Annotated in this window: 55 protein-coding genes (2 of these 55 cut by a window edge); 28 read left to right on the forward strand and 27 right to left on the reverse strand. The window is 62.2% G+C overall.

Features of this window, described 5'->3' with window-relative positions; genetic code table 11:
• Positions 1-547: the 3' portion of a GntR family transcriptional regulator gene (locus tag FNB15_RS09810; RefSeq protein WP_144068526.1), read on the forward strand. The gene continues 194 nt to the left of window position 1, outside the view; 547 of the gene's 741 nt are visible here — the last part of the coding sequence; its start codon lies off the left edge, out of view; its stop codon occupies positions 545-547.
• Here FNB15_RS09810 and FNB15_RS09815 read toward each other — a convergent pair.
• Genes FNB15_RS09815 through FNB15_RS09825 form a run of 3 tightly spaced genes read right to left on the reverse strand, consistent with a single transcriptional unit; the run spans position 544 to position 3,439 of the window.
• Positions 544-2,601 carry an acetate--CoA ligase family protein gene (locus tag FNB15_RS09815; RefSeq protein WP_144068527.1) on the reverse strand — a complete coding sequence of 686 codons (2,058 nt, stop codon included), beginning with the start codon at positions 2,599-2,601 and terminating at the stop codon, positions 544-546. The two genes, FNB15_RS09810 and FNB15_RS09815, sit on opposite strands and share 4 nt — an antisense overlap.
• A complete protein-coding gene (locus tag FNB15_RS09820) occupies positions 2,598-3,014 on the reverse strand; it encodes a MaoC family dehydratase (RefSeq protein WP_144068528.1) in 417 nt (138 codons plus the stop codon). Before FNB15_RS09820 ends, FNB15_RS09815 begins: the two co-directional genes overlap by 4 nt.
• On the reverse strand, positions 3,008-3,439 hold the full coding sequence (locus FNB15_RS09825) for a hotdog family protein (protein WP_144068529.1): 432 nt from the start codon (positions 3,437-3,439) through the stop codon (positions 3,008-3,010). Before FNB15_RS09825 ends, FNB15_RS09820 begins: the two co-directional genes overlap by 7 nt.
• Before the next feature lie 138 nt (positions 3,440-3,577).
• Here FNB15_RS09825 and FNB15_RS09830 point away from each other — a divergent pair, with 138 nt between their 5' ends.
• From FNB15_RS09830 to FNB15_RS09840, 3 genes are all read left to right on the forward strand, one after another.
• Positions 3,578-4,987, forward strand: coding sequence for an MmgE/PrpD family protein (locus tag FNB15_RS09830; protein ID WP_144068530.1), 1,410 nt, complete (start codon positions 3,578-3,580; stop codon positions 4,985-4,987).
• 124 nt (positions 4,988-5,111) lie between these two features.
• Entirely contained in the window at positions 5,112-6,269 is a 1,158-nt protein-coding gene (locus FNB15_RS09835) for an acyl-CoA dehydrogenase family protein (RefSeq protein WP_144068531.1), read from the forward strand.
• Positions 6,270-6,286: 17 nt separating this feature from the next.
• A complete protein-coding gene (locus tag FNB15_RS09840) occupies positions 6,287-6,760 on the forward strand; it encodes a MaoC/PaaZ C-terminal domain-containing protein (RefSeq protein WP_144068532.1) in 474 nt (157 codons plus the stop codon).
• 4 nt (positions 6,761-6,764) lie between these two features.
• On the opposite strand, the gene FNB15_RS09845 is transcribed toward FNB15_RS09840, so the two are convergent.
• Positions 6,765-8,189 (reverse strand): class I adenylate-forming enzyme family protein, encoded by a 1,425-nt coding sequence (locus FNB15_RS09845; RefSeq protein ID WP_246068837.1) that lies wholly within the window; start codon positions 8,187-8,189, stop codon positions 6,765-6,767.
• A 348-nt stretch (positions 8,190-8,537) separates the two neighbouring features.
• Between FNB15_RS09845 and FNB15_RS09850 the strand changes: the two genes are divergently transcribed.
• The 9 genes from FNB15_RS09850 to FNB15_RS09890 all read left to right on the forward strand — a co-directional run bounded on the left by FNB15_RS09850 (position 8,538) and on the right by FNB15_RS09890 (position 17,402).
• Complete coding sequence (locus tag FNB15_RS09850; RefSeq protein WP_144068534.1) at positions 8,538-8,906, forward strand: Zn-ribbon domain-containing OB-fold protein; 369 nt, start codon at positions 8,538-8,540, stop codon at positions 8,904-8,906.
• Positions 8,903-10,057 (forward strand): acetyl-CoA acetyltransferase, encoded by a 1,155-nt coding sequence (locus FNB15_RS09855; protein ID WP_144068535.1) that lies wholly within the window; start codon positions 8,903-8,905, stop codon positions 10,055-10,057. Before FNB15_RS09850 ends, FNB15_RS09855 begins: the two co-directional genes overlap by 4 nt.
• 43 nt (positions 10,058-10,100) lie before the next feature.
• Positions 10,101-11,081, forward strand: coding sequence for a Bug family tripartite tricarboxylate transporter substrate binding protein (locus FNB15_RS09860; protein WP_144068536.1), 981 nt, complete (start codon positions 10,101-10,103; stop codon positions 11,079-11,081).
• Positions 11,082-11,182: 101 nt separating this feature from the next.
• The gene (locus FNB15_RS09865; RefSeq protein WP_144068537.1) at positions 11,183-11,932 is read left to right on the forward strand and encodes an electron transfer flavoprotein subunit beta/FixA family protein; all 750 of its coding nucleotides are present in this window, start codon (positions 11,183-11,185) and stop codon (positions 11,930-11,932) included.
• 1 nt (position 11,933) lies between these two features.
• Entirely contained in the window at positions 11,934-12,866 is a 933-nt protein-coding gene (locus FNB15_RS09870) for an electron transfer flavoprotein subunit alpha/FixB family protein (protein ID WP_144068538.1), read from the forward strand.
• Between the two features lie 434 nt (positions 12,867-13,300).
• Positions 13,301-14,179 (forward strand): beta-keto acid cleavage family enzyme, encoded by an 879-nt coding sequence (locus FNB15_RS09875; RefSeq protein WP_144068539.1) that lies wholly within the window; start codon positions 13,301-13,303, stop codon positions 14,177-14,179.
• Positions 14,180-14,238: 59 nt separating this feature from the next.
• Entirely contained in the window at positions 14,239-15,207 is a 969-nt protein-coding gene (locus FNB15_RS09880) for a Bug family tripartite tricarboxylate transporter substrate binding protein (RefSeq protein WP_185973800.1), read from the forward strand.
• A 10-nt stretch (positions 15,208-15,217) separates the two neighbouring features.
• Positions 15,218-15,979: an SDR family NAD(P)-dependent oxidoreductase gene (locus FNB15_RS09885; protein ID WP_221932786.1), complete on the forward strand. Its 762-nt coding sequence runs from the start codon at positions 15,218-15,220 to the stop codon at positions 15,977-15,979.
• Between the two features lie 7 nt (positions 15,980-15,986).
• Positions 15,987-17,402 (forward strand): aldehyde dehydrogenase family protein, encoded by a 1,416-nt coding sequence (locus FNB15_RS09890; protein ID WP_144068541.1) that lies wholly within the window; start codon positions 15,987-15,989, stop codon positions 17,400-17,402.
• A 71-nt stretch (positions 17,403-17,473) separates the two neighbouring features.
• On the opposite strand, the gene FNB15_RS09895 is transcribed toward FNB15_RS09890, so the two are convergent.
• A complete protein-coding gene (locus FNB15_RS09895; protein ID WP_144068542.1) occupies positions 17,474-18,517 on the reverse strand; it encodes an alpha/beta hydrolase in 1,044 nt (347 codons plus the stop codon).
• 177 nt (positions 18,518-18,694) lie between these two features.
• Here FNB15_RS09895 and FNB15_RS09900 point away from each other — a divergent pair, with 177 nt between their 5' ends.
• The 5 genes from FNB15_RS09900 to FNB15_RS09920 all read left to right on the forward strand — a co-directional run bounded on the left by FNB15_RS09900 (position 18,695) and on the right by FNB15_RS09920 (position 22,932).
• Positions 18,695-19,486, forward strand: a complete 792-nt coding sequence (locus FNB15_RS09900) for a DNA-binding transcriptional regulator (protein WP_144068543.1) — start codon at positions 18,695-18,697, stop codon at positions 19,484-19,486.
• Positions 19,487-19,603: 117 nt separating this feature from the next.
• On the forward strand, positions 19,604-20,515 hold the full coding sequence (locus tag FNB15_RS09905) for a cupin domain-containing protein (RefSeq protein ID WP_144068544.1): 912 nt from the start codon (positions 19,604-19,606) through the stop codon (positions 20,513-20,515).
• A gap of 1 nt (position 20,516) precedes the next feature.
• Positions 20,517-21,281, forward strand: a complete 765-nt coding sequence (locus FNB15_RS09910; protein WP_144068545.1) for an HpcH/HpaI aldolase family protein — start codon at positions 20,517-20,519, stop codon at positions 21,279-21,281.
• 4 nt (positions 21,282-21,285) lie between these two features.
• Entirely contained in the window at positions 21,286-21,927 is a 642-nt protein-coding gene (locus FNB15_RS09915; RefSeq protein ID WP_144068546.1) for a flavin reductase family protein, read from the forward strand.
• Between the two features lie 33 nt (positions 21,928-21,960).
• Positions 21,961-22,932, forward strand: coding sequence for a DUF6282 family protein (locus FNB15_RS09920; protein ID WP_221932787.1), 972 nt, complete (start codon positions 21,961-21,963; stop codon positions 22,930-22,932).
• 16 nt (positions 22,933-22,948) lie between these two features.
• On the opposite strand, the gene FNB15_RS09925 is transcribed toward FNB15_RS09920, so the two are convergent.
• Positions 22,949-24,205, reverse strand: coding sequence for an amidohydrolase family protein (locus FNB15_RS09925; RefSeq protein ID WP_144068547.1), 1,257 nt, complete (start codon positions 24,203-24,205; stop codon positions 22,949-22,951).
• 121 nt (positions 24,206-24,326) lie between these two features.
• Here FNB15_RS09925 and FNB15_RS09930 point away from each other — a divergent pair, with 121 nt between their 5' ends.
• Positions 24,327-24,749, forward strand: coding sequence for a nuclear transport factor 2 family protein (locus tag FNB15_RS09930; RefSeq protein ID WP_246068838.1), 423 nt, complete (start codon positions 24,327-24,329; stop codon positions 24,747-24,749).
• Positions 24,750-24,770: 21 nt separating this feature from the next.
• Here FNB15_RS09930 and FNB15_RS09935 read toward each other — a convergent pair whose 3' ends face one another.
• Positions 24,771-25,523: a GntR family transcriptional regulator gene (locus tag FNB15_RS09935; RefSeq protein ID WP_144068549.1), complete on the reverse strand. Its 753-nt coding sequence runs from the start codon at positions 25,521-25,523 to the stop codon at positions 24,771-24,773.
• A 179-nt stretch (positions 25,524-25,702) separates the two neighbouring features.
• On the opposite strand from FNB15_RS09935, the gene FNB15_RS09940 reads away from it, so the two are divergent.
• Genes FNB15_RS09940 through FNB15_RS09955 form a run of 4 tightly spaced genes read left to right on the forward strand, consistent with a single transcriptional unit; the run spans position 25,703 to position 29,870 of the window.
• Positions 25,703-26,563: an ABC transporter ATP-binding protein gene (locus FNB15_RS09940; RefSeq protein ID WP_144068550.1), complete on the forward strand. Its 861-nt coding sequence runs from the start codon at positions 25,703-25,705 to the stop codon at positions 26,561-26,563.
• A gap of 2 nt (positions 26,564-26,565) precedes the next feature.
• A complete protein-coding gene (locus tag FNB15_RS09945; RefSeq protein ID WP_144068551.1) occupies positions 26,566-27,336 on the forward strand; it encodes an ABC transporter permease in 771 nt (256 codons plus the stop codon).
• A 49-nt stretch (positions 27,337-27,385) separates the two neighbouring features.
• Positions 27,386-28,411, forward strand: coding sequence for an ABC transporter substrate-binding protein (locus FNB15_RS09950; protein WP_144068552.1), 1,026 nt, complete (start codon positions 27,386-27,388; stop codon positions 28,409-28,411).
• A gap of 19 nt (positions 28,412-28,430) precedes the next feature.
• Positions 28,431-29,870, forward strand: a complete 1,440-nt coding sequence (locus FNB15_RS09955; protein WP_144068553.1) for an amidohydrolase family protein — start codon at positions 28,431-28,433, stop codon at positions 29,868-29,870.
• Between the two features lie 16 nt (positions 29,871-29,886).
• Here FNB15_RS09955 and hpxZ read toward each other — a convergent pair whose 3' ends face one another.
• The 8 genes from hpxZ to FNB15_RS09995 are packed head-to-tail and all read right to left on the reverse strand — an operon-like array spanning position 29,887 to position 37,441.
• Positions 29,887-30,264, reverse strand: a complete 378-nt coding sequence (gene hpxZ, locus FNB15_RS09960; RefSeq protein ID WP_144068554.1) for an oxalurate catabolism protein HpxZ — start codon at positions 30,262-30,264, stop codon at positions 29,887-29,889.
• Between the two features lie 8 nt (positions 30,265-30,272).
• Positions 30,273-31,661, reverse strand: coding sequence for an AtzE family amidohydrolase (locus FNB15_RS09965; RefSeq protein WP_144068555.1), 1,389 nt, complete (start codon positions 31,659-31,661; stop codon positions 30,273-30,275).
• A 10-nt stretch (positions 31,662-31,671) separates the two neighbouring features.
• Positions 31,672-31,860: a DUF4089 domain-containing protein gene (locus FNB15_RS09970; protein WP_144068556.1), complete on the reverse strand. Its 189-nt coding sequence runs from the start codon at positions 31,858-31,860 to the stop codon at positions 31,672-31,674.
• A complete protein-coding gene (locus tag FNB15_RS09975; protein WP_144068557.1) occupies positions 31,857-32,927 on the reverse strand; it encodes an ABC transporter ATP-binding protein in 1,071 nt (356 codons plus the stop codon). The genes FNB15_RS09970 and FNB15_RS09975 overlap by 4 nt, the downstream gene beginning before the upstream one ends.
• On the reverse strand, positions 32,924-33,895 hold the full coding sequence (locus tag FNB15_RS09980; RefSeq protein WP_144068558.1) for an ABC transporter ATP-binding protein: 972 nt from the start codon (positions 33,893-33,895) through the stop codon (positions 32,924-32,926). The genes FNB15_RS09975 and FNB15_RS09980 overlap by 4 nt, the downstream gene beginning before the upstream one ends.
• A gap of 31 nt (positions 33,896-33,926) precedes the next feature.
• On the reverse strand, positions 33,927-34,778 hold the full coding sequence (locus tag FNB15_RS09985; RefSeq protein WP_144068559.1) for an ABC transporter permease: 852 nt from the start codon (positions 34,776-34,778) through the stop codon (positions 33,927-33,929).
• The gene (locus FNB15_RS09990) at positions 34,775-35,788 is read right to left on the reverse strand and encodes an ABC transporter permease (RefSeq protein ID WP_144068560.1); all 1,014 of its coding nucleotides are present in this window, start codon (positions 35,786-35,788) and stop codon (positions 34,775-34,777) included. Before FNB15_RS09990 ends, FNB15_RS09985 begins: the two co-directional genes overlap by 4 nt.
• Before the next feature lie 30 nt (positions 35,789-35,818).
• Positions 35,819-37,441: an ABC transporter substrate-binding protein gene (locus FNB15_RS09995; protein ID WP_144068561.1), complete on the reverse strand. Its 1,623-nt coding sequence runs from the start codon at positions 37,439-37,441 to the stop codon at positions 35,819-35,821.
• A 96-nt stretch (positions 37,442-37,537) separates the two neighbouring features.
• On the opposite strand from FNB15_RS09995, the gene atzF reads away from it, so the two are divergent.
• Positions 37,538-39,589: an allophanate hydrolase gene (gene atzF, locus FNB15_RS10000; RefSeq protein ID WP_246068839.1), complete on the forward strand. Its 2,052-nt coding sequence runs from the start codon at positions 37,538-37,540 to the stop codon at positions 39,587-39,589.
• 197 nt (positions 39,590-39,786) lie between these two features.
• On the opposite strand, the gene FNB15_RS10005 is transcribed toward atzF, so the two are convergent.
• The 11 genes from FNB15_RS10005 to FNB15_RS10055 all read right to left on the reverse strand — a co-directional run bounded on the left by FNB15_RS10005 (position 39,787) and on the right by FNB15_RS10055 (position 50,451).
• Entirely contained in the window at positions 39,787-40,359 is a 573-nt protein-coding gene (locus FNB15_RS10005) for an SRPBCC family protein (RefSeq protein ID WP_144068562.1), read from the reverse strand.
• 12 nt (positions 40,360-40,371) lie between these two features.
• Positions 40,372-41,583 carry an FAD binding domain-containing protein gene (locus FNB15_RS10010; RefSeq protein ID WP_144068563.1) on the reverse strand — a complete coding sequence of 404 codons (1,212 nt, stop codon included), beginning with the start codon at positions 41,581-41,583 and terminating at the stop codon, positions 40,372-40,374.
• Between the two features lie 4 nt (positions 41,584-41,587).
• Positions 41,588-42,028, reverse strand: a complete 441-nt coding sequence (locus FNB15_RS10015; RefSeq protein ID WP_144068564.1) for a VOC family protein — start codon at positions 42,026-42,028, stop codon at positions 41,588-41,590.
• Between the two features lie 18 nt (positions 42,029-42,046).
• Positions 42,047-42,751, reverse strand: a complete 705-nt coding sequence (locus tag FNB15_RS10020; RefSeq protein WP_144068565.1) for an ABC transporter ATP-binding protein — start codon at positions 42,749-42,751, stop codon at positions 42,047-42,049.
• Positions 42,751-43,500 (reverse strand): ABC transporter ATP-binding protein, encoded by a 750-nt coding sequence (locus FNB15_RS10025; RefSeq protein WP_144068566.1) that lies wholly within the window; start codon positions 43,498-43,500, stop codon positions 42,751-42,753. Before FNB15_RS10025 ends, FNB15_RS10020 begins: the two co-directional genes overlap by 1 nt.
• Positions 43,497-44,462, reverse strand: coding sequence for a branched-chain amino acid ABC transporter permease (locus FNB15_RS10030; RefSeq protein WP_144068567.1), 966 nt, complete (start codon positions 44,460-44,462; stop codon positions 43,497-43,499). Before FNB15_RS10030 ends, FNB15_RS10025 begins: the two co-directional genes overlap by 4 nt.
• A 3-nt stretch (positions 44,463-44,465) precedes the next feature.
• The gene (locus FNB15_RS10035; RefSeq protein ID WP_144068568.1) at positions 44,466-45,350 is read right to left on the reverse strand and encodes a branched-chain amino acid ABC transporter permease; all 885 of its coding nucleotides are present in this window, start codon (positions 45,348-45,350) and stop codon (positions 44,466-44,468) included.
• A 38-nt stretch (positions 45,351-45,388) separates the two neighbouring features.
• Entirely contained in the window at positions 45,389-46,648 is a 1,260-nt protein-coding gene (locus tag FNB15_RS10040) for an ABC transporter substrate-binding protein (RefSeq protein WP_221932788.1), read from the reverse strand.
• 64 nt (positions 46,649-46,712) lie between these two features.
• Entirely contained in the window at positions 46,713-49,109 is a 2,397-nt protein-coding gene (locus tag FNB15_RS10045) for a xanthine dehydrogenase family protein molybdopterin-binding subunit (protein WP_144068569.1), read from the reverse strand.
• Positions 49,106-49,600 (reverse strand): (2Fe-2S)-binding protein, encoded by a 495-nt coding sequence (locus FNB15_RS10050; protein WP_144068570.1) that lies wholly within the window; start codon positions 49,598-49,600, stop codon positions 49,106-49,108. The genes FNB15_RS10045 and FNB15_RS10050 overlap by 4 nt, the downstream gene beginning before the upstream one ends.
• 8 nt (positions 49,601-49,608) lie before the next feature.
• Positions 49,609-50,451: an FAD binding domain-containing protein gene (locus FNB15_RS10055; RefSeq protein WP_144068571.1), complete on the reverse strand. Its 843-nt coding sequence runs from the start codon at positions 50,449-50,451 to the stop codon at positions 49,609-49,611.
• Between the two features lie 146 nt (positions 50,452-50,597).
• Here FNB15_RS10055 and FNB15_RS10060 point away from each other — a divergent pair, with 146 nt between their 5' ends.
• Positions 50,598-51,293 carry a TetR/AcrR family transcriptional regulator gene (locus FNB15_RS10060; protein ID WP_144068572.1) on the forward strand — a complete coding sequence of 232 codons (696 nt, stop codon included), beginning with the start codon at positions 50,598-50,600 and terminating at the stop codon, positions 51,291-51,293.
• Between the two features lie 173 nt (positions 51,294-51,466).
• Here FNB15_RS10060 and FNB15_RS10065 read toward each other — a convergent pair whose 3' ends face one another.
• Entirely contained in the window at positions 51,467-52,420 is a 954-nt protein-coding gene (locus FNB15_RS10065) for a helix-turn-helix domain-containing protein (RefSeq protein ID WP_144068573.1), read from the reverse strand.
• A 270-nt stretch (positions 52,421-52,690) separates the two neighbouring features.
• Here FNB15_RS10065 and FNB15_RS10070 point away from each other — a divergent pair, with 270 nt between their 5' ends.
• The 3 genes from FNB15_RS10070 to FNB15_RS10080 all read left to right on the forward strand — a co-directional run.
• Positions 52,691-53,665: an ABC transporter permease gene (locus FNB15_RS10070; RefSeq protein WP_144068574.1), complete on the forward strand. Its 975-nt coding sequence runs from the start codon at positions 52,691-52,693 to the stop codon at positions 53,663-53,665.
• A 33-nt stretch (positions 53,666-53,698) separates the two neighbouring features.
• Positions 53,699-54,706: a sugar ABC transporter substrate-binding protein gene (locus FNB15_RS10075; RefSeq protein WP_144068575.1), complete on the forward strand. Its 1,008-nt coding sequence runs from the start codon at positions 53,699-53,701 to the stop codon at positions 54,704-54,706.
• Positions 54,707-54,772: 66 nt separating this feature from the next.
• A protein-coding gene (locus FNB15_RS10080) for an ABC transporter permease (protein ID WP_144068576.1) crosses the window boundary here: on the forward strand, positions 54,773-55,841 show its 5' portion. It continues 1,052 nt past the right edge of the window; 1,069 of the gene's 2,121 nt are visible here — the first part of the coding sequence; its start codon is at positions 54,773-54,775; the stop codon falls past the right edge of the window.

Consider the following 55,841-nt stretch of genomic DNA (forward strand, 5'->3'; position numbering starts at 1 on the left):
GCTCGAACGCACCCCGAATATCGGCGTGCGTGTGGCGAAGATTTCGATCCAGGATCTCAAGCAGTTGCTCGAGGTGCGCGAGTCACTGGAAGGCATGGCCTGCCGGCTCGCAGCCACCGAAATGACCGATGCCGAGATCGAGGAACTGAAGCGATTGCTGTCGGAGCATGAGCGCCAGGAAGGCGTGCTCGGCGGCACCGGGTATTACCAGTATCCCAAGGACGAAGACTTCCACTTCTGCATCGCGAAAGGCAGCCGCAACAAGTGGCTTGCCGAGATGCTCTGCGATGGCCTGTATGACCTGCTTCGGGTTTATCGCTTCAAATCGAGCACCCGCGCCGGACGCGCGCAGCAGGCCCTGAGCGAACACAAGGCTATCGTGGCTGCGATCGAAAGCCGCGATCCGGACATGGCGGAAGTGGCGATGCGTCGCCATCTGCGCAATGCGCGGGCCCATATTGATGTTCGCGAGGCCCAGGACAAGCTTTCCGACAGCGAAAGCAGTGTCGATTCAAAAAAGCTCGTCAAGGCGCTGGCGAAAATCTAACGCCGCAGCAATACGGCATCACAGGCGATCACGCCCTGCCCCAGAACCCTGAGCGGGTTGATTTCAAGCGAATCGATCTCGTCTGCATGTGTCGCGAAGAATTGCGACAGGCATTCGATCGCCTTGGCTGCAGCTTCCAGGTCAGCCACAGGCAGGCCGCGGAACCCCTCCAGAATCTTCCTGCCCCGTAACGACTGTAATGCACGCATTGCTTCTGCGGCGCTGACCGGTGCAAGGCGACAGACGGCGTCGCGGTAAATCTCCGCCTGCACACCGCCGAGCCCGATCATCACGGTTGGCCCGAGTTCGGCATCATGCTGGAATCCGAGAATCAGTTCCGCGCCCGGCGGTGCCATGCGTTCAATCAGGACGGCATTGCCAAGTCGCTCCAGCATGCCGGATGCGGCTCTTGCGACATCGGGTGGCGACGTCAGATTCAGCGCCACGCCGCCGACATCGCTTTTGTGCAGGATCTCGGCACTGTGAATCTTCACAACGACCGGCAGACCGATCTCCAATGCCACGCCGACAGCACGACCGCTATCCGTGGCCACGCCGCCTTTCGGGACCGTGATTCCGGCAGCCGCCAGCACGATCTTGGCGGAGAATTCCGTGCCGTCATGCCGACGCAGCGCTTCGGCGGCGCGGCTGAAATTTTGTTCCGGCAGCGGCTCAATGTTCCGATGAAACAAATGCGCCAGCGTGCCCAACGCAGTGACGGCGCGGGTGTGATCCTCGAAAACGGCAAATCCGGCGGCTTCATAACTCGCGACCGTATCGCGATCCGCAACAATGCAGAGTACCATCGGCTTGTCCGGATACTGGACCGGCAGTGGCGACAGGATCTGCGACAGGCGCGGCGCAATGCTTTTTGAACCCGCCGTGACGGTGAAGAAAGCGATTAAGGCGTCAAGTCCATCCTCGCGCAGCACGACGTCCAGATTGTCGCGGACGAGATCCAAGTTATTGAAGGCCTGTGCCGTCACATCGATGGGGTTGCGCGTGGCCGCATAGGGATTGATCGCCTTCAGCCTAGCCTGGGCTTCGTCAGGCAGGGCAGGAACTTCCAGTCCAACCTGGGCGGCAATATCGGCCATCTGCACGCCGACTGCGCCGGAGATGCTGATCAGGCCGACCCGGTTGCCGCGCGGACGTGGCGCGCGCTGCAGCAGATAGGCCGCATCCACCATCGCCTCGGTGCTGTGCATCCGGACGGCACCGAATTGTTGCAGCATGCCCTCAAACACCATGTCGCTGCCACTCATCGCGGCGGTATGCGTCTGCGCTGCGGCGGCGCCGACAGCACTGCTGCCGGATTTCATGAACAGGACTGGCTTGCCAGCTTGCCGGGCCACCTCCAGTCCTTCCACCAGAGTGTCGCGCGCATGAACGCCCTCGGCATAAGCGAGGATGATGCTGATATCGGGCTGCCCGGCCAGCCACTGAATGCCCTGTCCGACATCGACGCCGGCCTCGTTGCCGGTGGTCAGCCACTGTCCGATTTTAACGCCGCGCTGCAGGGCGATCTTGGCCAGGTGGCTGCCGAAGCCGCCGCTCTGGCTGATGATTCCCACATTGCCGTCCGCGGGAAAACCGCTCTCGAAGATGGCAGAGAAACTGGCATAGAATCGATGCGCAACATTAAAGGCGCCGAGGCAGTTCGGGCCGAGCAGGGCCATGCCGGCCTCGCGCACCATGCGACTCAATTCATCCTGCCGCTCACGGCCTTCGGCGCCGGCTTCGGCGAAATCGGCGCTGAACAGCACGGCGCCACCAACGCCGCGCGCCACGCATTGCCGGATAGCTTCCATGGCCGGAGCGGCCGGCAGTGCGATAATCGCCATATCGACGGCTTCAGGCAGATCAGTAACAGAGCTATAGGCTTTGAGACCCTGGACGGTCTCGTAATTCGGATTGATCGGATAGATCGGCCCTTCAAAGCCGGCGTCGAGCAGATACCGGACCGGCCGACCGCCGATACGCGTGGGATTCTCGGATGCGCCAATCACCGCGACCGAGCGCGGTCGCATCAGTCTTGCAAGATCAATGGTCATGCAGTCTCCAGATCGAGGCGCAACCTTGCCTCGCCGATTGCCAGCAGTCTGTCTCCGCTGTGGAGCGTGAGCGCCAGTGTGACCGTATCGGTCGCGCAGGTTTTTACCTTGATGCGATAGGTTGTCGGTTCGCCAGCCTTCACGACATTCAGCAGCTTGCTCTGGAAAGACCCGCCGCGATCCCAGGCCGTGCTGCCGAACAGACTGCAGAGCCAGGATTCAAAAACCGCCAGAATCATCATGCCATGCGCAATCGTGCCGCCAAACGGGGTCTTTGCCGCATAGTCGGGATCGGTATGGATCGGCGCATCCGTGCCATGCAACTGGCCAAATGCGATGAAGCGGGCCTGGGTCAGTTCCGGCCCGGGTCGTTCAAACGACTGGCCGACTGTGAGGTCGCGGAGCTTCAGCATGGCCAGTACAGGATATGCCGGACCAGCAGTACGTCGCGGCGTTCCACGCCGGCCTGCACACGTTGCTCCACGACGATAAAGCGCTTGTCGTTGCGAATGTATTTGTCGGCGATACGCACAATCGTCACCAGCGTTTCGCCGAGCCGGGCGCAGTCATACATCTCCAGTTCTTCCTGGGCATGCAGAACGCCCGGCGGGAACAGCACATTGCTCTTGAAGGCGCGCAGTTCGTTGAGCAGGAAGGCCGGCACCCGGGTTCCTGGGCCAATAGGGGTGTCGCGATCGCCCATGCAGTCATGGAAGGCGGCGACGGCCGTGGCATCCACGACCAGGGGATAGGGGGCGAAGGTGCGGCCGACCTCGATCTCGTCGTAACCGGTTCCTTCCCAGCCGCCCATGCGCCGGTCTGGTTCTGGCGTCGCCAATGATCGTCCTCCGGCGCTGTGTGCATCCGACTACCCGGCATTTTCCTATTCCGGGACGTCTTTATTGTCAACAGTTGACCATCTAAGTTGAAGACTGTTAACAATCTGGCCTCCAGAAGCCGGAACAGGCATCAGAGCATGACCCAACATTCCCCTATCCGCACCCAATCCCAGCGCCCGCCCACGCAGGATCTTGCCGAGTTTACAGCCGCCCTGTGCTTTGAAGACATTCCGGCACCGGTGCTGGATCGGGCCAAGCTGCTGATCTTGGACTCATTGGGCGTCGGCCTTGCCTCCAACGCCTATCCGTTTGCCGATCGGGTGGTTGCGGGCGTTGCAGTGCATGGCGAGGCCGGGACGTGCCGGCTGATCGGCCGACGCGAGCGTCTACCGGTGCGGGATGCCGCGCTGGCGAATGGCGTGCTGATGCATGGCCTCGACTTCGATGATACCCATCTGAACAGCATCGTCCACACCACGGCCACCAGCCTGCCCTGCGCCCTGTCGTTCGCGGAGCAGCTTGGTTTGCATGGCCGCGATCTGCTCACTGCCTACGCCGCTGGCGGCGAGGCCGCGATCCGCATCGGGCTTGCGATTGATGGCGGGTTCCATCATGTCGGTTTCCATGCCACTGGAGTGATCTCGCATTTCAGCTCCGCCATTGTCGCAGCAAAGCTACTTGGCCTTGATGCGGCGCAAACGATGATGGCCCAGGGCATCGCTGGCAGTACGGCATCGGGTATCCAGGTTTTCCTGGAGGAAGGCGCGTGGACCAAACGCCTGCATCCCGGTTGGGGTGCGGTAGCCGGGATTACTGCTGCACGTCTGGCGCAGCACGGCTTCGTGGCGCCGTCACGGCCGCTCGAAGGAAAATTCGGCCTGATCGAAACACATCTGCAGGCGCATGCGGGCGGCGCCAAGCCGGAGGCTGTCGCGGCCGGTCTTGGCAAGACCTGGCATCTGGCGGATACCGCGATCAAGCCGTATCCGGTCTGCCATTTCATCCATGGCTGCGCCGATGCGGCAATCGAGCTGCATCGCGACCTCGCCGGCGAAGAGATCGAAGCTGTCGAGGCGCTGCTGCCGCAGCCCACGCTGCATATCGTTGCCGAGCCCGCCGCACAGAAGGAACGGCCGACGACCGATTATGAGGCGAAGTTCTCGACGCAGTTTGTCGTGGCGGCCTGCCTGCTGAAAGGCGGCTTCGGTCTGCCCGATCTGCAGCCGGCGGCTCTGGCAGATCCGCAGGTGCTGGCACTGTCTGCGCGTGTGCGTTGCGCGATCGATCCCGACACGGCTTTCCCGACCTATTTCTCGGGTGGCGTGAAAGTCACGACGCGCAGCGGCCGCCAGTTGTCCAGGCATGTCCGGGTCAATAGCGGGGCAGGAGACCGGGCACTGCAGCGCGATGAGGTCATCAGGAAGTTCATGGCTTCGGCCTCGCTGACCGTGTCGCGGCAAAAGGCCGATGACATCTGCAACGCGGCGCTGACGCTGGAAACCATTTCGGTTGACCGGCTGATGTCGGCGCTTAGCCTCGCCGATTAAGGCCTGCTCTAGATTGCAGACAGTTTACAGGTTTGGGCGACTGTCGTAAAATCGGCGCAACGGAATAGGCTGGTGCGGTGCCACCGGAAAGTCTCGCGCAGCATCAGGTTAAAAAGGGAAGAAAATGCCTCTTTTCAATGACTTCGGCTTCACTGAAGAACAGAAGATGATGCGCCAGAGCCTGCTGAATCTGGCCGAACGTCATCTGCCGCCAGAGAAGATTCGTGAGCTGGATCGCGACAGCGGGTGGCCGAAGGAGGCTTACAAGGCGCTCGCCAAGGATGGTTGGCTCGGTTTGCTCTATCCGGAGCGCTACGGCGGTCTCGACGGCAGCTACAAGGATGCCTGCATCCTGCTCGAGACGCTGTCCTATCATTACGCCTGCTTCGCGACGACCTACATGACCAGTGCGATCTATGCCGGTCTGCAGCTGCTTTATAACGGCAGCGAGGAGCTGAAGCAGGACTACATGGTGCCGCTGATCCAGGGCGATATTTACATCGCCTTCGCACTGACCGAGCCACAGACCGGTTCGGACGCAGCCGCGATCAAGACCCATGCCGTGCGCGACGGCGACGACTATATCGTGCGGGGCCAGAAGTGGTTCATCACCTCGGCTCATGTCGCTGATTATATCGTGCTGGTGGTCAAGACCGATCCTTCGGCGCAGCCGGCGCATAACGGCTTCAGCCTGTTGCTGGTCGATGCCAAGGCCAAGGGCGTAAGCATCAAGCCCATCGAGACGATGGGCCGGCATACCACGCATACCAACCAGATATTCTTCGATGATGTGCGCGTACCAGCGCGCAATCTGATCGGCCAGGAAAACCGCGGCTGGCGCATCCTGATGCGTGGCCTGAATCTGGAGCGCATGGCGATTGCGGCCTGTGGTGCCGGCAATGCGCAGAAGGCCATCGATATCGCGCAGGACTATGCGACGCAGCGCATCCAGTTTGACCAGCCGATCAGCAAGTTTCAGGTGATCTCTCACAAGCTGGCCGACATGCGCATCAAGGCCGAGATTGCTCGGCTGATCACCTATCGCACGGCAGAAATGCTGGATGCCGGCTGGGATGCCAAGATGGAGACCGCCATTGCCAAAATCGTTGCCACAGACAACGATTTCGAATGCGCGAATATCGGCATGCAGGTGATGGGCGGCGCTGGTTTCTCGATGGAACATGATATGCAGCGCCTGTTCCGCGACTCGCGGCTTGGCCCCATCGGTGGCGGCAGCAACGAAATTCAGCGCAATATCATCGCCAAGCTGATGGGCCTGTAAGGCGCGAGGATCCGCATATGACCGTCGATACACCGAAGCCGCGTGGCATGTATTTCGAGGATTTCGAGATCGGCCAGACCCTGCTGACCGGCCGCCGTACCATTACTTCGACGGATATCGTCAACTTTGCCTGCCTGTCGGGCGACTTCAACGACGTCCATACCAATTTTGAATATGCGAAGACCACACCGTTCGGCGAGCCGATTGCCCATGGCCCGCTGGTCTTCGCCGTGGCCGCCGGCCTCAATTACGCTTCCGGCATCAATGACGGCACACTGATCGCGCTTCTGGGTATCGACAAATGGCGCATGAAGCTGCCGGTGAAGCATGGCGACACCATTCACGTGCAGACCAAGGTGATCGCCAAGAAGGAAACCAGTCAGCCGGACCGCGGCGTGGTGACATTTGCGCGCAGTTTCGTGAACCAGCGCGGCGAAGCGGTTCAGGAGATGGAAATCACCATCATGTACCGGCGCCGTCCGGCCGACTGAGCGATTATTCGCTCTGCTTTGAAACCCAGGCTTCGACCTCGGGCCGGATGATCTTGCCGGTATTGTTGCGCGGCAAACTTCCCTTCGGCACGAACAGCACGCGCTTCGGCCGCTTGTAGGCAGCGAGCTCGGCACGGCAGAGCGCGATCAGCTCCTCGGCCTGCGGTGCTGGCGTGTCGGTGGCCACCACCAGTACCGGCACTTCACCCCAGCGTGCGTCAGGCTGGCGCACCACCACGGCTTCAGCCACCTGCGGATGCTGCATCACCACGCGCTCGATCTCGGCCGGATAGATGTTCTCGCCGCCGGACTTGATCAGATATTTGCGGCGGTCGACATAGTCGATCTTGCCATCGGCACGGCGGACAAAAACGTCACCGGAATGATACCAGCTGTCGGCGAAGGCTTCCGCTGTCGCTTCCGGCGCATTCCAGTAGCCGCTGAACAGCGTCGGTCCACGCATCAGCAATTCTCCGGGCTGGCCGTCAGGTACCGGCTGTCCTGCCTCATCAACCAGCAGGATTTCGCAAAGCAGGCTTTCCGTCTTGGCGAAATCCTCCGGCGCCACGCCAGCAGCAAGGCGACCGGCCGAGGCTGGCGGCATGCCGGTTTCGGTGCTGCCAAAGGTATTCGTGAAAGGGACGCCAAGGATGCCGGTGAGGGCAGCGATTTCCTGTGGCGCAAACAGGTCCGCCAGTGCGCCGAACTTCTTCAGCCGCTTCACCTTCGGCTTGCGTTCGCGCAGGTAAGCCAGCGTCTGCTCGACCATGCCGGGGAAGAAGATCAGGTTGCTGAGCGGCTCCTGCTCAAGATAGTCGCAGATGGTCGGCAGGTCCGGTCCATCCAGCACAACAACCTTGCCGCCGAGCATCAGCGTGCCGAGGCCCAGCTCCACGGAGGCCATATGGAACAGCGGTGACCAGGCGAGGAAGGTGTCTTCGCCATTCACGCCATAGTCGGTGACATAGACCAGCAGACGGGCCAGCATGGCGCGCTGGCTGATCAGTGCGCCCTTAGGCAAACCGGTCGTGCCGCTGGTATAAATGATGAAGAGACCGTCTTCCGGATCGCTGTCGGCGGGGGGCAGTGGCGTCGTTGATTGCAAAGCGAGGCGGCTTTCAAGCTCGGCACCGGTTTCCAGCACGGTCATGGCCGTACCGGTTTCTGCCAGCTGCGCCTTGAACCGGGTCGACACGAACGCCGCCTTGGGCGCCACCAGGGTGATGCAGTGTTTCAATTCAGCGGATGAAAGCCGCCAGTTGAGCGTGGCGACGACGGCGCCCAGCCGCAGCGCGGCAATCGAGAGTTCGAGGAAGATCGGGTCGTTTTCGCTGAGAATGCAGATGCGGTCGCCACGCCGGACGCCCATCTCGGCCAGGAGATGCGCCAGCCGGGTCGCGCGCTCACTCAGTTGCCGGTAGGTCTGCATTCGGCCAGACGACGCCAGAGCAGGCCGATCAGGGTGCAGGCTGCACTGCTTGTCGAAAATGGCACTCAAGGAAAGACGGGCAGCGCGGCGGACATTATCTATCATGGCGTTACGGGGCCGCGATGCGGCAATTCCTTCCAGCGATTAAGCATTGACGGGCTATTTAAACCAAATTACCTTGCGATTGTAACCTGTGTACAGTTTGCAGAATACAATTTGTCTCAATCACCCCTCGGCTCGCTCTAGCGGAGCATGATTGCGGCAGTATGCATAGGAGGAGACATGCCCCGCAGGCAAAGTCCTGTCGATGCGGCCGGGCTGGCTGGTGAGCCACCGGGTTCTCCAGCCATGGCTGCCTATGCGGAGCATCTGCAGGCGGGCCACTTCAGGATTCAGCACTGCGTAGATTGCCGCCGGCACGTGTTCTATCCGCGCGTGATCTGCCCGCATTGCGCCTCGGACCGCCTGCGCTGGGTCGAACCCGCTGGCACCGGAACGGTCTATTCCACCACGGTGGTCCGTCGCTCAGACGACAAGGGCGGCCCCTATAATGTCGCGCTGATCGATCTGGATGAAGGTGTGCGGCTCATGTCGCGGGTCGAGCGACTGGCCCCTGAAGCCGTGCATATCGGCATGCGCGTCCGGGTCCATGTCGCCCAGTTGAATGGCGTGGCGGCGCCAGTTTTTGCTCCGATTCCCGAAGGCGACCCGGCATGACCGGCCTGCGCGGAAAGGCGGCCTTTGTCGGTGCCACCACCGACTTCATCGCCGGTGCGCGCGGCCATAGCGCGTTGGAAATGCTGGCGCTGGTGGCCAAGGCAGCGGCGGCCGATGCTGGCATCTCCGTGCGTGATATCGACGGGCTGTTCGTCGGCATGCAGTCGGAATTTCTCAGCACCCTTGCGCTCTCTGAATATCTCGGCCTCCGTCCGCGCTTCACCGACAACAACAGGCTCGGCGGTTCTTCCTTCCTGGCGCATACCCAGCAGGCCGCACTGGCGCTGGATGCCGGCCTCTGCGACGTGGCGCTCATTTGTTATGCCAGCAACCAGCGCAGCGCGCTTGGCCGGCTGCAGACTTCGGTCACCGGAACATGGTCGGATGTCGAGGCGCCTTTCGAGGCCCGCTTCCCTGTCAGTTCCTACGCACTCTCTGCCGCGCGCCATATGCACGACTACGGCACGCGGCGGGAAGATCTGGCGGCAGTGGCGGTTGCTGCGCGCGACTGGGCCCGGCTGAATCCCGAAGCCTTTGCCCGCGATCCGCTGCGTATTGCCGATGTGCTGGCGCAGCCGATGGTGTCCGATCCGCTTGGCCGGCTGGATTGCTGCCTGGTCACCGACGGTGCGGCCGCGGTGATCATGACCAGGGCTGACCGCGCGAAGGACGCACGCAAAGCGCCGGTATACCTGCTGGGTGCGGCCGCGGAGCAGTGGCACAAGCAGATTTCGGCCATGCCCGATATCTGTGCTACGGCAGCCTCCGTGTCGGGCGCGCGCGCGCGCGCCATGGCGGGCGTCGGTATCGGGGACATCGATGTGGTCGAGCTCTACGATGCCTTCACCATCAGCACCGTCCTGCTGCTGGAAGACCTGGGCTTCTGCCCCAAGGGTGAAGGCGGGCGGTTCGTCTCCGACGGCCATATCGCCCCTGGCGGCAGCCTGCCAGTCAATACGAATGGTGGTGGTTTGTCCTGCTGCCATCCCGGCATGTACGGCCTGTTCACCCTCGTCGAGGCGATCAGGCAATTGCGTGACGAGGCCGGTGAACGGCAGGTCGCCGGTGCCGATATCGCGCTTTGCCAAGGCAGTGGTGGCGTTTTCTCAAGCCAAGTTACCAACATTCTGGCAACGGGGGCGGCCTTGTAGCCCCGGGTGGACTTCAATGCAGAAAAATCCAAGGGAGAGAAGCATGATGAAGACGGGTGTATTGGCAGGTGCCGTGTTGGCCATGGGATTGCTCGCAGTCTCGGGTGCGCAGGCGCAGAACTATCCGACCCGACCGGTCAAGATGATCGTCGGTTTCAGCGCTGGCGGCACCATCGACGTTGTCGGTCGTATCATCGGCGAGCATCTGTCCTCAAAAATGGGCCAGCCCTTCGTAGTGGAGAACCGCACTGGCGCCAACGGCATGATCGCGGCTGAAATCGTCGCGAAGGCCGATCCGGATGGCTACAACATCTTTGTCAGCAACAGTAGCACGATCACGCTGAATCCGACGCTGTTCAAGGACATCCGCTACAATCCGGAGCGCGATTTCGCTCCGATCACCACGGCGATCTCCGTGCCGCTGATCCTCGCGGTCAATCCGGAGCACCCGGAAGGCGGCAAGCTCAAGACGCTCAAGGATCTGATCGACCTTGCCAAGTCCAAGCCGAACACGATCCCTTACGGTTCGGCCGGTAACGGCAACATCACCCAGCTGGCCTTTGAACTGCTGAGCGACCGTGCCGGGGTGAAGATGGTTCATGTACCGTATCGTGGTGCCGCGGCCGCCCAGGTTGCAGTGTTGAGCAAGGAAGTCGTTGCCGTCTTCGATACCATGAGCGCAGTGCCGCATGTAAAGGCGGGTAAGCTGCGTGCGCTGGCGGTATCTTCTGCCCAGCGTGTGCCGGAGCTGCCGGATGTTCCGACAGTGGCCGAACTCGGCTTCCCCGGCTTCGATGTCAGCTTCTGGGTTGGCTTCTTCGTACCCAAAGCAACGCCAGCCGCCATCGTCGATCGGCTCAACAAGGAAATCCATGCGGCAACGGCTGTGCCGGAAGTGAGAGCAAAGCTGCTGGCCCAGGGCGGCATCCTGACCCAGTCGCCGACAGACTTCGCGAAGAAGATCACCGAAGAGACCAAGATTCTCGCCGACGTGGTAAAGAAGAACAATATCCAGGCCGACTGATCCGGATCAGATCGAACGGGGAAATCGGCGCCCACAGGCGCCGATTTTTTCATCCAAAGAACAAGAATGTCCTCAGATCAAGGAAGAGAGAGTGTCGTCTTATGAAGGTACTGGTCGCGGTCAAGCGCGTGGTGGACTACAACGTCAAGATCCGCGTGAAGGCGGACAAGACGGGTGTCGATCTCGCCAACGTGAAGATGTCGATGAATCCGTTCGACGAGATTGCCGTCGAGGAAGCCGTGCGCCTGAAAGAGGCCGGCACGGCCACGGAAGTGATCGCCGTCTCGATCGGCACCGCGCAGTCGCAGGAGACGCTGCGCACGGCGCTGGCGATGGGCGCCGACCGCGGCATCCTGGTCAAGACCGACGCAGACGTGCAGCCGCTGGCGGTGGCCAAGATCCTGGCGAAGATCGCGGAGGCTGAAGCCCCGCAGCTGGTGATCGTGGGCAAGCAGGCGATTGACGACGACAGCAACCAGACCGGCCAGATGATGGCCGCCCTGCTGGGCTGGGCCCAGGGCACGTTTGCCAACAAGGCAGCCCTTGCCGACGGCAAGGCGACCGTGGTGCGCGAAGTGGACGGCGGTCTTGAGACGGTGGAGCTGAAACTGCCCGCCGTGGTCACCACCGACCTGCGCCTGAACGAGCCGCGCTATGCGTCGCTGCCCAATATCATGAAGGCGAAGAAGAAGCCCATTGAAGAGAAGACACCCGAGGATTACGGCGTCGATATCGCGCCCAGGCTGAAGACGCTGTCGGTGGACGAACCGCCCAAGCGCAAGGCCGGCGTCAAGGTGCCGGACGTTGCCACCCTGGTGCAGAAGCTGAAGACCGAAGCGGGAGTGATCTGAGATGAGCGTGCTGGTAATCGCTGAACACGATAACGCCTCGCTCAAGGCCGCGACGCTCAATGCCGTGACGGCCGCCCAGGCCATCGACGCCGATGTGCATGTGCTGGTCGCCGGTGAAAAGGCCGATGCGGCCGCCGCGGCTGCCGCCAAGGTCGCCGGTGTGGCCAGGGTGATCCATGTCGAGGCCGCGCATTACGCGCATGGCCTGGCCGAGCCTCTCGCCGTGCTGATCGCCGAGCTGGGCAAGGGCTATGGCGCCATCGTCGCGCCGGAGACCACGTCCGGCAAGAACGTGATGCCGCGCGTGGCAGCTCTGCTCGATGTGATGCAGATTTCCGGCATCGTCGAGGTGAAGTCGGCCGATACCTTCGTGCGTCCGATCTATGCCGGCAACGCCATGGCGACCGTGCAGTCGGGCGACAAGATCAAGGTCGTCACCGTGCGCACCACCGGTTTTGCCGCCGCCGCCGCTGACGGCGGCTCGGCCAGCGTCGAGAAGGGCACGGCCGCCAGCGATCCGGGCGTGTCGACGTTCATCGGCCAGGAGCTGCAGAAGTCGGACCGTCCGGAGCTGACGGCGGCCAAGATCATCGTCTCGGGTGGTCGCGGCATGGGCTCGGGCGAGAATTTCAAGCTGATCGAGGCCGTGGCCGACAAGCTGGGTGCCGCGGTCGGCGCCAGCCGCGCCGCCGTGGACGCCGGCTTCGTGCCGAACGACTACCAGGTCGGCCAGACCGGCAAGATCGTCGCGCCGCAGCTCTATGTCGCGGTCGGCATCTCGGGTGCGATCCAGCATCTCGCCGGCATGAAGGACTCGAAAGTCATCGTCGCCATCAACAAGGACGAAGAGGCGCCGATCTTCCAGGTTGCCGATTACGGCCTGGTCGGCGATCTGTTCAAGATCCTCCCCGAACTCGAAGCCGAATTGAAATAGGGATCAAATTCCGGCGGCGCTCGCCTCCCTGTGTCTGCGCTCCGGATGGCTTGGATCGGATATCCGATTAAAAGTCCGACTTGCCGGGGCTATCAGCCCCGGCATTTTTCGGATGCCGACTTGACGCCGTTTTCGTCGAAGGAAACGCCAGAAAACGGCCAAATTATTGATGAGCTTTTTGGGCCATTCCCGGCATGTTTTGGAACTGGCCTATCCTAAAATTCTCCTGAAGTATTTGTATCAAGTCCACCGAACAGACCGCTCTGTATAGTGTGGAACTTGGCTCTCGATGGCACGCCTCGGGAGAGCCTTATTCCGCATTGCGGAATGGCAATACAGCGCACGCGCTTGGAACCCTTCTTCTCTATAGAACCGGGTCAGAGATTGCCGTTGGATGACGGCAACGGAAGAGCCTAGGGGAGCGGGGCCGGAGGATGCAATCACGCGTCATCATCACTTGTGCTGTCACCGGCAACCAGACCACGCCGGAGATGACGCCGCATCTGCCCATCACACCGGCGCAGATCGCCGAGGCCGCCTTGGGCGCGGCCGAGGCTGGCGCTGCCGCGGTACATATCCATGTGCGTGATCCGCAGAGCGGAAAACCGTCCATGGAGATCGACCATTATCGCGATGCGGTCGAACGCATCCGGGCCAAGAACCAGCAGTTGATCATCAATCTGACCACCGGACCGGGCGGCCGTTTCGTGCCCAGCCCTGATGATCCAAAAGTGGCTGCGCCGGGGACAACCTTGATGCGGCCGGAAGATCGCGTCACCCACATCGCGCTGCTGAAGCCCGACATTGCCACGCTCGATCTCAACACCATGAATTCGGGCAAGCAGGTGGTGATCAATACGCCGGAGAATGTCCGCCGCATGGCCGCAGTGATCAACGCGGCCGGCGTGAAGCCGGAGATAGAGCTGTTCGATTCCGGCGATATCGCACTCTGCCGCGACCTGATCGCCGATGGCACGCTGAAAGGTCCGCTCCTCTGCTCGGTCGTGATGGGCGTGAAATACGGTTTCCAGCCATCGCCCGAGACTGTGCTCTATGCGCGCAGCCTGCTGCCGCCCGGCACGGCCTGGACCGCGTTTGGCACCGGCCGCTCCTGTTTTCCGATGGTGGCGCAGTCTTATCTGGCCGGTGGACATGTCCGCGTTGGCCTGGAGGACGCCATCTTTCTGGAAAAAGGCGTGCTGGCAGAAACCAATGCCGCCATGGTCGCCAAGGCGCGCAACATTGTCGAATCGGTTGGCGGTGAGATCGCGACGGCCCAGCAGGCCCGCGAGATACTGTCCCTGGCGGTATGACCATGACTGATACCAACGAAAAACATTCGCGGAAAAAACCAGCATCACGCGGAGGAAACATGCGTCTGCTCTCACTCGCCCTGTTCGGCCTTGCTCTCCTGCTTTCACCCGGTCATGACGCTGCGGCGCAGGCCTGGCCGGATCGGCCGGTCACCATGATCGTGCCATTCCCGGCCGGCTCTGCTGTCGACTTCCTGGCGCGCGCCACCGCATCAGAACTCAGCGACAGGCTCGGTAAACCCTTCATCGTCGAGAACCGGACTGGTGCAGGCGGCAATATCGGTGGCGCCGCTGTCGCCAAGGCCAAGCCGGATGGCTACACGCTGCTGTTCGGAACCCCGTCACCGATCGCGATGAACAAGCTGATGTACAAGGGTCTGACCTATGACTCCGAAAAGGATTTCATCCCGGTCGCGCTGGTCGCCAAGTCGCCGCTGATGATCACCACGCGGCTCGACTTTCCGGCCAAGACCTTTGCCGAGCTGATCGACTACGCCAAGAAAAATCCGGGCAAGGTGACTGTCGGCAATCCAGGCAACGGCACGCTCGGCCATATCACGGCTGAGCTGGTCCAGCAGTTCACTGGCACGAAGATGACTGCTGTGGCCTATCGCGGCACCGTACCGCTGATGACCGATCTGCTGGGCGGGCAGGTCGATGTTTCGGTCGACTTCATGCCGACCTATGTGCCGCAAGTGAAGGAGAACAAGCTGAAGGCGCTGGCGGTGACGACGAGTACGCGCAGCAAATCCTTGCCTGATGTGCCGACAGTACAGGAGGTCGGCTTCAAGGGCTTCGAAGCCAGCGCCTGGTACGCCATGGTTGCACCGACCGGAACGCCGCCGGAGATCATCGGCAGAATCAACAAGATTGTGAATGACTTCTTGAAAACCGACAAGACCAAGGCTCTGCTGGAGCAGAATACGCTCGAAGGCATCGGCGGATCGCCGGAAGACCTGAAAGCCTTCATTGCCGCCGAACTGAAAAAGTGGAAACCGGTGATCGAGGAAGCCAAGATCGAGATGTAAGGAATAGTCAGTGACCAGTATCGAAATTCCCGTGCTACCTGCCCCCAAGGTTGCGCTAGTTACCGGCGGCAACAGTGGCATCGGCAAAGCAACAGCAGCACGTCTCGCTGCGCTGGGCTCAACTGTCGTCGTCGGTTACAACAGTCGACAGGCTCAGGCCGAGGAAGTGATCTCTAGTCTGCAAGGCAGCGGGCATATAGCGCTTCGCGTCGCTATCGAGGATGCGGCCTCAATCTCGGCAGCAGTCAAGACCGTGGAGGATCGCTACGGCCGGCTCGATGCGCTGGTGAATAGCGGCGGTGCCACTACGCCGGTGCCGGTCGCCGATCTCGACAAGTTGACTGACGAGATTTTCGATCGCACGGTCATGATCAATTTGCGTGGGCCGTTTGCCATGATCCGCGCTTTCCGCCCGCTGCTCGAACGCGGTGAGGGTGCTGCGATCGTGAACATCTCCTCTATTGCCGCGCGTACCGGACTGGGCAGCAGTCTGGCCTATCTGTCGGCCAAGGCCGGCGTCGATGCGCTGACCATCGCTCTCGCCAAGGTGCTGGCGCCACGCATCCGTGTCTTCTCGGTGTCGCCGGCCGGCGTCGATACCGACTTCGTCCCCGGCCGCAGTCGTGAACAACTGGTGAAAACCGCAGAGAAGCTGCCACTGGCGCATGTCACTACGCCCGACGACGTCGCGCGTGCCGCGATTGCCTGTATCGTCAGTCTGACCAGTTCGACCGGCATCGTTGTGCCGGTGGACGAGGGCCGGCATCTCTGAGGGTGTGATGGACAAGTTGAAATTTTATATCGACGGTGCCTGGGTCGATCCCGCCATGCCCGCAACACTGGGCGTACAGAATCCCGCCACCGAAGAAATCTTCGCGAAGATCAGTCTGGGATCTCGGCAGGATGTCGACCGCGCGGCCGGCGTAGCCCGACGCGCTTTCGCGAGCTATTCCGTCACCAGCGCAGAAACACGGCTCGGCTATCTGCGCAAGATTATCGCCGGCTTCAAGGCGCGTCTGCCCGAACTGGCGCGCACCATGACGCTGGAAATGGGCGCGCCGATCACCTTCGCCACCGAACGCCAGGCCACAGTTGCGCTGTTCCATTTCGAGGAAATCGTGCGCGTGCTGGAAAAATACAATTTCGAGGAACCGATGGGGCCGGGTGTGGTGCGCCGCGAGCCGATCGGCGTCTGCGGGCTGATCACGCCGTGGAACTGGCCGCTGAATCAGGTCGCTTCCAAGGTGGCACCCGCACTGGCCGCCGGCTGCACCGTCGTGCTCAAGCCGAGCGAGATCGCGCCGCTCAGCGCGCTGCTGTTCGCCGAGATCCTGCATGATGCGGGTTTACCGCCGGGTGTGTTCAATCTGGTCAACGGCGATGGCCCGACCGTGGGCGAGGCGATTGCAGCCCATCCCGGGATCGACATGGTGTCGTTTACTGGCTCGACTGCGGCTGGTATCCGCGTTGCGAAGCTGGCGGCTGATACGGTCAAGCGCGTGGCACAGGAACTGGGCGGCAAGTCGGCTAATATCATCCTGCCCGATGCCGACCTGCAGGCCGCCGTGATACAGGGTGTTCATGCCTGCTATACGAACGGCGGCCAGAACTGCCAATCGCCGACGCGCATGCTGATCCCGCGCGCACAGCGCGATGAAGCCTTTGCAGCGGCGCGCGTGGCGGTCGATGCCGTACGACTGGGCGATCCGCTCGATCCGGCGACGACGCTGGGGCCGATGGTAAGCCAGGGCCAGTTTGACAAAATCCAGGCGTTGATCCAGTCGGGTATTGATGAGGGCGCAACACTGGTGGCCGGCGGCACGGGGCGACCGGCCGAGATCAATCGGGGCTACTATGTGCGGCCCACGGTGTTTGGAGATGTCACGCCGCAAATGAAGATCGCGCGCGAGGAAATCTTCGGCCCGGTGCTGTCGATCATGAGCTACGACAGCGAGGATGAAGCCATCGAAATCACCAATGACACGCCATTCGGCCTGGCGGGTTTCGTGCAATCGAAAGACCGTGATCATGCCCGCGCCGTTGCCAATCGCATTCGCGCAGGCCGCGTCTATCTCAACGGTGCACCGTTTGACCGCAGCCTGCCGTTTGGCGGCTACAAGCAGTCAGGCAACGGGCGTGAGTTCGGCGTCTTTGGTTTTGAGGAGTATCTCGAGGTAAAGGCCATTCTCGGCTAGCGGCGCGGACAACGCTGCTGGAACCTCCCACTGGAACGCCGGCGCTTCATCGAGCGCCGGCGTCTTTTTTGTCAGTTGGCGAACTTGTCCAGGCCTTTGCGCTGCAACCATTTCGAGAGCTCATCGGCCACCGCCTCGTTGTTGAGGTCGGCAAACGGGATATGCGAATTTCCCTTCAGTCCGGCATCCGGCAGCTTCAGCACTTCACAGTCGCCACCATGCTTGTTGACGATACCGCAAAAGGTTTTCGCCACCTCAGCCGAGGTTTTCCAGATCGGACGCGTGTCGGTGTAGTCGCCGAACACCATCTGGATCGGGAATTTGGTCAGTTTCATGAATTCAGCCATCGGAACCGAATGCGGACCATACGGCGCCTTCGGCTGCGGCTCGGGGCCTTCGCCGATCGGGAATACGAAGCCTGGCGTCTCGTAAGCGACGATGCCCTTCATGTTGCTGCTCGTGGCTTTCACGGCAGACAGAAGTGCACGCCAGCCGCCGGCCGAATTGGTCAGCGCCACCACGGGCCCGATACGGTCGATGGCCTGGCCGCCGGCTTCGGCCTGCAGCAAGGCATTCTCCAGCGTGTCGTATTCGTCGTAGCGGGCGCGTGTCGCCTGGTTCCAGGCTTCCTTGTCACTGGTGGGGAATTGCAGGCCCGGATTCCAGTTCGGGTAGGTGACGCCAAAGCGCCAGGCGGCAAAATTGCGCTGGTCGAAGTAGTCGGGCGTGTAGGTGATCGGTTCGCAGCTCCAGTTGGCGCGGCCGACGCGCGGCCCGTCCCACAGATAGACGGGATAGCCTTTGCGCAGGAACATGCTCTTGAAGCCTTCGCCACCATCCCAGCGGTTCTCCCATACCTTGGTGCTGGAACTGTGCCACAGGATCAGGCCAGTCTGCCGACGCTTCTGCGGGACGAAATATTCGACATAGCCGTGATCGCAGGACAGCGTCTCGGCCGGATTCTTGGGATTGGAGATGATCTTGCCGCCGACTTCGTAGGCGCCGGTCGAGTCCAGGATGATGGGCGGTTTTGCCGCAGTCTGGGCAACAGCCATATGGCTCAGCCCGGCAAAGGCCAATGTAGCAACAGATAAGTAGACCTGTTTCCAGCGCATGTTGGGTTCCTCCCGTTTTTATACCGGTGACCCTATCGGCGGCGTGAGCGCAACGGCACGGGAAGTTCCAGTCATTTCGCAATCCGGAATGGCGTGGATAATGCCGTCCCCGCCGGCTTGCCATTCCATGGGCGACATTTCACAATGCGGAATAACCAGCACCTTGAGGAAACGACCATGCCCCTGGCCAGCGACCGGGCCACCGATCAGGTCCAATCGGTCACGCGTGCGCTGGATCTTCTGCAGGCGCTGAACCGTCAGAAGGTCGCGTCGATCAAGCAGCTGCATGACACCACAGGCCTGCCCAAGCCGACCATCGTGCGGCTGCTGAAAACGCTGACGGCCAAAGGCTATGTCGCCAACGACCCACGTCAGGGCGGTTATTCTGTGACCTCGCTGGTGCGCGCGCTGAGCTGTGGCTTCCATGGCGACCCGCTCGTGGTCGAGGCCGGCCGGGCATGGGCCATCGATCTCACCCGGCGTTTCAAATGGCCGGCCGCGATTGCCGTGCTGGATGAGAACGCAATGACCGTGCGCTTCAGCACCATTCCCGAAAGTCCGATCTCGCCGTTTCATGGCACGGTCGGTTTAAGGCTGAGTCTGGTATCGCGCAGCCTGGGTCGGGCGTATCTCGCTTTCTGCCCCACGGCCGAGCGCAATATCCTGTTGCAGATGCTCTCGGCCTCGAAGGATCCGGAAGATGCTGCGGCACGCCGGCCGGCGGCGCTGCTGCGCGCGCTGCAATCCATTCGCAGCCAGGGCTTTGCCGAACGCGATCCGAATGTCGAGCCGAAGTCCTCTTCCACGCTGGGGGTGCCGGTGATGGATGGCGATCGCGTGGTGGCAACGCTGGGCCTGACTTACTTCACCTCGGCGATGAAACGCGCCCAGGCGGTCGAACTCTATGTGCCGCATCTGCGTTCGGCAGCGGACAATATCACGCGCAGCATCAGTCGCCTGGGCAGCTGAATCTCACCGCCGCCCCGTTCCGCATTGCGGAATATGGCCGGAAACTTCGCCACGCATACCCCTGCCTTCAATATGATCCGGCTCGTATTGACCGGTGCATGACGAGGGAGGCGTGCCGTGTATAGCCCCAATGATCCGCGCGCGAGCCTGGCCGCGAAACCGGCCGGCGCGCCGGTGGCGCCGATCACCGCCTATGGCGCCTGCGAATATGTGCGCTTCTATGACGAGAAGCAGCGCGACGAGCCCGAGGGCAAGACCTGGTATGCGCGTGGCCAGAATTTTCTGATCGCGATCACGGATGCCGTTGAGGGCGCCGTACTGGCACGCGATGCGCAACCAGACGAATATGCCATCATCCTGGATGATCCGAAGCTGGAAGTGGAAATCACCACGGCAGATGGAGTGCAGCGCGTGAAAGGCGGGTCGCTCGCCTTCATTCCGCCCGGCAAGTCGAGTGTGAAGGTAATCAGGCCCGGTCGCATCGTGCGCATGTTCACCACGCAGTCGACCGATCTGGCTGCCAAATGCATCAATGCGGCATCATACAAGAATCCGAAGCCTGCCGTGGCGCTGGCCAAGCCCTGGCCGACCCCGGCGGATGGTTTCAAGCTGCGCGTCTATACGCTGGATGTACCACCGGAGAAGGGCCGCTTCGGGCGTATCTGGCGCTGCACGACCCTGATGATCAACTACATCGATCCGCGCCAGGGTCCGCGCGATCCCACCACGCTGTCGCCGCATCACCACGATGATTTCGAGCAGGGTTCACTGGCGCTGGAAGGTGAGTTCGTCCATCACATCCGATGGCCTTGGACTCCGAACAAGCATATCTGGCGCGACGACCAACACGAACTCTGCGGAAGCCCGTCGATTGCCGTCATACCGCCGCCCTCGATCCATACCACCGAGGCGTGCGGCAAGGGGCTCAACCAGCTCGTCGACCTGTTCTGCCCGCCACGCATGGATTTCTCTCTGAAGCCCGGGTGGGTGCTGAACGCCGACGATTACCCAATGCCAGAATCGAAGTGACATGACAGACGTGCGTTCCTTCCGCCAGCGCATGCTAGCCGGTGATAAACTCGTCGGCACCTTCCTGAAGACGCCGACCAGCCATGCCACCGAGATCGTCGCCGGCCTGGGGTTCGATTTCGTGGTGATCGACCAGGAACATGCGCCGTTCGACCGCACCACGACCGACATCGCGCTGATGGCGGCGCGCGGCAGCAAAATCCCGGCGCTGGTTCGCGTCTCAGGTCCGGACGCGGTGCTCTCCGTGCTCGATTGCGGCGCCAGTGGCATCCTGATGCCGCATGTCGCAAGCGTGGAATACGCACGTGAGGTGGCGGCGCTCTGCCGTTATCGCGGCGGTCGCCGCGGTTATGCCACCAGCACCCGCGCTGGCGGCTATACGGCAGTGCCGATGTGGCAGCATATCCGTGCCTCTGACGAGTCCATTGCCGTCGTCGCCCAGATTGAGGACCCGGAAGCGCTGGATGAGATCGATGCGATTGCCGCCGTCGAGGGCATCGACTCGCTTTTCATTGGCCGAGGCGACCTGACGGCGGCCTTTGGTAACGAAATGCCCAATCCGCCTGAAGTCCGTACTGCTGTCGAAAAGATTTGCGCCGCGGCGCGCAGGGTAAACAAACCAGTCAGTGTGTATGTCGGCGCCCGTCCGGAAGCCGAATGGTTGCGCGACCAGGGTGCGACCACCTTCATCCATAATTCAGACCAGGGCTTCCTGCGCCAGGCGGCCGCCAAGGGCCTGGCCGAGATGCGCGACGTCTTTGGCTGACGCCATGCAGGAAATCCGCCCCGCCGATCTTGCTGGCGATGCTGCCTACAAGCTGCTCTGCGGTATTGTCGTGCCGCGACCGATCGCCTGGGTCAGCACCATGTCAGCGGACGGCGTTTCAAATCTGGCGCCGTTCAGTTGCTTCACCTTCGTGTCGCACACGCCGCCGATGCTGGGCATCAGCATCGGGAGACGACCGGGTGGTCTGAAGGATACCGCGCGCAACATCCATGAAACACAGGCCTTCGTCGTGCATATTGGCGACGAAACGCTGCTCGATCCACTGCATCGCAGCGGCGGTGAATTCCCGCCCGACGTGAGCGAGGCCGATCTGCTCGGGCTCGAACTCGTGCCCAGCCGTCTGGTAGCGCCGATGCGGGTGGCCCGAGCCCCGATCGCCATGGAATGCCGGTTGCACAAGGTGGTCGATTTTGGCAACAACCAGTTCTTTGCTGGCGAAATCCACCTGTTCCATATCCGCGAGGACCTGGTGACGGGCACCCGGATCGATGCTGCCCGCTTGCGCCCTGTCGCACGCCTGGGCGGACCAAATTATTCCACGCTGGGCGAGATCATCGGCAAGGCGCCCCAGTCTGAATCACCGATCGAACAATCCAACCCGCAGAAAAGCGTCGTCAGCGGTTAGGGCGCGTTTGACACAGCATCAGGAGGCAGTGCGATGACCGATCCCATTCTTATGTTTTCCAAGACCGTCGAAGAGTATTCCGACGCGCCGGATTCGGTGATCGAGGACATTCTGCGTGGCGGTGTCGATCTGCATTGCCATAGCGGCCCGTCGGTGATGCCGCGCTCGCTCAATCACCTGCAGGCGATCCTGGAAGCGCAGGAGGCTGGCATGCATGCCGTGCTGTTCAAGGATCACTACTATTCTGTCACGCCGGTAGCAAAATTCCTCGAAGAGACGATGCCGGATCTGCGGATCAATCTTCTAAGCGGCGTAGCACTCAACAATACCGTCGGCGGACTCAACATCTATGCCGTCGATCACATGCTGAAGCTCGGCGGGCAGATCGTGTGGATGCCGACTTTCAGTGCCGCTAACCATCTGCGCCACGGTCACCGGCATGTCATCCTGCCGACCAAAGAGCAGATGCTGAAGCCGACCGGCCTGTCGGTGGTTGATGACAAAGGTGACCTGAAGGAAGAGGTCAAGCCAATTCTGGATCTGATCGCCGAGGCCGATGCCGTTCTGTCGGCTGGCCACCTGCATATCAGTGAAATCTGGCCGCTATTCGATGAAGCGAAGAAGCGTGGCGTGAAACGCCTGCTGGTCAACCATCCGACCTTCGTGATCGATGCCACGCTGCGCGACATCAAAGAACTGGTCGGAATGGGTGCCTATATCGAGCATTCCTTCTGCATGTTCATCAACGAGACCTACAACAAGAAATTCACCGGCGAGCAACTCAAACAGCTGATCGAGGCGGCTGGTGTCGATCACACGATCCTGGGTTCCGATCTGGGCCAGGCGAAGAATCCACATCCGGTCGCGGGTTTCCGCGCCGTGATCCGGCTTTGCCTCGGACTTGGCTACAACGAAACCGAAATCCGCAAGATGATCGGACAGAATGCCTGCAAGCTGATGGGATTGCAGGAACCAGAACTGCGAGTGGTGGATGCGGCCAAGTGAGGGATCGCCCCGGGCGTCAGGGGCGTCGCAGGATCTGTGCCGGCTCGCGCCGCACGGTCTGGCGGCCATTCTTAAACACCATGCAGGGCTCGGCCAGTTCAGCCAGCGCGTCGCTCGGCTGCGCGCTGTCGAGCACCACGAGATCGGCCGGGTTGCCGACGGCGATTCCATAGTCGGACAGTTTCATCAGTCGCGCCGGCAGATGCGTCACCAGGTCGAGACAGGCTGCGAAATCGTCCGGATCCATCTGCGCCACATTCGCGTAGAAATTGGCCATTCGCAGCAGGGATGCATCGCCGAACGGCGTGAAAGGGTTCAGCACATTGTTGGTGGCGATCGAACAGGTCACGCCCAGCTGGACCAGACGGTGCGCCGGGGTCAGGCCGCGCGGTACGTTATGGCTGGCATTGCGACCGGTTAAGTAAAGGTCAGTGGCTGGCAGCACCGTGAGTGCCACGCCGCTCTCGGCCAGCAGTCGCGCCGCCGCCGCCAAGTCTTCCGGCGGCAGAGCCGAAAGTTTCGTGACATGGCCGATGGCCACGCGACCCTGCCAGCCATGCGCGACGGTCTGCCGGCAGACCTCGTCCAGATGACGCCAGGACGGGTTGAGGTCGAAATCGAGGTGGAAGTCGAGATCGACATCAAAGTTCCGTGCCAGTGCAAACAGCCGCGCGATCTGGGCCTCAGGATCGCTGTCGGTGTAGGGGCAGCCGCCGAGCAGGTCAGCGCCATCTTTCAGCGCCGCCACCAGCAGATCCTCGGTGCCGGGATCGTTGGTCAGGCCTTCCTGGGGGAAGACGCAAATCTGCAGGTCGATCGCCCAGGCGTAATCCTGTTTCAGTTTCCTGATTGCTGCGAAGCTGCGCAGCTCGACACGTGGATCGACCTCGACATGGGTGCGCATCCGGGTCGTGCCTTTGACGATGGCCATGTCCAGCACGCGGGCGCCACGGGCATAGACATCCTCCTCGGTGAAGCCGCGTTTCAGCTCCGAGACCGCGCGGATCGCCGCCGACAGGTCGCCGCCATGCCCGGCCTCGGAATGCGCGTGGCCGCAGCGGCCGAGCAGGCAGGCTTTGTCGAGATGCACATGGGTATCGACGAAACCGGGCAGCACGGCCCGACCCGCCGCCTCGCAAACCAGGGTGGCCGGCGTCTGAAGCTGCCCGAGAGCGGCAATCCGGCCCCCGCGGATGCCGATATCGACCGGCACGGCGGCGTCGGCCAGGCGGGCCTGGCGCAGAATCAGGTCGAAGGCAGCATCTGACGACATTTTTGGCACTCGTATTTGCGGCTTGCAGGCCGGAGCTGGGCGACTATAGTGCGTAAAGTGTATGCACTTTATGGGCCAGCCTTTGCCCAAGCAAGCCAAGCCCTCGACCGGGAGCCAGATTGTGAATTCCTTCGCCAGACAGACCCTGCCGGATGCCGAGCCAGACGCTGAGATCGTGCGCGCCTATCTCGAGGCCTCGATGGCGCCGGATCCGGACCGTGCCGCCACCTACATGCTGCCCGGCACCAGGATTACCTTCACCGGCGGCAGGGTCTTCGACCATCCGCGTGGGCCGACCGGTTTCAATGCTGGTCGCTATCGCTGGGTAAAAAAGCGCATGGACCGCTTCGATGTCTGCCCGGGCGAGGGCGAGACTGTGGTCTACAGCGTCGGCACGCTCTATGGCGAATGGCCTGACGGTACGCCTTTCGAAGGCAACCGCTATGTCGACCGCTTCGTGGTGCGCGATGGCAAGATCGTCGCCATGGATGTGTGGAACGACAGCGCCGAACGCATTCTCACCCGCAAGGGTATCGAGGCCTGAGCCTTCGCTGCGACAAAGCCGTCAGGCGGCACTACGGCGCGGCTTCTGTGGCGTCGGTTCGATTTCGTCGGCATAGGGTGCCAGGATATCGACCAGATCCTGGCTGCGCTGCTTCGATGGCGCGACCAGCGCACGGCTGGCTACAGCGTCCAAATGGTGATGCATCATGGACATAACGTCGTCGGTGCGCCCGCTGGCCAGTGCATCGATGATGGCGCGATGCTCGGTAATGCCGCATTCCGATGAATGCGGCCGGCTGAACGTCGAGAGCGTCAGGCAGCAGCGATAGGCCACCTCGCTGACATAGCGGGTGAGGATCGGACTGCTGGTCATCTGCGCCAGCAAGATATGGAATTCGGTGGCGAGACGGATCGAGATCGCGTCCGGTCCGTTACGCGCAGCATCTTCCTTGTCGACATGGGCCTTCAGTTCGGCAAGCTGCGTCTTGCTGAGATGACCGGCGAGTTGGCGCACCACCAGCCGCTCCAGCTCCATGCGCACATCGAAAGTGGTGCGCGCTTCCTGCCAGCTAGGCGTCGCCACCACCGCAATGCGGTTGCGCCGCAACTCGACCAGGCCCTCGGCCGCAAGCTGTCCAAGTGCCTGGCGCGCGATGGTGCGGCTGACGCCGAAGCGTTCCCCCAGCGCGTCCTCGGGGAGTTTGGCGCCCGGTTCAAGCGCCTGTTCGATAATGGCGCGGCGAAGCGCGCGACAGATGGTACCGACCTTGTCCTCGGCAGGTTCGCGCTGCCTCTTGGCACTGCTCTTGGCCATTTCACTGGTCTCTGACTGCTGGGCCAGGCGGTTGCCCGGTGTTCATTCTGTATGCACTTTATCGGGCAGACTGCATAACAAAGCGCCGCACAATAGTGCGAGTCACCATACTGCCGGGGCGGGAAAGGGTCAATATAAGCCCGGCTAGCGTGGCATTAAGATTGCATACACTTTCATCCATGAACAGCATGCAGACATCGGCTGGCCTGACGGCGGCCGGAAGCATCGAACCGCTGCGGGCCATCGAACTGTCCGGCGCGGCGGTCACCTTCGGCCGTGGCGACAAGGCGGTACCCGCCCTGTCGGAAACCACGCTCCGCATCGCCGATGGCGAATTCGTCGCCCTGGTCGGTCCATCCGGCTGCGGCAAGTCGACGATTCTGCGGCTGGCGAGCGGGCTGGTGCAACCGACCAGCGGTGCCGTCATCGTCGGTGGCCGTGAGGTGGCAGCCAAGGCGCTGCGCATCGGCATGGCCTTCCAGAATCCGACCATGCTGCCGTGGATGACGATCGAGCAGAACATCATGCTGCCGCTCAAGATCGTCGAACCCTATCGCTCGGACTATCGCCGCAAGCGCCGTACCACCTTTCGAGACAAGGCCTATGCCCTGCTGGACCAGGTCGGCCTCAAGGGTTTCGGCAAGCATTTTCCCTGGCAACTCTCCGGCGGCATGCTGCAGCGCGCCAATCTTTGCCGCGCGCTGATCCATGAACCCCGCCTGCTGCTGCTGGACGAACCGTTCGGTGCCCTCGACCAGTTCACCCGCGAAGAGCTTTGGGCGATCATGCAGGACCTCTGGATGACACACCGGCCAACTGTTCTGCTGGTGACGCATGACCTGCGTGAGGCCGGCTTCCTGGCCAGCCGAATCTGTGTGATGAGCGCGCGGCCCGGCCGCATCATCGACGACAGCGCGGTGGAATTCGCCCGCCCGCGCACCATCGCCATGACCTTCGAACCGGATTTCGTGACGCTGAACCAGCGCCTGCGCGAACTGATCGTCCATACGCGGAGCGCGCCTGGAGCGGGAGAGGTCTGACCATGCCAACAAATCTGCGCCAGAAAGTCTGGTCCTTCGGACTGATCGTACTGTTCTTCGTTGGCTGGGAAGTATTTTGCCTGGCCAGCGGTATGTCAGACCTGATCCTGCCGCGTCCGTCGCAGGTGGTGGAAACGCTGATCAACCGCTTCCCGGTCCTGTGGCCACATATCATCCGCACCATTTACACCACACTGCTCGGATTTGCGCTTGGCGTTGCACTCGGCGTGGTGCTGGGGGCGATGATCGGTGTGTCGCGGGTGGCTTACGATACGGCCTATCCACTGCTGATCGGTTTTTCCTCGATCCCGAAAGTCGCAGTGGTGCCGATCTTCGTGCTGTGGTTCGGCTCGGGCGAAGTGCCGGCGATCCTCACCTCGATCTCGATCTGCTTTTTTCCCATCGTGGTCAACATTGCCACCGGCCTCGCCACCACCGAGCCGGAAATGGAAGATGTGCTGAAGGCGCTGGGCGCCAGCAAGTTCGACATCCTGTGGAATGTCGGCCTGCCGCGTACGATGCCCTTCTTCTTCGCCTCGTTGAAAGTGGCGATCACCTATGCCTTCGTCGGCACCGTGCTGTCCGAAACTGTCGCCTCCAACCGCGGCATCGGCAACGTGATGATGACGGCGTCTTCCAACTTCAACGTGCCGCTGGTGTTCGCCGGCCTGTTCATTCTCGCGGGCCTGGGCGTGCTGCTTTACCTGCTGTTTTCGCTGATCGAGGGGCGCGTCACCGGTTGGGCCACGCGTAAGAACGACATCGCGGTTTGATCGCCGCACCAGATTTTTCGCTGACTGGGTTCACACGAGGAGGACGGACATGTTTTCAAAGCTGACAGCACTGGTCATGGGCGGCATGCTGGTTGCCGGTTCCGCCATGGCGCAGGATACTAATATCAAGTTCACCCTGGGCTGGAAGACCCAGGGCAGCGATGCGGCCTATCTGCTGGCGTTGGAAAAGGGCTACTTCAAGGCCGAAGGCCTGAACGTGGTGATCGACCAGGGCGAAGGCTCGGGCGCCACAGTCACCCGCATCATGTCGGGCGCCTATGACGCCGGCTTCGGCGATGTCAATGCCATCATCCAGAACGCCTCGACGCGGCCGCAGGACTCGCCGGTCATGGTTTACCAGATGTGGAACCAGCCGCCTTTCACCATCGGCGTCAAGAAAAGCAGTGGCATCAACACGATCAAGGACCTGGAAGGCCGAACCCTGGGCGGATCCCAGGGCACGCCGACCATGCGCCTGCTGCCGGTTTTCGTGCGCAAAAACGGCCTGGACGCCAGCAAGATCAAGACGACCAACATGGCGCCGAACCTGCAGGAGCCAATGCTGATCAAGGGCGATGTCGATGGCGTGCTCGTGTTCAACATCACCAGCTACTTCAACCTGGTGCTGAACCGCCAGGATCCGGACAAGGACTACAAGTGGTTCAACTTTGGCGACTACGGCATGGATCTGTATTCCAACGGCATGATGGTGTCGCGCAAGCTGATCCAGACCAATCCGAAGGCGGTCGCTGGCCTGGTGCGTGCCGTCAACAAGGCGATGCTGGAAATCGGCAAGGACCAGAATCTGGGCATGACCGCGGTCGCCAAGTATGACAACCTGGTCGATATTCCGGTCGAGAAGCGTCGCCTGCAGTACTCCTTCGATAACCTGATCGTCTCGCCCGAGATGAAGGAAATCGGCATCGGCGACATCAAGGATGACCGCATGGCCCGTGCCATTGCCATCGTGGTGGAAGGCTACCAGCTGGAGCGCGCTCCAGCCGTGTCGGAAGTCTTCTCCCGCGAATTCCTGCCGCCGAAAAGTGAGCGCGCACTCACCTATACCAAGAACTAAGGGCGCGGAGAGGCAGCGCATGGGGCACGTTCATGCCACCAGCCTCTTCTGCGGTCCCGAACAAGGCCTGAAGCATGACGCCGTCCTCACGCATGAGGGCGGCGTCATCGTTTCTATCGAAGCGGCGGCCAAGCCGGAGCCGGGCCGCCGGCTGGTGATCCCGGCGTTGGTGAACGCGCATGACCATGCCCGGCCGGCCGCGTCATCCTTCGGCAGCCTGAACATGCCGCTGGAAACCTGGATCCTGCGTTCACCGCTGATCACGCCGCCCGATCCTTACCTGACGGCCGCCATATCTTTCGGCCGCAATGTCCGCGCCGGCACCGGCACCATGATGGTGCATTACACCAAGCCGAGCGGCCGTATGGGCATGGCGGACGAAGCCAGAGCTATCGCCCGCGCCGCTGGTGATGTCGGTATCCGTATCGCCTTTGCACTGGCGGTGCGCGACCAGAATCCGCTGGTCTATGGTGATGCCGCCGAGATTCTCGCCGGACTGCCGCCGGTCCACCGCGCCGTCATCGAGCAGGGCCTGCCACCCAGCCCGCCATCACCGCAGGCCTATCTCGACCTGATCGAAGAGATCGCCACGGCCATCGCCGGCCCGATGGTGGATGTGCAGCTTGGCCCTGCCGGCGTGCAGTGGTGTTCGCGGCCGCTGCTGGAGGCGATTGCCGCGCATTCTGCCCGTACCGGCAGGCGCATCCACATGCATCTGCTGGAAACCGTCTACCAGCGGCGCTGGGCGGATCAGGCTTTCCCCGAAGGCGTGGTGCATTACCTGCGCGACATCGGTTTTCTGTCCGAACGGGTGACGCTGGCGCATTGCATCCATGCCCGGCCGGGCGAACTCGACATGATTGCGCGATCCGGGGCGCGGATTGTGACGAATTTCAGCTCGAACCTGCACTTGCATTCCGGTCTGGCACCGATCTCCGACGCTCACCGCCGCGGTTGCGCCATTGCGGTCGGCGTGGATGGGGTGGCGCTGGATGAAGACGATGATGCCCTGCGCGAAATGCGTCTGGTGCAGATGGCGCATGACGGTATCGGCTTCGAGCGGACCTGGAGTCGCGCGGAATTTCTCGGCCTTGCGATCCGCAATGGTCGCCGCGCCACCGGAGCACCCGGCGCTGGTTGGCTGCAGCCGGGCGAACCGGCCGACTATGCTGTGATCGATTATGACCGGCTTGACCGCGATGCCATCATGCCAGTCGATCCGCTCGATCTGCTGTTTGCCCGCGGGAATGCCTCACATGTGACAGAGGTTGTGGTGGCGGGACGCATCGTGGCGCGCGCCGGCCTGCCGACGGGCATAGACCTGCCGGCAATGGAGGCCGATCTGCGGGCCGCCTACCGCAAGGCGATAGACGCTCAGTCAGGATTCCTGTCGGCCTGGACTGTGCTGGAGGGTGCAGTCAGCCGCTGGTACACCGAGACTTGCGGCTGCGGGGCATGATGCTGCCGGCCTGACGTCAGGCTTCGAGCAGGCTCACATGCGCTGAGACGACGCGCCAGCCATCGGCCGTGCGGATCCAGGTCTGGCTCTGGCGCCCGGTCTTGGTGCTGTTCTTGCGCTTGAATTCTGTATTTGCCGTGGCGAAGTCGCGGCCATAGGTGGTGATGCGCGTGTTGTAGATCTCGCGCTCAAGTCCCACTGAAGGGCGGCCGGCACGAAACGCCCTGATCTCGTCGTAGGAATGCAGGTTTTCGGTCACGCCATAGCGCAATGTCAGCGGACTGTTGTGGAACAGCTCATCCAGAACGGCGACATCGTTGGTGGTCAGCGCCTTTTCATAGCGCATGAAGGCTTCGGTCATTTCGGCCACGACCTCGGGAATATTGATGTCCATGTAATCCTCTAGACGGCTTTCGATGCGGCAATACCGATGGTTTCCAGATGTCTGGCCACCCGCAATGCCAGCTCTTCTTTCCAGGGCGCGGCAATGATCTGCACGCCGATGGGCAGCTTGCCGGCACGCTCGGCATAGGGCGCCGTCACGACAGGCAGGCCAATCGCCGAGATCGGCTGCGTGAACAGGCCGAGGTTGGCGCGCACCGGCATCTCGGCGCCGTTCAGCGTCATCATCACCTGGCCGAGCTTCGGCGCGACGCGCGGGGTTGCCGGTGCCAGGATGATGTCGACATCCCTGAACACTTCGGCCACACGTGCGCGGTACCAGGCGCGAAAACGATGCGCCTGCACCAGCCAGTCGGAGGGCAGCATCAGGCCGGCGAGAAACCGGTCGCGCACGGCGGGGTCGAAATCATTGGCGCGGGTCTTCAGCCGTTCACGATGCAGGTTGGCGCCTTCGACAGTGGTGATCACATAGGCCGCCGCGCGGCCGCGGCCGGCTTCGGGGATGGTGATGCGGCGCTCGGTCTTCAGCGCTTTCGCAAAGGCGGCGACGGCTTCATGCACCTCCGGATCGCCCAGCACCATGAAGTAATCATCAGCCACGGCGATGCGCAGGCCGTCGATGCCGCCATCCAGCTTTGCGGTCACAGGTTCCACCGGCCGCTGTGCGCACCAGCTGTCGTTCTCGTCTGGCCCCTGCATGGCGTCATAGCTCAGCGCCAGATCGGTCGCCGAGCGTGCCATCGGACCCAGGTGATCGAGATCGGCCACGAACAGGAAGCTGCCATGACGGCTCAGTCGGCCGAAAGTCGGCTTGAGGCCGAACAGGCCGCAGAGCGAAGACGGCACGCGGATTGAGCCGTTGGTATCCGAACCGAGCGCCAGCGGCACCATGCCGGCCGCCACCGAAGTGCCCGAGCCGCCGGATGATCCGCCCGACATGCAGGTCGGATCATGCGGATTACGCGATGGGCCGTAATGGATATTCTCGCCGGTGAAGTCGTAGGCGTATTCCCCCATGTTGAGTGCGCCGACCAGAATGGCACCGGCGGCCTCCAGCCGCTGCACCAGCGTGGCATCGGCTCTGGCCGGGGGATCGTCACGGTTGATCTTTGAGCCGGCCAGCGTCGACAGGCCGGCCACATCGAACAGATTTTTGACGGCGAAAGGCACACCTGCGAGCGGCCCCAGCGTCTTGCCTTCGTCATGCGCCTGGTCGATGGCGGCGGCGCGGGCACGGGCACGTTCAGACGTGACGGCGGTGAAGGCGTTGAGCGTGGCATTGGTTGCCTCGATGCGGGCCAATGAGACACGGAGTGCTTCGGTTGCGGAAATCCTGCCGCCGCGCACGGCAGCGGCAATTTCATGCGCCTTGCTCTGGAAATCGATCATGACTGGCGCTTCAGGGTTTGAACACCGAGGCCGGCTCGATTGTATCGGGCAGCGGGAAGTCCAGTACGGCCAAGGCGATCTGGCGCGACCGGATGAGATTATCGAGCACGTTTGGTTTCCATTCCGGCGCGATGGTCAGGTTCATCGCGGCGGCTGTGGCCTCCATGAAGGCTTCGGCGTCGAACGTATCCTTGCTCATGCGACCTCCTCGATCATTGGGTCGGGACTCTCTTCGCCCCCGGCGAGAGTATCGGCCAGCGGGAAGTGGCAGGCAACGGAATGGCCAGGGCCGACACCCTGCAGCATCGGCATCGCCTCGGTACAGGCCTCGGTGCCGTTCGGACAGCGCCCGTAGAAACGGCAGACTTTCGGATCGGGATCGATCGGGCTGCGCGGCTCGCCGGAAATCCGCAGGCGCGGGGTGTCTTGCCCTGGCTCGAAATGCGGGATCGCGGAGAGCAACGCCTTCGTATAGGGATGCGCCGGCTTGCGGAATACCCGCTCGGCTGGTCCGGTTTCCACGATCTTGCCCAGATACATCACCATGACGCGATCACAGAGCAGCCGCACCACGTTGAGATCGTGGCTGACAAAGAGATAGCTCATGCCGAGCCGCTGTTTCAGGTCTTCCAGCAACTGCAAGATCACTACCTGCACCGAAACGTCGAGGGCTGCGGTCGGCTCGTCGAGGATCAGCAGGTCTGGTTCAACGGCAATCGCCCGCGCGATACCTACACGCGCCTTCTGGCCGCCCGACAATTGGTGCGGGAAGCGGCCTAGCAGTTCCATGGGCAGGCCGCACATGCCGGCCAATTCCTCGACGCGGGCCTTCAGCGCAGCCCCTGGCATCGGCTTCAGGCGTCGGATCGGGTCGGCGATGGCGGTGAACGCCGTGAAGCGTGGATTGAGGCTGTCGCCGGCATCCTGGAACACCATCTGAATGCGTGGGCGATAAGGACTGCGGCCAAAGCCCTTCGCTGGCAGATGGCCAATTTCCTCGCCATCGAGATGGATGCTGCCATCGGTGAGGTCGAGCAGGCGGGTCAGGATGCGCACCAGCGTCGACTTGCCGCAGCCGCTTTCGCCGACCAGACCGAGCGTCTCGCCCTTGCCGATGGTGAAGGTGACGTCGTCCACAGCGTGCAGCATGGAGACAGGTGTTGTAGCACCGCGTGCGCGTTCAAACAGGCCGGGCTTCTTGCCAACCGCGAAATGCTTGTGCAGCGCCTGTGCATCCAGCAGTGGTTTGTTGAATATATCCTTCATAGCGGATTCCAGCAGGCGACCATGCTGTCTTTCAATTCGCCCATGACCTGCGGCAGGGCCTGGTCGCAACGCGCCTGCCGGCGTTCGCAGCGCGCGCTGTAGCGGCACGGCGGAATCTCGGCGGCACGCAGGTCGGGCAGATTACCGGGAATGGCGGCCAGGTCTTTCAGGCTGACGCTCGGCTTCGGCGTCGCAGCGATTAGTTTGGCGGTGTAGGGATGGCGCGGATGGTGGAACAGTTCGATGGTCGGTGCGGCTTCAACGATATGGCCGGCATGCATCACCACGATGTGGTCGCAGTATTCCGCCGCCATGCCGAGGTCGTGCGTGATCAGAAGTGTCGACATGCCCTGTTCGGCGCCCAGTTCGGCGATCAGGTCCATGATCGCCGCCTGGGTGGTGACATCAAGGCCGGTGGTCGGCTCGTCGGCGATCAGCAGCTTGGGTGAGCAGGCCAGTGCAATCGCGATCATGATGCGCTGGCACATGCCGCCGGACAGTTCGAAGGGATAAGCCCTGGCCCGGCGCTGCGGATCGGGGATGCGCACCTTCATCAGCATTTCGACGGCACGCTGCGGTGCTTCCCGACGCGTGACATTGCCATGCTGCAGCAGTACATCGGCGATCTGGTCGCCGACCCGGCGGATCGGGTTCAGCGCCACGCGCGGGTTCTGGAAGATCATCGAGATTTCGCGGCCGCGAATGTCGCGTAGCACGTTCTCCGGTGTGTTCAGCAGGTCGAGGCCGCCGAAGGTGGCGGTGCCCTGGCTGACCCGGCCGGCGGCATCGAGAATGCCCATCACCGTATAGGCGGTGACCGATTTGCCGGATCCGCTCTCGCCGACGATGGCGACCATCTCGCCCTTGTTGATGTTGAAGTTGACGCGCTCCAGCGCCTTGACGATGCCGCCACGAGTGCGGAATTCGACACTGAGATTGTCGACTGAGAGAACCGGAACAGCACTCATGTGCGCCCCGCTTTATCGCTGGTCGACGCACTCATGTGCGTCTCCGGGGATCAACGATGTCGCGCAACCCATCGCCCAGCAGGTTAAAGCAGAACACGGCGGTCATCAGTGCCAGGCCGGGAAACAGCGCCACCCACCATTCGCCCGAGATCATATAGGCGGCGCCCTCGGCCACCAGGATGCCCCATTCGGGCGTCGGCGGCGAAATGCCGAGTCCGATGAAGGACAGCCCTGCCGCGTTGAGGATGGCATAGCCCATGGTGAGCGAGCACTGCACCATCAGAATAGGAAGAATGTTGGGCAGGATCTGCATCAGCAGGATGCGGCCTTCGCCGTTGCCTGACAGCCGCGCGGCTTCCACGAAGCCGGCATTGCGTCGGATATTGGCTTCGGCGCGGGCGACGCGCGCGTACAGTGGTGTGTTGATGATCGCGGTCGCCAGCACGATATTACCCACCGTGTTGCCCAATGCTGCGACGATACCCATGGCCAGCACGAACAGCGGGAAGGCCATGATGGTATCGGCCAGGCGACCGACCAGGCGATCGATCCAGCCGCCGAAAAAGCCGGCGGCTATACCGGCCAGCGCACCAATCGCAAAAGTCAGGATCACCGAGGCAAACGCAATTCCGAGATCGAGCCGGGTGGCAACCAGCACGCGGCTGAAAATGTCACGACCCAGCGCATCCGTTCCGAACCAGTGCTGCGCCGACGGAGGTTTCAGTGTCATGGCACCATTGGTCTGCAGTGGATTGTAAGGCGCAATCCAGGGACCGAAGATGGCGCAGAGCAGGATGAATCCGAACAGGCCGAAGGCAAACAGCGTGACCGGATTTTCGGTCAGCACATAGCGGATATGCTTGACGGTTGCTGCGGTGCTCATGCGTCAAATCCCACGCGTGGATCGATCACGATATACAGAACGTCGATAGCGAGGTTGAGCGCCACATAAAGCAGCGCCATGGTCAGCACGAAACCCTGGATCGGCGCATAGTCGGAAGCAATCAGCGCCTCGATGGCGAAGGTGCCGATCCCGGGCCAGGAAAAGACCTTTTCCACCAGCACATTGGCCCCGAGCAGGAAGGAAAAGACCATGCCCAGCGTGGTGATCACCGGCAGCATCGCATTGCGGAAGGCATAACCGTAGATGATCTTGCCCTTGGGCAGGCCCGACGCGCGGGCGGTGCGGATGAAGTCGCTGTTCAGGACTTCCAGCATGGCGGCGCGGGTCATGCGGGCCAGCGGCGCCATGGTGAAGATCGCCAGTGCGATCACCGGCAGCAGCAGTTGCGCGCAGGCAGCGCGGAAGGTTTCGAGATTGCCCTCGATCAGCGCGTCGATGGTGTAAAGCCCGGTCACCGTCGTGGGTGCGGAGAAAAATATGTCGAGACGGCCAAGCGGGGCGGGAGCCCAGCCCAGCCGGTAATACAGCAGGTAGACCAGCAGCAGCCCGGTGAAGAAGGCTGGCAGCGACACGCCGGCGGTGGTGATGACGCGGCAGGCATGGTCGACCAGCGATCCCGGCCGTGTCGCCGCAAGAATCCCCAGCGGCACGGCGATCAGCACGGAAACCAGCAGGCCATAAAGCGTGAGTTCCAGCGAAGCCGGCAGGCGGGTGCGGATTTCGGTCAGCACCGGCTGGCCCGTGGCAATCGAATTGCCGAGATTGCCGGTGCTGAGATCTTTCAGGTATACGACGAATTGTTCCGGCAGGGTCTTGTCGAGGCCGAGGCTCTTGCGCACTTCGTCGATGGCCTGCTGGGTGGCGGCGGGTCCGGCAAAGAAGGCGGCCGGATCGCCAGGCAGTGCGCGGGTGAGCAGGAAGGTGACGATCAGCACGCCGATCACGCTCGGCACAGCCGCCAGCAATCGTTTGCCAATCAAGCGCAGCATCGCCGCTCCCCTGCTCTACGCGCCCTGGCCTTACATCTTCTCGATTTGGCGGAAATCGAGCTGGCGGTGGAACCAGTAGGTGTAGCCCTTGATGTTCTTCTGCATGCCGACATCGAGAATCTGCTGGTACAGCGGAATACGCGGCGCCTCGTCCATTGCCAGCTTGATGAAGCCCATCACGTCGTTCTTGTACTTGGCCGGATCGGTCTCATAGCGGGCGGAATCGATCAGCGCATCCATCTTCGGGTTCTTGTAGGCCATGGTGTTGAACACCGCATTCTGGCCGTGATAGCCCCAGAAGAAGAAGTAATCCGGGAAGTTCAGCCAGCCGCCGAAGCTGGCGATGTGGATCGGCCGGTTCTTCTGCAGCATGGCATTGCGGAAATTCGCACCCGGAATCTTCTCGATGCTGGCCTTGATACCGATCTTCCCCAGGCTTTCCTGAAGCAGCACGGCCTCCGGTTCGGATGCGGTGGCATCGCCCAGGTCGATCGAGATGGTGGTCTCAAACCCGTCTGGATAGCCCGCCTCGGCCAGCAGTTTCTTGGCCTTGTCCAGGTCGGTCTTGTAGGGGAAGGGTTGCGGCCAGCTGGCGTCCTTGGGCGCATCGCCCGGCCCCATCGCCATCGGAATGCCACGACCGTAGACCGCCGACTTGTAGATCTGGTCATAGGGCACCGCATGGGCGACCGCCTGACGCACCTTCACATTATCGAACGGCTTCTGCGTGGTGACCAGGCCGATGTATTTCAGCGAATTCTCGATCGGCACGCCGACCACGATGTATTTGCCTGACCCCTTTTCGGCGACGATCTCTGAAGAATCCTTCTGCGGCATATCGACCGAGATATCGGCATCGCCGCGTTCCATCAGGGCGCGGCGGTTGCCGGGCGACGGAACCTCGCGGATGATCACGCGCTTGAGCTTGGGCAGCGGACCGCTTTTCCAGTCGTCATTGCGATTGAAGGTGATTTCCTGGCCCGGGGTCCACTTGTCCAGCTTGAAGGCACCACCGGCGGCGGAGTTGGTTTTCATCCACTCCATGGCCCAGGGGTCTTTGTCTGTGGCATGCTTCTTGGCCAGTTCTGAATTGTAGATGGCCGGCACCACCACAGCCATGTCGGGCAGCGACAGCTTGTCCTTTTTCGGCAGATCGACGCGGAAGGTGAGCTCATCCACGACAACGAACTGCTCCGGTTTGGTCAGGCTGCCGGCGGCCATCTGGAAGGTCGGGAAGCCGCCGACGCTGACGGCGCGGTCATATGACCACTTCACGTCCTTCGCCGTGACAGGCGCGCCGTCATGGAATTTTGCATCCTTGCGCAGCTTGAAGGTTATCGAGGCGCCGTCGGGAGCGACGCTGTAGCTCTCGGCCAGTTCAGGCTCGATCTTGCTGTAGTCGTAGCTCAGCGTGCCGTCTGGAAGCGTCTTGCGGCCGAAGGTGACCAGGCGGTCATACATGTTCCACGCCGCCACATAGGAGCGGAAGCTGGTGCCGAGACCATGGATATCGAGATTGTTCGGACCATTCTCCACCAGCACCAGCAGGGTTTCCTGGCGGGACTGCGCAGCGGCCGGGGCGGGCGTAAGTGTGGTCAGCAGAGCTGCAGCGACGATGGCGGATGAAGCGGATAGGAATACGCGGCGTTGCATGACAGGTCCCCCGTTGCTGCGTGTCTGATGGCTGCTGTCTTTGCAACCGATGTGCCAATACGGGGCGGGGGGCACGTGGGAAGGGATAATCGCCTGTTGCGGCAGGAGAAACTCTTCCGGGGATGGTTCGTGCTTGCCGAAGCGTCGCTCACAAAAAACGGTGAAATAATAGGCATATGCTCCGGATTGTATGCAATGCTTGGGCAATTGCCTCAAGCTAGAACATTGATTTACCAGAGATTTAACAGCCCCTGTGCCGGTATGGCAATTGCATACAATGCATCAGTTTCCTTTGGAGTCAGGCTTATGGATATCTCGCTCGACCTGAAAAGCGTCAGTGCTGCCTATGATCAGGCCTTGCGGCCCGCGGCGCTGGTCTCGGCCATTTACGACCGTATCGAGGCGCGCGGCGAGGAAGGCGTCTGGATCACTCTGGTGCCGCGGGAAACAGCCATGGCCCGCGCCGCTGCGCTGGAGGCGTCGGGACGCGGGGCGCAACAGCCACTGTGGGGCATTCCCTTCGCGGTGAAGGACAACATCGATGTGGCCGGCTTGCCGACGACAGCCGCCTGCCCGGACTTCACCTTCATGCCCGAACGTTCGGCGACAGTGGTGGAGAAACTGCTGGCTGCCGGCGCGATTCTCATCGGGAAAACCAATCTCGACCAGTTCGCCACCGGCCTCGTCGGTGTGCGCAGTCCTTATGGTATCGCGCGCAATCCATTCAATGCCGATTACATTCCAGGCGGATCCAGTTCCGGATCGGCGGTTGCTGTCAGCGCCGGCCTCGTCAGTTTTGCCCTGGGCACCGATACGGCCGGCTCGGGCCGCGTCCCGGCCGGCTTCAACAACATCGTCGGCCTGAAACCGAGCATCGGGATTCTGAGTGCCAGCGGCATGCTGCCCGCGTGTCGGGCACTCGATTGTATCTCGATCTTCGCGCTGACCACCGACGACGCCAGTACCGTGCTGGCCGCGGCCGCCGGATACGATGCTTCGGATGCTTACAGTCGCGCGGTTCCGGCCGGCTGGCAGGCGCACGCCTCGGCGGTGCCACAGGGGTTCCGCTTCGGCGTGCCGCGCGAAAGCCAGCTTAAATTTTTCGGCAACCGCGCTGCCGAGACACTTTTCCAGGATGCCGTCAGCCGCATGCTCGCGCTGGGGGGCGAAAAAGTGGAAATTGACTACGCGCCCTTCGCCGAAGCCGCGGGGCTGCTCTATACGCCGGCCGGTACGGGAGAACGCACGGCAGCGCTGGGCGACTTCCTCGACAGCAACCCCGAAGCGCTGCACCCCATCACGCGCAAGATCATCGAGGCAGGGAAACAGGCATCCGGCGTCGATGTGCACCGACATTATTATCGTATCCGCGAACTGCAGCAGGCCTCGCTCGGAACGTGGCGGAAAATCGATGTGATGCTGCTGCCGACCAGCGGTACGATCTACCGGATCGAAGACCTGCTTGCCGATCCGGTTCAACTGAACAGCAATCTCGGCTATTACACGAACTTCGTGAATTACTTCGATCTTGCCGGACTGGCGGTGCCGAATGGCATCCAGCCGGATGGGCTGCCGGCCGGAATCACACTGATCGGGCCCTGCTTCACCGAGCCGCTGCTGGCCGCCATTGGCGGCGCGTTCCATCGCAGCGTCGGCCTGCCACTCGGCGCGACCGGGCATGGCATGCCCGACGCTTCAAAGTCGACGGCCATGCCGGGCACCAGCGCGAACTATCCCTATATCAACCTCGCCGTCTTCGGCGCTCATATGTCGGGGCTGCCGCTGAATTACCAGTTACAGACTCTGGGCGGACGGCTGGTTGCCGAATGCCACACATCGCCCGATTACCGTCTCTATGTCATAGCAGGTGCGTTGCCGCGACCAGGCCTGGTGCGGACGCGGCAGGATGGCATGGCGATTCTCGGTGAACTCTGGCAGCTGCCGATCGCGGCTTTCGGGACTTTCGTCGCCGGGATTCCGGTTCCGCTGGGGATCGGTGACGTGAAAATGGAAGATGGTCAGATGGTCAAGGGCTTCCTCTGCGAGGCCATCGCCGCAGCGGATGCGCCGGATATCACGTCGCTCGGCGGATGGCGGGCCTGGTTAAAGGCGGCGCAGCCGGTGCCGGCTCTGGCCGCGTCGCGGTGAGAGCCGACTTTACCGCTCTGCCCAGCTGGGAAATACCGGAAACTGCAGATGAGTTAGCTGCTCGGGCAACTATTGTTCGCACGCTTTAGCAGCGGTGTGTCTCAAATTGCCCATGATTGAATTTGCAAACCCCTGTCATTGACCTGATCGCTCGTCGCCCGATCAGGTCAATGCAGATGGGGCACATCAGTCGGCGGTTAAAGCGAGAGGTAGAATGCTGCGGCAGCCGTTAGAACGACGACGGCTGCGATGACCAGCGGGCGGATGCTCTGTGCCGGTTTCTCTGGCAATGCCGCGGCAGAGATTTTCGCTGTCGGGTTTGCCGTAGAGGTGCTTTCTGCGATCTCGACGAATTTTCTGAAGAAGTCTTCGGCCATTTTTTTCGCAGTCGTATCAATGAGGCGGGCGCCAATCTGCGCCAGCTTGCCACCGACGGCCGCCTCGACCTCGTAATGCAGCTGGGTCACGCTGCCAACCGTAGTCAGTTTCACGGCGGCGCTGCCCTTGGCAAAGCCCGCCGCGCCGCCGCTGCCTTCGCCGGAGATCACGTAGGAATTCGGCGGGTCGAGCTCGGACAGCGTCACCTTGCCGGAAAAGCCGGCCTTGATCGGGCCAATCTTCGCCGTCACCTTGGCCAGCAGCACGTGGTCGCCCTCGCGCGTCACCGTCTCGCAGCCGGGAATGCATTGCCGCAGCACGTCGGGGTCGTTGAGCGCGTTCCAGACATGCTGCCGGTCCGCGGCAATGCTGACGTCACCTGCCATTTGCATCTTGTCGGTTCCTTAGTGAAGTGCCGGGGAGACAGCGGTCTCGCGCATCACTGCCTCGACCGAACGATAGCGTTCCGCCATCTGCCGTTCCTCGGACGTCAGAATCTGCGCCTGCATATAGGCGCCGAGGCTGCGCGCATGACCCACGAGAAAACGCCCGATCGGCTGGCGCTGGCTGTCGTAAGTCTTCAGCGCCTGCACGGGATCGTCCGGCAGTTGCGCCAGAGCCTGCGTGAGCGACTTCGCATCGGCCGCTGCCTTGGTCACGCCCATGCCGCAATGCGGCCGGGCCACAAAGGCGGCATCACCGAGCAGCGCGACGCGGCCGAAGGCGAGCTGCGGCGAGTCCAGGTCGTAGATCGGCTGCACGAGAGGCTGCGTCGCCTTGTGCACGATCTCGGCAAACTGCGGCGCCAGCACCTCGTCGGCGGCGCGCAGCATGGCCTGGTGTACATCGGCGCGAATCAGCTGCGGCGGGATGCCGTCGTCATGCCGGTGGCCCTGTTCGTCGGTTAGCAGGTCGGGCAACTGGCTCTGCTCGTCGGCCGGGCGATACCAGACGAAGTTGAAACGGCGATGCCCGCGCGCCAGATTGTCCCCGGTGCCGGCGACGGGATAGCCTAGTATCTGCTCGCCCGGCGGCAGGCAGAAGGCAAAGCGCTCGAAGATGGCGCGATGCGTGGCTTCCGACAGCACGGCTTCATCCGCGAGGCCGCGCCAGGCGACATAGCCGGCATAGCCCGGGCGAACCTGCGGCAGCAATTGCTGCCGGACAGTCGAACGGATGCCATCTGCGCCGATCAGGATATCGCCATGCTGCTGCGACCCATCGGCGAGGGTGACCGCAACACCAGCGTCATCCTGCTCGAACGCACGCAAACCTGCGCCGAAGCGATAAAGATCAGCCGGCAGTGCCGCCTTGAGCAGGTGATAAAGCCGTCCCCAGGCGGTGAGAATCTGCGGCAGGGTGCTTTCCTGCAGCACCTGGCCGTCGCGACCCAGCGTGATGCGACCGGGCACCGGCACGCCGATCTTGTCATCAACCGTAAGCCCGGCCACCTCAAGGCAGTCAAAGAGTTCAGGATGCGTGACGATGCCGGCGCCACGGCCTGAGAGAGTCGCATTGGCGCGTTCCAGCACCAGCACGTCCCAGCCGGCGCAATGCAGCATGTTGGCCGCCAGCAGGCCGCCCAGCGAGCCGCCGGCAATCAGCGCGCGCCGCACCGGATCACGCTCCGGCTTCGGCGGCCGGATAGTTCAGTTCGATCGTCACGCCGGAGGGATCGGTCAGGAACAGCTGGTGCAGGCCAAGCGAGGGCACCGTGCGTTCAAAAAACTCCAGGCCGCGAGCAGTCAGGTTTTTACGCATCGCCGCCAGATCGTTGGCGGTGAAGGCGATATGATCGACCGTGCCGGTGCCCTGCAGGCTGTCGAGCGGCTTGTCACCGAGATAGTCGATCAGGCCCTGCGGATCGTTCGGATCGATGCCGATGATATGGACGGTGCCGTATTCCTTGTCGTCATCATCGCCCATGTAGAGCCAGATGCCGGGGAATTTGAATTCGGGCCGGAAGCCGACGCGAAAACCCAGGATGTCGGTATAGAAGGCGCGCGACGCCTCAAGGTCGGTCGTGCGGATCGAGTAATGCGCCAGCCTGTTGATGCCCATAGCTGCTTCCTCCCGTGTTCAGACAGCGCAATAGCGTTCCTGCATGGCCTTGTCGGCCAGCAGGGCGGTTGCGGTGTCGTGGTACACAATCTCGCCCTGGTCCATGATGTAGGCGCGATCCGAAATCCCCAGCGCCAGCTCGACATTCTGTTCCACCAGCATGATGGTGGTGCCAGCCGTCTTCATGTTGCGGAACAGCTCGAACATCTCGTCCACCAGGATCGGCATGATGCCTTCCGAAGGCTCATCCAGCAGGATCATCTGCGGCTCGGCCATCATGGCACGGGCAATCGCCAGCATCTGCTGCTCGCCGCCCGACATGGTGATGGCTTCCTGGCCCAGGCGCTGCTTGAGGCGGGGGAAGGTCTCGGCGATCAGGTCGATCCGCTCGTTCTCTTTTGAACGATTGGCGCTGCCGATGATGCCGAGGCGCAGGTTTTCCAGCACGCTGAGGCCGGGAACGATACGGCGCTCTTCCGGCACATAGGCGAGGCCGCGATGAAAGCGCTTGTGCGCTGGCTCGGCCAGGATTTCCTCACCATCAAACACCACGCTGCCCTGCCGCTTGGGCACCAGGCCCATGATGCTGCGCAAGGTCGTGGTTTTGCCGGCACCGTTGCGCCCGATCAGGGTGACGATCTCGCCGCGCTTCACCTCCAGCGAGATGTCCTGCAGGATGTGGCTGTGGCCGTACCAGGCCGACAGGTTGGCGATCTTCAGCATCAGTGGCGCCCCTGTCCGAGATAGACGCGCTTGACCTCGGCATTCGTCCGCACCTCCTGCGGCGTGCCATCGGCCAGCAGCTCGCCATGATGCAGGACGATGATGCGTTCGCAGATACCCATCACCAGCTTCATCTTGTGTTCGACCAGGATGATGGTGCGGTCGCGGCTCAGGCGCTGGATCAGGTCCATCATCACCCGGGTTTCCTCGGGCGACATGCCGGCGGTGGGCTCATCCAGCAGCAGCAGGACCGGTTCGGCGGCCAGCGCCATGGCGATTTCCAGCGCGCGCTGTTCGCCATGCGCCATGTCCTGCGCGATGCGGTCGGCCTGTTTCTCCAGCCCGACGAGTGCAAGAAGTTCGCGGGCGCGGCGGTTCACCTCGGTATAGCCGTCGCGGTTGCGCCACGGATTGAGGCCGACCTGACGTGCCTGCACGGCCACGCGCACATTCTCGAAGGCCGAGAGTTTCGGGAACACGTTGGTGATCTGGAACGACTTGGCGATGCCGTTGCTGGCAAACTTGTGCTGCGGCAGGGTCGAGATGTCGCGGCCCTGGAACAGCAGCTGTCCCGTGGTGGGTGGGAAGGCGCCGGACAGGATGTTGAAATAGGTGCTCTTGCCGGCGCCGTTCGGGCCGATAATCGCGGTCAGCTTGCCGCGCTCGAATTCGATGGAAATATCTTTCAGGGCAACGAAACCCCCAAAGCTTTTGCCGACGTTGCGAGTCGACAGGATGATCTCGCTCATTTCCGCACCATCCAGGCCAGCGCCGAGCCCCAGATTCCCTTGGGGAAGAACAGGACGAAGATCACGAAGACGGCGCCGAGTACGAGTTGCCAGTGACTGGTCATCGTGGTCAGCATGTCTTCCAGCAGCAGGAAGGCGGCGGCGCCGACGAAGGGCCCGAAGAAGGTGTTCATGCCACCGAGGAGCGCCATCATGACGACCTGTCCGGACGTCAGGTAATGCAGGGTCTCGATCGGCACGATCGACAGATGCAACGCCTTCAGCGCACCGGCCAAGCCGCAGAAGGCGCCCGAGATCACGAAGGCGATGAACTTGACCCGTGCCACGTCGTAACCGCAGGCGCGTGCGCGGCTTTCATTCTCGCGGATCGCCTCCAGCACGGCGCCGAAGGGAGAGGCGAGCAGGCGGGAGAACAGCCACAGCGCGAAGGCGACGAAGGCCAGGATGACGTAGTACTTCGTCGTCGGATTGAGGAAATTGACGCTGAAGCCGAGGATGCCGATTTCCGACAGGTTGATGCCGCGCAGGCCGTTTTCGCCGCCGGTCAGGTTCACCGCCTGATAGAAGAGGTAGTAGACGCATTGCGACAGCGCGAGCGTCACCATCGCAAAGTAGATGCCGCGCGTGCGGATCGCCAGGAAGCCCATGATCGCGGCGAAGAATGCCGATAGCAGCACGCCGATCAGGATCGAACCGAACCATGGCACGCCGAAATGCACCAGCGCGATGCCGCAGCCATAAGCGCCGGAACCGAGGAAGGCGGCATGGCCGAAGGACAGCAGGCCGGTATAGCCGAACAGCAGGTTGAACCCGACGGCGTAAAGCCCGAGCACGAGAATGTTCACCGCCAGCGCTTCGTAGGGCATCAACCAGGGGAAGACGAGCAGGACGGCAATGGCCAGGGCGGCGCGATGGCGCTTGCCGAAGGCAATGAGGGAGGCGGCGCTGGTCGTAGCGATCATGGCTCAGCCCATCAGTCCGGCGCGGCCGAACAGTCCCTGCGGGCGGACCAGCAGCACCAGCGCCATCAGCAGGAAAATCGAAACCTTGGCCATTTCCGGCATGAACAGCGACGTCATGGCGACGACGATACCCACCATGAGTCCGGCGGTGACCGCACCAATCAGCGAGCCCATGCCGCCGACCACGGTGACCACGAAAGCCTCGGCCAGCACCGGAATGCCCATCTCGGGCGTCACGGCCTGCAGCGGGGCGGCAAGGATGCCGGACAGGCCGGCAATACCGGTGCCCATGCCGAAGACCAGCAGCCAGATTTTCGACACATCGATGCCGAGCACTTTCAGAATTTCCGGGTCACGCGCACCGGCGCGGATGATCAGGCCGAACTTGGTCTTCTCGATGAACAGCCAGAGGCCCAGCACCAGCACACCCGTCGCGCCGATCAGGAACAGACGGTAGAGCGGGAAATGGCCGATGCCGATATCGACCGCACCGCGCAGGCCGGCTGGGGTGCTGAAGGGAATACCGTTCAGGCCGAACAGAATACGAATGGTTTCGATGAAGACGTAGCCCAGGCCGAAGGTCAGCAGCAGCGGATCGTCGATATTGCGGCCATAGAGCGGCCGGATCAGGAAACGCTCGACCACCAGCCCGATGGAGCCTACGGCCAGCGGGACGAGGACGAGGCAGATCCAGAAGTTCTTGGTCAGGCCATAGAGGAAGACACCCATATAGGCGCCGACCATGTAGAAGGCGCCATGGGCGAAGTTGACGATGGTGAGCATGCCAAAGATCAGCGACAGACCGATAGCCAACAGAACAAAGACTGAGCCGAGCGCCACGCCGGTGACGACCTGTAACAGCAATAAATCCAGGGTGAGACCAGACATCACCATTCCTTCATCACGGCGTAGCGCTCGGAACTCAATTAAGCCTTGTGGCCAAGATCGGCGCAGGAGCGCAGATTCTTCTCATCGGGTGTCTCGACTCCGACGATGCTGAACACGTCGTTCTTGTCCTTCATGTCCTTGCTCTTGGACTCGATCACCAGAACCGACTGGACGGACTGGTGGTCGCAGTCGCGATAGTATTGCGGGCCCTTGTAGAAGTCGTATTTCAGGGCGCGCATGGCCGCGACAACCTTGTCGGTGTCGGTGCTGCCGGCAGTCTTGGCGGCAGTAAGCACTGTGCGGACGCCGGCATAGCCCAGCGCACCGTAATCGGACGGCACCGCCCCGCCATTGGCGGCGCGGAACTTGTCGTTGAACGCCTTGGCGGTCGGAACGGTGTCTTCCAGGCGCCAGTAATACGAGGTGCCGCCGACCACGCCCTCGAAAATCTCCGGACCGCCGGCAACGCGGGCGGTATAGAGCAGGACGGGGGCGACGATCTTGATCTTTTCCTTCAGGCCGAATTCGGTGGCCTGCTTCACGGCGTTGACCTGGTCGCGGCCGAAGTTGCAGATGCAGAGCACGTCGGGACGCAGCGACTGGATGCGCGGCAGGAAGGCGGAATAGTCGTTGGCGCCGATCGGATGGCGGATATCGGCCAGCGTCGTGGCGCCGAGCGGCTTGCCGGCAGATTCAAAGCCACGCACCATTTCATGGCCGTAGGCATAGTCGGCGGTCAGGTAGACGACTTTCTTGCCGAACTTGGAGAAGGCATAGCGGCCGACGGCGCCGGCGGTCATATGCGGATTGAGCGCCTCGTGGAAGGTGAACTTGCTCCAGTCCTTGACCTCGTTGATCGCATCCGACTGGCTGATCGAATTGAAGATCACGCCGCGTTCTTTGGTCACGTTGTTGATCGAGAGCTGCACGGCAGCCGACAGCGAGCCGACGACGTAGTTGACCTTGTCCTTTTCAATCAGTTCCAGTGTGCGGGTCGCCGCTTCACCGGGATTGAGCTTGTCGTCGCGGACGAGCAGTTCGGCCATGCGGCCCTGGAAGCCGCCGGCGTCGTTGAATTCCTTGACCGCGATTTCGGCGGCCTTGACCTGATCATTTGCTTCGGCACCGAACGGGCCGGTCAGCGGCACCGGGAAGCCGATCTTGATCGTGCCGGTCTGTGCCTTGGCGATCGAGAACAAGGACGGGGTAAAGCCCGCGAGGGCGACGCCGCCGGCACCGGCAGCCAGAACTTCACGCCGGCTCATGCCGGAGCGCTTGGAGTTACGCTTGCTGATCATGGTTTCCTCCACATGGTTATGTTGCGGCCCTTCTTGTGGCCGTTTGATACGCGCCTGCTGAAACTCATTTTCTCCCGGCTTGGACTTTGCCCAATGCCAGCAATATCGATTCGGGTGTGAACGGCTGCGCCGTGAGACTGACATTCAGCGGCCGCAGCGCGTCGTTGATCGCGTTCATCACCGCGGCCGGTGCGCCAGCCGTGCCGGCTTCGCCCGCGCCTTTGGCGCCAAGTTCGGAACTGGCGGTCGGCGAGACGACATGGCCCACAATGATATCCGGCATTTCGCCGGCCATCGGCACCAGGTAGTCGATCATCGAACCGTTCACCAGCTGGCCGCGATCGTCGTAGATGCAATGCTCGAACAATGCGCCGCCCAGTCCTTGCACGACGCCGCCGCGAATCTGTTCGTCGACCAGCTGCGGATTTATGATGGTGCCGCAATCCTCGACGCACCAATGCTTCAGCAGGGTGACGAAACCGGTCTCGGTATCGACCTCCAGATATGAACCCTGGATGCCGTTGGTGAAGACGAAGGGATAGTCTTTCTGCACGTAATGGCGCGTCACCACGAATTCGGGCTGCAGGCCTTTTGGCAAGGTATCCGGCCGGAAGTAGACGACGCGGCCAATCTCTTCCAGCGGGAGTCGTTCGTTGCCGGTGTCGGCATCGACCACGGTGCCGTTGCGGATGTCGAGGGTCTCCGGCGCGGCCTGCAGCATGGCGGCGGCAACGGCGAGGATATTCTGCCGCAGCGCCTTGCCGGCCTGCAGCGCTGCTTCGCCGCCGATGCCGGCGCCGCGCGAGGCCCAGGTACCGCCGCCATAGGGCGTGGCATCGGTATCGCCAGTGATGACGCGGACTTTTTCCATGGTGACACCGACAGCGGTCGCCGCGATCTGCGCGATGATCGCCTCGGTGCCCTGGCCCTGCTCGGTCACGCCGGTGGCGCAGATGATGGTGCCGGTCGGATCGAGCCGTATGGTGCAACCATCCTGCGACGAGATGCGTGCGCCACCGATGCCGTAGAAGGCCGACGATGGGTTGGTGACTTCGATGAAGCTGGCCAGGCCGATGCCGCGATAGACGCCACACTTGCGCAGCTCGGCCTGCTCGGCGCGTAAGCCGTCGTAATCCATCAGCGCCAGTAATTTGTCGAGCGAGGCGTGATGCGACAGGCTTTCATAGGGCAGGCCAGCAAGGCCAGTGTAAGGATAGGCGTCATCGGGGATCAGGTTACGCCGGCGGATCTCGGCAGGGTCGATGCCGAGTTTGCGCGCGGCCAGATCGACCAGGCCTTCGGTGACCGCGCAGGCCACCGGATGTCCGACCGCGCGATACTGGCAGGTCACGTTCTTGTTCTGGAACACCACTTCGGTGGAAGCGCGATAGGCTTTGTGCTTGTAGGGGCCGCCGACCAGGTTGACCACCTGATTGGCCTCGACCGCGCTGGTGCGCGGATAGACCGAGTAGGGCCCGATGGCCGTGCGGTCGTCGATCTCGAAGGCCAGGATCTCGCCATCCGTGTTGACCGCGATCCTGCCCTTGATGCGGTGATCGCGGGCATGGATGTCAGTGACAAAAGATTCGAGCCGATCGGCGATGAATTTCACCGGCCGCCGCAGCAGAACCGACAGGGCCGCCGTGGCCATTTCGTCGGGATAGATATGAACCTTGATGCCAAACGAGCCGCCGACATCCTTGCAGATCACCCGCACATCGGATTCGGTCAGGTTCAGATGCTTGGCCAGCAGGTTCTGGATCATGTGCGGCGCCTGCGTCGCCTGATAGGCGACCAGCTTGCCCTCGGCCGGCTGGTAGTCGGCCAGCACGGCGCGTGGTTCCAGGCAGACGCCGGTATGGCGGCCGGTATGATACACTTCCTCGAAGACATGATCGGCGGCGGCGAAAGCAGCATCGACCTCGCCGGTCACCAGTTCGCGCCTGAAGGCGAGATTGTCGCCCAGTTCAGGGTGGATTACCGGTGTGCTGGCGTCCAGCGCGGCTTCCATATCGACGACGGCGGGCAGTTCTTCCCACTCGACCACCACCATTTCGGCGGCATCTTCGGCTTCGGCGCGGGTCTCTGCCACCACGGCGGCCACGGCCTCGCCCTGCCAGCAGGCGCGGTCGATGGCAAGCGCATGCTGCGGCGCGGATTTCAGCCCCTTCATATGTGTCAGCACACCGACCCAGGGCGTGATCACCTTCGCAAGCTCGGGTCCGGTGACGATGGCGATGACGCCGGGCATCTCCTGCGCGGCTGCGCGGTCGATGCCGATGATTTTGGCATGCGCATGCGGGCTGCGCACGAAGACCACATGCGTCATGCGGGGCAGGGTGATGTCATCAACGTAAGTCCCGCGCCCCTGCAGCAGCTTTTTGGCGTTCGGGCGCGGCACGGTGCGCCCGATATAGCTGTTCGGGCGGTCGAAGAAGGAGACGGGCGGAGCGCTGCTCATGCGCCGCTCCCGCCGGCAGCTTTCCGGCGTGCGTCGAGCACGGTCGCGATGGCATCGACAATCGCGTGATAACCGGTGCAGCGGCAGTAATTGCCGGAAATATGCGCGCGGATTTCCTCGCGATCGGCATTGGGATGCTGCTCGACCAATTCGGCGGCGGTCGCCAGCATGCCCGGCGTGCAGAAGCCGCATTGCAGGGCGTTATGCTTGTGAAAGGCGTCCTGCAGATCGGCAATGGCACCGCTGTCGCTCAGGCCCTCGATGGTATCAACCGACGCGCCGTCGGCCTGCACGGCCAGCATCAGGCAGCCGCGCACGGCGGTGCCGTTGACCTGGATGGTGCAGGCGCCGCAGACACCGTGCTCGCAGCCGAGATGCGAGCCGGTCAGGCTTAGTTCATTGCGCAGGAAATCGATCAGATGTTGGCGCGCGGATACGCGGCGCCGCAGCTTCTGTCCGTTCACGATCACGTTGATATCGTGCTGCTCCATGGGACTCTCTAGGCTGAGGTAAGCAGGGACGGCAGGGCGCGCTGCAGCAGCACTCCGGCCAGATGCAGTTTGGTCTGCGGCCCTGCATTCAGGTCGCCGCTGGGCTCAAGATCTTCGGCCAGGCAGGCGCAGGCGGCTTCGATTCCGGCCGCGCCATCTTTGACAAGGCAGGCTGCGGCGCGGTCGGCGGCCACGGGGCGATCCGCCACGCCGAAATAGGCGAGTCGCAGCGTGCCGGGCTGCGGTGATGCCGCCGCCAGGCCGATCATCGCGTAGTCACCGTGGCGTCGCGCCAGTTCCGAAAACGCAAAGCGATGACTGGCGGTTGCCTTCGGAAACTCGATGGCTGCCAGGATTTCGCCCGGGCGCAGATCGGTCTCGAACAGGCCGTGGAAAAAGCCCGCGGCCTTGACGCGGCGCTCAGCGCTGCGGCCCCGGAGGATGAAGGTCGCCTCCAGCGCGGTTGCGCAAGCCGGCAGTTCGGCTGCCGGATCGGCAAAAGCAAGGCTGCCGCCGATGGTGCCGCGGTTGCGGATGGCGGGGTGCGCGATATGCGGCATTGCCGCTGCCACCAGCGGTACGTATCTGGAAATGATGGGAGATTTCTCCAGCGCCACATGCGTCGCCAGCGCGCCGACCACGATGGTCTCGGCGGTCTCCCGGATGCCCTGCAGATCGGCGATGGCATTGATATCGATCAGGAGTGTCGGACGGGACAGGCGCAGATTGAGCGACGGGATCAGGCTCTGGCCGCCGGCCAGGATTTTTGCCTCGTCGCCATGCTGATCCAGCAGATCAAAGACCTGCCCGAGCTCGCGCGCCTTCACATAGCCGAACGGCGGTGCCTTCACCGGTTTCCTCCTGCAGCCCGCATTGTGTATGAATTCCGGGCCCTTCCGGCTTCTGTGGCCGGCGCGAGGACGTTAGGCGAGCGTATCGCGATGAGTCAATACTATTTATCATCTGATAAACAACGATTGTGAAGGTGCGCTGCAAAATGACGACGGTAAACAAACGAAAAAAACCGAAGGCTGGAACAGCCCCCAAGCGTCATCGTCTGCTCCCGGATGAGCGCGAGAAGCAGATTGTTCTCGGCGCGATCCGGTTTTTCGCGGAAGTCGGCTTCGACGGGCAGACGCGCGAATTGGCCAAGCGGCTGGGCATCACGCAGCCACTGCTGTTCCGCTATTTCCCGACCAAGCAGGACCTGGTCGATCGCGTCTATAAGGAGATCTACCTCAACCGGTGGAATCCGGAATGGCAGGACTGGATCGAGGATCGCAGCACGCCTGTAGCGGTGCGGCTGAAACGGTTCTACACGGAATACTATCCGACCATCGTGAATCACGACTGGATGCGCATCTTCTTCCAGGCCGGCATGCGCAATGTCGGCTTCAACCAGCGCTATCTGCGGCTGGTGCGCGAACGGATCCTGCTGGTGCTGTGCGGCGAGGTCCGCCACGAATGTGGGTTGCCGTCTGTTGCCACGGTTCCGGTCAGTCCCGCCGAGCTGGAGCTGTACTGGGGTCTGCACGGCTCGATCGTCTATGACGGCATCCGCCAGTATATTTACGGAACGGCGGTGCCGCCCGAGCCAACGGCGGTCACCAATGCAAAGATCGATATTTTCATGGCCGGGCTCAAACCGGCCGTAGCCCGGCTGATCAAACGGCAGGCCGGCGATGGCGAGTAGAGTGCCTTTTGAGGGAATTGAATGCTGTCGTAAGCTTTGTCAGCAGCTTGATCAGCTAAGGGCTGGCGCGGGCGGGGAGGATCGACCCTCCCCGCCGTAAGCTTGGGAAGCTCACATATGGGGATTCTGTCGTCTTAAAAAAGTCCCACGAAATTCTGCGACCAATCGGATGTTTAGGAGGACCTGCTCCTGGTCACGTCCGACGGCCGGATGCCGAAGCGGCGGCGGAACATCGTGCTGAAATGCGAGGAGCTGCTGAAGCCGACGCGATAGGCGATCTCAGTGAGTGAGCGGGCATTGTGGTCGGATCGCAGCAGCATGTCATGGCCCAGCTCGATCCGGCGGTTCCAGATCCAGTTCGACACCGACTGGCCCTCGAGGCGGAAGAGGGCATGCAGGTAGCGCAGCGAAACGCCATTGCTCTTGGCGATCAGCTCCGGACTCAGCGCCGGTTCGCAGAGGTGATCCTCGATCCAGGCCTTGACCGACCGCAGGCGTGCCTTCTGTACCACCTGCTCCGTCATCGGTTCATCCCGATGGGCGGAATCGAAGGCTAGGGCCAGGACGTCCATCAGCTCTTCGCCGAGGCGGGCCCGAATTGCCGTGTCCAGATTGGTGCCCTGGCTGGCGAGCATCGAGCAGAATTCGACAGCGATACGGCCCAGTCCGCGCCCGGTGCTCATGGTCGCTGCCAGCGGCGCCTGGCCGCCGGCAAAGCGGTTGCCGAAGGTCTCGCGGGGAATCTCAAGATAATAGGACCGCACCTTGCCCATGCATTGCAGGTCGTAGGGCTCGGAGGCGCAGAACAGGGCGCCCACGCCCGCCGAAGTGTGGAACGAGTCGCCGGACTGTACGACGTTGACGCTGCCGTGCTGGATGAACTGGACGTAGTAGCAATCCTTGTCCAGCTTCGACAGGTGCGACTTCCGCCTGGAGATCAGCTGCTGCGACACCAGGCATTCCGTCATGGCGACATTGCCGAACTGGGTTTCGCGGATGAAGCCGTCGTAATTGTCCGGATCGTCCGCCTTGACGTTGACGTGAACGTAAACGTCGCAAATGGCATCGCGCCAGGCGGCATAGCGTTTGGCACGATCCAATGCTTCGGTCGAGAATACCAAATCCATGCTGTCCTCCCACGCCATCCAATGGACAGCGGCCTGCCGTGCAACGCCGGCGGCCGCGTTTAGTCTCGTTCGAACTTGAACGGCGGAACGTCAGCATTCTTTGCCAATCCCGAATATCGGGCAACAGGAAAACGCTTCCGCCCATTGCGAGTGCACGCACAGGCAAGATTCTTGCGCATATGGAAAAGAAGTACCGCGCTCCGAGGTGTAGGAAAGCTCCCGGCAGCCTGTTCTCCGGGCTGCCCAAATCAGTTGGGAGGCAAACAACTTATGCTCCGCGCGGCGAATCTGACCCAGGAGCGCATCGTGCTGGTGCTGGCGCTTGTCCTTACGGCAGCCTTCGCCATCTCCCTGCCGGGTTTCCTGACATCTCAAAATCTCCTCGCGCTGCTGCGCAGCGTCTCGGTACTCGGCGTGCTGGGGATCGCAATGGCGCTGGTGGTGATCGGGCGTGGCATCGACCTGTCGCTGGTCGCCGTGATGGCGGTGTCGCTGGCCTGGACGCTGAATCTCGTAACAGGCGGCATGCCGCTTGGCATCGCGCTGCTGCTGGGACTGGGTTTCTGCTTGCTCTCCGGGCTGATTACCGGCTTCCTGATTGCCTATGTCGAAATCCCGGCGATCTTTGCCACGCTGGCGATGGGCACTTTCATCTACGGCTTCGGCCGCTATTTTCTGATCACGCTCGATGTCGTCTATCTGCCGGATGCCGCGCGTTCCATTGTTTGGATTGGCAGCGGTTCCTTCATGGGAATTCCGGTGCCGGTGCTGGTCTTCGGCGGCGTCTGCCTGCTCGGCGCGCTGTTCCTGCGCTATGTCAAATCCGGCCGCTTCATCCGCGCTATCGGTGACAATCCGCTGGCCGCAAGGATCACCGGCATTCCGGTGCGTCCCGTCATTGTCATGCAGTATGCGCTGTCCGGTCTGATCGGCTTCGTCGCCGGTCTGGTGACCGCCACATCGGTGGCCAGCATGAACATCCGGGTCGCCAACTCCACCTTCGTCTATGACGTGATCCTCGTCGTGGTGCTTGGCGGCATCGGTCTGTCTGGCGGCAAGGGGGGCGTGCGCAATGTCATCGTCGGCACGCTGCTGATCGGCGTCCTGATCAACGGCATGACGATCATGGATATCCAGTACACGGTCCAGAACGTCATCAAGAGCCTGATTCTGCTCGCGGCCATCGTCGCCGACACCATCATAAACCCCCGGGACGAACAGACCGCGCAACAGGGCGATATCTAGATTTTACAAAAAACAAACCCAACGGAGGAAATCATGAAGGGTATTACAGCGCTGCTGGCGGCAGCCGCCATCCTGTCGGCCAGTTCCCTGGCCAGCACCTCGGCCACTGCGCAGGGGATCGACGATCCCGCGCGGGCGTCGCATTACGCAGCCTTCAAGGGGAAGCGGGTCGTATTCGTGCCGATTGCGATGGGCTTCGATCTCACAGAAGGCTGGGCGGCGGGCATCCGCAACGCGCTCGAGCCGCTCGGCGTGAAGTTCGATATCCGCGATCCCAACTGGAACACCGATGCCGGTGCGCAGGCGATTACCTCGCTGATCGCGGAAAAGCCGGATGCCATCGTGGTGCACAATCCGGATGTGCAGTCCTATGCCCGCCTGCTCAAGCGCGCGGAAGAGGCCGGCATCTATGTTGTCCAGGTCAATATGCGCTCCAGCTACTCGACCGACGGTTTCGCCGGGGCCGACTATGTCGGCATGGGCGAGCGCATCGCCAATCGCCTGATCGAGAAATGCAGTCCGGCCAATGGCGGCAACGGCAAGATCGCCATCATGCAGGGCGTGTTGACCGCGGCGGCCAGCGCCTATCAGATGAAGGGCTTGGACAATGTACTGTCCAAGAACCCGCAGATGAAGGTCGTTGCCAACCAGGCGGCCGACTGGGACGCGACCAAGGCTCGGAGCATCATGGCCACCGTGCTGCAGCAGCATCCCGATCTCTGTGGCGGTGTCGGATTCTGGGATGTGATGGATGTCGGTACCGGGGCCGCGATCCGCGAATCCGGCAAGAAGGTGCACTGGATCACCCAGGGCGGTGGCAACCAGGCCGCCTGTGACAACCTGAGCAAGGATGTCTACAGCGAAGTGGTGAGCTACGACGTGCCGGCCCAGGCGCGCGACATCGCCAACATCATTCAGTCGCTGTTCCAGAACAAGCCCAAGCCGGGTGCGACGAAGACGACACTGTTCTCACCGCTCACCTTCATCACCAAGGAGAGCATGAAACCTGGTGCCTGCTGGACGCTCGAGACCAAGAAGTAGCACGCGTCATTCCGGGGCCGGCCGTGTGCCTGGCCCCGGAACATGATTCCATATCCAGGTCCCCAGATGCCCATCGCAGATACCATTGCCTATTGGCGCTACAGACTGGTGCCAGATCATATCGTTGGCGAAATTCTCGCCAAAAGGTGGATCGACAACGCCATCCCCTTTACCATCCTGGTCACAGTGCTGGCCGGCTTTGGATATGCCATGCCGGATTTCCTCAGCCTCGGCAGCATGACGGCGCTGACCCGGCAGCTCGGCGAATTCGGCATTGTGGTCATCGCCATGACCATCGTCATGCTGGCTGGCGGGATAGATCTCAGCGTCGGCTCAGTGCTGGCGCTGGCGAATATCACTGCGCTGGCGATGCTGAACCTCTTCCAGTTGCCGGTTGGGCTGGCCTTCACGATCACACTGGCGGTCGGCGCCACGGTCGGCCTGGTGAATGGCCTGCTGATTGGTTATCTGCGTCTGCGCGCTTTCCTCACCACGCTGGTCACACTGATCATCGTGCGTTCCATCGTCGATATGCTGCTGCTGAAATATGCCGTGCAGATTTCGGCTGGTTTCGTTGATTCTGCCGTCTGGGATTTCATCGGGGACGGCAAGATCGCGCAGGTGCCGTTCAGTTTCGTGCTGTTTCTGGTCATTGCCATCGTCGTGCATCTGGTGTTCAGCCGCACCCGGCCGGGCTGGCATCTGATGGCGGTGGGCGGTTCGCGCCGCTCGGCTCATAATGTGGGCATACACGTGCGCCGCACCGTCTGCCTCACTTATGTCATCTCGGGCACACTCGCCGCACTGGCGGGTTTCCTGTTCGCCGCGCGCCTCGGCGGCGCTGGATCGGATGTCGGCATCGGTCTCGAGATCACGGTACTGACGGCAGCCGTGCTCGGCGGCAACAGTCTCGGCGGGGGGCGCGGCTCGGCGGCCAAGGCCGTGCTCGGTGCGATCACCGTCATGATTATCATCAACGGACTGGTGCGCGTGGGCGCCGGCAGCGGTGCGAATTCCCTGATCCTCGGCCTCATCCTGCTGGCTGCGGTGGCGATCGACGTTCGCTGGCTGAAGAACCGGCACAAGGTGCTGGCCAAGGTCTATGTCTCGCCAGCCTTTCGCAGCCTGCCGGCGC

This window comes from Ferrovibrio terrae (assembly GCF_007197755.1).
Lineage (GTDB): Bacteria > Pseudomonadota > Alphaproteobacteria > Ferrovibrionales > Ferrovibrionaceae > Ferrovibrio > Ferrovibrio terrae.

What these genes read in the sequence shown, in the direction of transcription:
- FNB15_RS09830 (WP_144068530.1), top strand. Translation starts at nt 3,578, where the DNA reads ATGACCCAACATTCCCCTATCCGCACCCAATCCCAGCGCCCGCCCACG.
- FNB15_RS09845 (WP_246068837.1), bottom strand. Translation starts at nt 8,189, where the DNA reads ATGCAGACCTACCGGCAACTGAGTGAGCGCGCGACCCGGCTGGCGCAT.
- FNB15_RS09995 (WP_144068561.1), bottom strand. Translation starts at nt 37,441, where the DNA reads ATGCAACGCCGCGTATTCCTATCCGCTTCATCCGCCATCGTCGCTGCA.
- FNB15_RS10035 (WP_144068568.1), bottom strand. Translation starts at nt 45,350, where the DNA reads ATGTCTGGTCTCACCCTGGATTTATTGCTGTTACAGGTCGTCACCGGC.
- FNB15_RS10020 (WP_144068565.1), bottom strand. Translation starts at nt 42,751, where the DNA reads ATGCTGAAGATCGCCAACCTGTCGGCCTGGTACGGCCACAGCCACATC.
- FNB15_RS09935 (WP_144068549.1), bottom strand. Translation starts at nt 25,523, where the DNA reads ATGGCCAAGAGCAGTGCCAAGAGGCAGCGCGAACCTGCCGAGGACAAG.
- FNB15_RS09855 (WP_144068535.1), top strand. Translation starts at nt 8,903, where the DNA reads ATGACCGGCCTGCGCGGAAAGGCGGCCTTTGTCGGTGCCACCACCGAC.
- FNB15_RS09985 (WP_144068559.1), bottom strand. Translation starts at nt 34,778, where the DNA reads ATGAGCACCGCAGCAACCGTCAAGCATATCCGCTATGTGCTGACCGAA.
- FNB15_RS09955 (WP_144068553.1), top strand. Translation starts at nt 28,431, where the DNA reads ATGGGGCACGTTCATGCCACCAGCCTCTTCTGCGGTCCCGAACAAGGC.
- FNB15_RS10075 (WP_144068575.1), top strand. Translation starts at nt 53,699, where the DNA reads ATGAAGGGTATTACAGCGCTGCTGGCGGCAGCCGCCATCCTGTCGGCC.
- hpxZ (WP_144068554.1), bottom strand. Translation starts at nt 30,264, where the DNA reads ATGGACATCAATATTCCCGAGGTCGTGGCCGAAATGACCGAAGCCTTC.
- FNB15_RS09820 (WP_144068528.1), bottom strand. Translation starts at nt 3,014, where the DNA reads ATGCTGAAGCTCCGCGACCTCACAGTCGGCCAGTCGTTTGAACGACCC.
- FNB15_RS09920 (WP_221932787.1), top strand. Translation starts at nt 21,961, where the DNA reads ATGACCGATCCCATTCTTATGTTTTCCAAGACCGTCGAAGAGTATTCC.
- FNB15_RS09975 (WP_144068557.1), bottom strand. Translation starts at nt 32,927, where the DNA reads ATGAAGGATATATTCAACAAACCACTGCTGGATGCACAGGCGCTGCAC.
- FNB15_RS10050 (WP_144068570.1), bottom strand. Translation starts at nt 49,600, where the DNA reads ATGGAGCAGCACGATATCAACGTGATCGTGAACGGACAGAAGCTGCGG.
- FNB15_RS09870 (WP_144068538.1), top strand. Translation starts at nt 11,934, where the DNA reads ATGAGCGTGCTGGTAATCGCTGAACACGATAACGCCTCGCTCAAGGCC.
- FNB15_RS09945 (WP_144068551.1), top strand. Translation starts at nt 26,566, where the DNA reads ATGCCAACAAATCTGCGCCAGAAAGTCTGGTCCTTCGGACTGATCGTA.
- FNB15_RS09895 (WP_144068542.1), bottom strand. Translation starts at nt 18,517, where the DNA reads ATGCGCTGGAAACAGGTCTACTTATCTGTTGCTACATTGGCCTTTGCC.
- FNB15_RS09815 (WP_144068527.1), bottom strand. Translation starts at nt 2,601, where the DNA reads ATGACCATTGATCTTGCAAGACTGATGCGACCGCGCTCGGTCGCGGTG.
- FNB15_RS09835 (WP_144068531.1), top strand. Translation starts at nt 5,112, where the DNA reads ATGCCTCTTTTCAATGACTTCGGCTTCACTGAAGAACAGAAGATGATG.
- FNB15_RS10065 (WP_144068573.1), bottom strand. Translation starts at nt 52,420, where the DNA reads ATGGATTTGGTATTCTCGACCGAAGCATTGGATCGTGCCAAACGCTAT.
- FNB15_RS09990 (WP_144068560.1), bottom strand. Translation starts at nt 35,788, where the DNA reads ATGCTGCGCTTGATTGGCAAACGATTGCTGGCGGCTGTGCCGAGCGTG.
- FNB15_RS09950 (WP_144068552.1), top strand. Translation starts at nt 27,386, where the DNA reads ATGTTTTCAAAGCTGACAGCACTGGTCATGGGCGGCATGCTGGTTGCC.
- FNB15_RS10015 (WP_144068564.1), bottom strand. Translation starts at nt 42,028, where the DNA reads ATGGGCATCAACAGGCTGGCGCATTACTCGATCCGCACGACCGACCTT.
- FNB15_RS10040 (WP_221932788.1), bottom strand. Translation starts at nt 46,648, where the DNA reads ATGATCAGCAAGCGTAACTCCAAGCGCTCCGGCATGAGCCGGCGTGAA.
- FNB15_RS10045 (WP_144068569.1), bottom strand. Translation starts at nt 49,109, where the DNA reads ATGAGCAGCGCTCCGCCCGTCTCCTTCTTCGACCGCCCGAACAGCTAT.
- FNB15_RS09915 (WP_144068546.1), top strand. Translation starts at nt 21,286, where the DNA reads ATGCAGGAAATCCGCCCCGCCGATCTTGCTGGCGATGCTGCCTACAAG.
- FNB15_RS09970 (WP_144068556.1), bottom strand. Translation starts at nt 31,860, where the DNA reads ATGAGCAAGGATACGTTCGACGCCGAAGCCTTCATGGAGGCCACAGCC.
- FNB15_RS10025 (WP_144068566.1), bottom strand. Translation starts at nt 43,500, where the DNA reads ATGAGCGAGATCATCCTGTCGACTCGCAACGTCGGCAAAAGCTTTGGG.
- FNB15_RS10060 (WP_144068572.1), top strand. Translation starts at nt 50,598, where the DNA reads ATGACGACGGTAAACAAACGAAAAAAACCGAAGGCTGGAACAGCCCCC.
- FNB15_RS09980 (WP_144068558.1), bottom strand. Translation starts at nt 33,895, where the DNA reads ATGAGTGCTGTTCCGGTTCTCTCAGTCGACAATCTCAGTGTCGAATTC.
- FNB15_RS09890 (WP_144068541.1), top strand. Translation starts at nt 15,987, where the DNA reads ATGGACAAGTTGAAATTTTATATCGACGGTGCCTGGGTCGATCCCGCC.
- FNB15_RS09900 (WP_144068543.1), top strand. Translation starts at nt 18,695, where the DNA reads ATGCCCCTGGCCAGCGACCGGGCCACCGATCAGGTCCAATCGGTCACG.
- FNB15_RS09850 (WP_144068534.1), top strand. Translation starts at nt 8,538, where the DNA reads ATGGCTGCCTATGCGGAGCATCTGCAGGCGGGCCACTTCAGGATTCAG.
- FNB15_RS09875 (WP_144068539.1), top strand. Translation starts at nt 13,301, where the DNA reads ATGCAATCACGCGTCATCATCACTTGTGCTGTCACCGGCAACCAGACC.
- FNB15_RS09910 (WP_144068545.1), top strand. Translation starts at nt 20,517, where the DNA reads ATGACAGACGTGCGTTCCTTCCGCCAGCGCATGCTAGCCGGTGATAAA.
- FNB15_RS09860 (WP_144068536.1), top strand. Translation starts at nt 10,101, where the DNA reads ATGATGAAGACGGGTGTATTGGCAGGTGCCGTGTTGGCCATGGGATTG.
- FNB15_RS09965 (WP_144068555.1), bottom strand. Translation starts at nt 31,661, where the DNA reads ATGATCGATTTCCAGAGCAAGGCGCATGAAATTGCCGCTGCCGTGCGC.
- FNB15_RS09925 (WP_144068547.1), bottom strand. Translation starts at nt 24,205, where the DNA reads ATGTCGTCAGATGCTGCCTTCGACCTGATTCTGCGCCAGGCCCGCCTG.
- FNB15_RS09880 (WP_185973800.1), top strand. Translation starts at nt 14,239, where the DNA reads ATGCGTCTGCTCTCACTCGCCCTGTTCGGCCTTGCTCTCCTGCTTTCA.
- FNB15_RS09865 (WP_144068537.1), top strand. Translation starts at nt 11,183, where the DNA reads ATGAAGGTACTGGTCGCGGTCAAGCGCGTGGTGGACTACAACGTCAAG.
- FNB15_RS09940 (WP_144068550.1), top strand. Translation starts at nt 25,703, where the DNA reads ATGAACAGCATGCAGACATCGGCTGGCCTGACGGCGGCCGGAAGCATC.
- FNB15_RS10070 (WP_144068574.1), top strand. Translation starts at nt 52,691, where the DNA reads ATGCTCCGCGCGGCGAATCTGACCCAGGAGCGCATCGTGCTGGTGCTG.
- FNB15_RS10030 (WP_144068567.1), bottom strand. Translation starts at nt 44,462, where the DNA reads ATGATCGCTACGACCAGCGCCGCCTCCCTCATTGCCTTCGGCAAGCGC.
- FNB15_RS09840 (WP_144068532.1), top strand. Translation starts at nt 6,287, where the DNA reads ATGACCGTCGATACACCGAAGCCGCGTGGCATGTATTTCGAGGATTTC.
- FNB15_RS10005 (WP_144068562.1), bottom strand. Translation starts at nt 40,359, where the DNA reads ATGCAAATGGCAGGTGACGTCAGCATTGCCGCGGACCGGCAGCATGTC.